51 protein-coding genes and 4 tRNA genes (2 of these 55 cut by a window edge) are annotated in these 57048 nt (G+C 69.3%); 12 read left to right on the forward strand and 43 right to left on the reverse strand.

The genetic code is table 11. From position 1 onward, the window contains the following. The 3 genes from ABD212_RS05465 to ABD212_RS05475 all read right to left on the reverse strand — a co-directional run. Positions 1-25, reverse strand: partial view of an aspartate carbamoyltransferase catalytic subunit gene (locus ABD212_RS05465; RefSeq protein WP_344092004.1) — the beginning only. Its footprint begins 959 nt before the window's first position; 25 of the gene's 984 nt are visible here — the first part of the coding sequence; it begins with the start codon at positions 23-25; the stop codon falls past the left edge of the window. Next, complete coding sequence (gene pyrR / locus ABD212_RS05470; protein WP_344092006.1) at positions 22-567, reverse strand: bifunctional pyr operon transcriptional regulator/uracil phosphoribosyltransferase PyrR; 546 nt, start codon at positions 565-567, stop codon at positions 22-24. Before pyrR ends, ABD212_RS05465 begins: the two co-directional genes overlap by 4 nt. Positions 568-763: 196 nt before the next feature. Beyond that, entirely contained in the window at positions 764-2341 is a 1578-nt protein-coding gene (locus ABD212_RS05475) for a Rieske 2Fe-2S domain-containing protein (protein ID WP_344092008.1), read from the reverse strand. A gap of 162 nt (positions 2342-2503) precedes the next feature. On the opposite strand from ABD212_RS05475, the gene ABD212_RS05480 reads away from it, so the two are divergent. Next, on the forward strand, positions 2504-3424 hold the full coding sequence (locus ABD212_RS05480; RefSeq protein ID WP_344092010.1) for a hypothetical protein: 921 nt from the start codon (positions 2504-2506) through the stop codon (positions 3422-3424). A 3-nt stretch (positions 3425-3427) separates the two neighbouring features. On the opposite strand, the gene ABD212_RS05485 is transcribed toward ABD212_RS05480, so the two are convergent. The 4 genes from ABD212_RS05485 to ABD212_RS05500 all read right to left on the reverse strand — a co-directional run bounded on the left by ABD212_RS05485 (position 3428) and on the right by ABD212_RS05500 (position 8431). Further along, a complete protein-coding gene (locus tag ABD212_RS05485; RefSeq protein ID WP_344092012.1) occupies positions 3428-6688 on the reverse strand; it encodes a DEAD/DEAH box helicase in 3261 nt (1086 codons plus the stop codon). A 43-nt stretch (positions 6689-6731) separates the two neighbouring features. Then, positions 6732-7142 (reverse strand): transcription antitermination factor NusB, encoded by a 411-nt coding sequence (gene nusB, locus ABD212_RS05490; protein WP_344092014.1) that lies wholly within the window; start codon positions 7140-7142, stop codon positions 6732-6734. Positions 7143-7145: 3 nt separating this feature from the next. Next, positions 7146-7706: an elongation factor P gene (gene efp, locus ABD212_RS05495; RefSeq protein ID WP_344092017.1), complete on the reverse strand. Its 561-nt coding sequence runs from the start codon at positions 7704-7706 to the stop codon at positions 7146-7148. Positions 7707-7822: 116 nt separating this feature from the next. After that, positions 7823-8431: a TetR/AcrR family transcriptional regulator gene (locus ABD212_RS05500; RefSeq protein ID WP_344092019.1), complete on the reverse strand. Its 609-nt coding sequence runs from the start codon at positions 8429-8431 to the stop codon at positions 7823-7825. Between the two features lie 73 nt (positions 8432-8504). On the opposite strand from ABD212_RS05500, the gene ABD212_RS05505 reads away from it, so the two are divergent. Beyond that, the gene (locus ABD212_RS05505) at positions 8505-9962 is read left to right on the forward strand and encodes an MDR family MFS transporter (RefSeq protein ID WP_344092022.1); all 1458 of its coding nucleotides are present in this window, start codon (positions 8505-8507) and stop codon (positions 9960-9962) included. Positions 9963-9977: 15 nt separating this feature from the next. Here ABD212_RS05505 and ABD212_RS05510 read toward each other — a convergent pair whose 3' ends face one another. The 13 genes from ABD212_RS05510 to ABD212_RS05570 all read right to left on the reverse strand — a co-directional run bounded on the left by ABD212_RS05510 (position 9978) and on the right by ABD212_RS05570 (position 23595). Next, complete coding sequence (locus tag ABD212_RS05510; protein ID WP_344092023.1) at positions 9978-10829, reverse strand: hypothetical protein; 852 nt, start codon at positions 10827-10829, stop codon at positions 9978-9980. Between the two features lie 49 nt (positions 10830-10878). Then, positions 10879-11337: a type II 3-dehydroquinate dehydratase gene (aroQ, locus tag ABD212_RS05515; protein WP_344092025.1), complete on the reverse strand. Its 459-nt coding sequence runs from the start codon at positions 11335-11337 to the stop codon at positions 10879-10881. A gap of 39 nt (positions 11338-11376) precedes the next feature. After that, positions 11377-11922 carry a GNAT family N-acetyltransferase gene (locus ABD212_RS05520; RefSeq protein WP_344092027.1) on the reverse strand — a complete coding sequence of 182 codons (546 nt, stop codon included), beginning with the start codon at positions 11920-11922 and terminating at the stop codon, positions 11377-11379. A gap of 123 nt (positions 11923-12045) precedes the next feature. Next, positions 12046-13128: a 3-dehydroquinate synthase gene (gene aroB / locus ABD212_RS05525; RefSeq protein ID WP_344092029.1), complete on the reverse strand. Its 1083-nt coding sequence runs from the start codon at positions 13126-13128 to the stop codon at positions 12046-12048. Next, a complete protein-coding gene (locus tag ABD212_RS05530; protein ID WP_344092032.1) occupies positions 13125-13709 on the reverse strand; it encodes a shikimate kinase in 585 nt (194 codons plus the stop codon). The genes aroB and ABD212_RS05530 overlap by 4 nt, the downstream gene beginning before the upstream one ends. 3 nt (positions 13710-13712) lie before the next feature. Then, positions 13713-14939 (reverse strand): chorismate synthase, encoded by a 1227-nt coding sequence (gene aroC, locus ABD212_RS05535; protein WP_344092035.1) that lies wholly within the window; start codon positions 14937-14939, stop codon positions 13713-13715. Positions 14940-14943: 4 nt separating this feature from the next. Next, positions 14944-15810, reverse strand: coding sequence for a shikimate dehydrogenase (locus tag ABD212_RS05540; protein WP_344092037.1), 867 nt, complete (start codon positions 15808-15810; stop codon positions 14944-14946). Continuing rightward, positions 15780-17414: an endolytic transglycosylase MltG gene (mltG, locus tag ABD212_RS05545; RefSeq protein WP_344092039.1), complete on the reverse strand. Its 1635-nt coding sequence runs from the start codon at positions 17412-17414 to the stop codon at positions 15780-15782. Before mltG ends, ABD212_RS05540 begins: the two co-directional genes overlap by 31 nt. A 1-nt stretch (position 17415) precedes the next feature. Beyond that, complete coding sequence (ruvX, locus tag ABD212_RS05550) at positions 17416-17883, reverse strand: Holliday junction resolvase RuvX (RefSeq protein ID WP_344092041.1); 468 nt, start codon at positions 17881-17883, stop codon at positions 17416-17418. Next, a complete protein-coding gene (gene alaS / locus ABD212_RS05555) occupies positions 17880-20537 on the reverse strand; it encodes an alanine--tRNA ligase (protein ID WP_344092044.1) in 2658 nt (885 codons plus the stop codon). The genes ruvX and alaS overlap by 4 nt, the downstream gene beginning before the upstream one ends. Positions 20538-20596: 59 nt before the next feature. After that, entirely contained in the window at positions 20597-20947 is a 351-nt protein-coding gene (locus ABD212_RS05560; protein ID WP_344092047.1) for an ATPase, read from the reverse strand. A gap of 158 nt (positions 20948-21105) precedes the next feature. Beyond that, entirely contained in the window at positions 21106-21735 is a 630-nt protein-coding gene (rpsD, locus tag ABD212_RS05565; protein ID WP_344092049.1) for a 30S ribosomal protein S4, read from the reverse strand. A 579-nt stretch (positions 21736-22314) separates the two neighbouring features. Then, entirely contained in the window at positions 22315-23595 is a 1281-nt protein-coding gene (locus ABD212_RS05570; protein WP_425561242.1) for a replication-associated recombination protein A, read from the reverse strand. Positions 23596-23756: 161 nt separating this feature from the next. Here ABD212_RS05570 and ABD212_RS05575 point away from each other — a divergent pair, with 161 nt between their 5' ends. The 3 genes from ABD212_RS05575 to ABD212_RS05585 all read left to right on the forward strand — a co-directional run bounded on the left by ABD212_RS05575 (position 23757) and on the right by ABD212_RS05585 (position 26951). After that, complete coding sequence (locus ABD212_RS05575; protein WP_344092053.1) at positions 23757-24044, forward strand: dioxygenase; 288 nt, start codon at positions 23757-23759, stop codon at positions 24042-24044. Between the two features lie 102 nt (positions 24045-24146). Then, positions 24147-26306, forward strand: a complete 2160-nt coding sequence (locus ABD212_RS05580; RefSeq protein ID WP_344092055.1) for a DUF349 domain-containing protein — start codon at positions 24147-24149, stop codon at positions 26304-26306. Positions 26307-26393: 87 nt separating this feature from the next. Further along, positions 26394-26951 carry a type IV toxin-antitoxin system AbiEi family antitoxin gene (locus tag ABD212_RS05585; protein ID WP_344092057.1) on the forward strand — a complete coding sequence of 186 codons (558 nt, stop codon included), beginning with the start codon at positions 26394-26396 and terminating at the stop codon, positions 26949-26951. On the opposite strand, the gene ABD212_RS05590 is transcribed toward ABD212_RS05585, so the two are convergent. From ABD212_RS05590 to ABD212_RS05625, 8 genes are all read right to left on the reverse strand, one after another. Beyond that, positions 26930-29179 carry a RelA/SpoT family protein gene (locus tag ABD212_RS05590; RefSeq protein WP_344092059.1) on the reverse strand — a complete coding sequence of 750 codons (2250 nt, stop codon included), beginning with the start codon at positions 29177-29179 and terminating at the stop codon, positions 26930-26932. The two genes, ABD212_RS05585 and ABD212_RS05590, sit on opposite strands and share 22 nt — an antisense overlap. Before the next feature lie 60 nt (positions 29180-29239). Next, on the reverse strand, positions 29240-30232 hold the full coding sequence (gene secF, locus ABD212_RS05595) for a protein translocase subunit SecF (RefSeq protein WP_344092062.1): 993 nt from the start codon (positions 30230-30232) through the stop codon (positions 29240-29242). Next, a complete protein-coding gene (secD, locus tag ABD212_RS05600) occupies positions 30232-31965 on the reverse strand; it encodes a protein translocase subunit SecD (RefSeq protein WP_344092064.1) in 1734 nt (577 codons plus the stop codon). The genes secF and secD overlap by 1 nt, the downstream gene beginning before the upstream one ends. Before the next feature lie 41 nt (positions 31966-32006). Next, entirely contained in the window at positions 32007-32417 is a 411-nt protein-coding gene (locus tag ABD212_RS05605) for a preprotein translocase subunit YajC (protein WP_344092066.1), read from the reverse strand. Positions 32418-32504: 87 nt separating this feature from the next. Beyond that, positions 32505-33548, reverse strand: coding sequence for a Holliday junction branch migration DNA helicase RuvB (gene ruvB, locus ABD212_RS05610; protein WP_344092068.1), 1044 nt, complete (start codon positions 33546-33548; stop codon positions 32505-32507). Next, positions 33541-34164, reverse strand: a complete 624-nt coding sequence (ruvA, locus tag ABD212_RS05615; RefSeq protein WP_344092071.1) for a Holliday junction branch migration protein RuvA — start codon at positions 34162-34164, stop codon at positions 33541-33543. Before ruvA ends, ruvB begins: the two co-directional genes overlap by 8 nt. 47 nt (positions 34165-34211) lie before the next feature. Further along, entirely contained in the window at positions 34212-34787 is a 576-nt protein-coding gene (gene ruvC, locus ABD212_RS05620; protein ID WP_344092073.1) for a crossover junction endodeoxyribonuclease RuvC, read from the reverse strand. A 145-nt stretch (positions 34788-34932) separates the two neighbouring features. After that, positions 34933-35691, reverse strand: a complete 759-nt coding sequence (locus ABD212_RS05625) for a YebC/PmpR family DNA-binding transcriptional regulator (RefSeq protein ID WP_344092075.1) — start codon at positions 35689-35691, stop codon at positions 34933-34935. Positions 35692-35803: 112 nt separating this feature from the next. Between ABD212_RS05625 and ABD212_RS05630 the strand changes: the two genes are divergently transcribed. Next, a complete protein-coding gene (locus ABD212_RS05630; protein ID WP_344092077.1) occupies positions 35804-37174 on the forward strand; it encodes a pyridoxal phosphate-dependent decarboxylase family protein in 1371 nt (456 codons plus the stop codon). Positions 37175-37197: 23 nt separating this feature from the next. Here the strand turns inward: ABD212_RS05630 and ABD212_RS05635 are convergent, their stop codons facing one another. The 6 genes from ABD212_RS05635 to thrS all read right to left on the reverse strand — a co-directional run bounded on the left by ABD212_RS05635 (position 37198) and on the right by thrS (position 42499). Beyond that, on the reverse strand, positions 37198-37734 hold the full coding sequence (locus tag ABD212_RS05635; protein ID WP_344092079.1) for a DUF1697 domain-containing protein: 537 nt from the start codon (positions 37732-37734) through the stop codon (positions 37198-37200). Between the two features lie 3 nt (positions 37735-37737). Beyond that, positions 37738-38259 carry a hypothetical protein gene (locus tag ABD212_RS05640; protein WP_344092081.1) on the reverse strand — a complete coding sequence of 174 codons (522 nt, stop codon included), beginning with the start codon at positions 38257-38259 and terminating at the stop codon, positions 37738-37740. 84 nt (positions 38260-38343) lie between these two features. Then, positions 38344-38946, reverse strand: coding sequence for a pyridoxal 5'-phosphate synthase glutaminase subunit PdxT (pdxT, locus tag ABD212_RS05645; RefSeq protein WP_344092083.1), 603 nt, complete (start codon positions 38944-38946; stop codon positions 38344-38346). Beyond that, a complete protein-coding gene (pdxS, locus tag ABD212_RS05650) occupies positions 38936-39832 on the reverse strand; it encodes a pyridoxal 5'-phosphate synthase lyase subunit PdxS (protein WP_344092085.1) in 897 nt (298 codons plus the stop codon). The genes pdxT and pdxS overlap by 11 nt, the downstream gene beginning before the upstream one ends. Before the next feature lie 97 nt (positions 39833-39929). Beyond that, a complete protein-coding gene (locus ABD212_RS05655; protein ID WP_344092469.1) occupies positions 39930-40466 on the reverse strand; it encodes an HIT family protein in 537 nt (178 codons plus the stop codon). A 23-nt stretch (positions 40467-40489) separates the two neighbouring features. Then, positions 40490-42499 carry a threonine--tRNA ligase gene (thrS, locus tag ABD212_RS05660; protein WP_344092087.1) on the reverse strand — a complete coding sequence of 670 codons (2010 nt, stop codon included), beginning with the start codon at positions 42497-42499 and terminating at the stop codon, positions 40490-40492. A 166-nt stretch (positions 42500-42665) separates the two neighbouring features. On the opposite strand from thrS, the gene ABD212_RS05665 reads away from it, so the two are divergent. Continuing rightward, positions 42666-43742 carry an alpha/beta fold hydrolase gene (locus ABD212_RS05665; protein WP_344092089.1) on the forward strand — a complete coding sequence of 359 codons (1077 nt, stop codon included), beginning with the start codon at positions 42666-42668 and terminating at the stop codon, positions 43740-43742. Here ABD212_RS05665 and ABD212_RS05670 read toward each other — a convergent pair. Together ABD212_RS05670 and ABD212_RS05675 are read right to left on the reverse strand one after the other, a co-directional pair. Further along, positions 43703-45052, reverse strand: a complete 1350-nt coding sequence (locus ABD212_RS05670) for a cytochrome P450 (RefSeq protein WP_344092092.1) — start codon at positions 45050-45052, stop codon at positions 43703-43705. The genes ABD212_RS05665 and ABD212_RS05670 overlap by 40 nt on opposite strands. 24 nt (positions 45053-45076) lie before the next feature. Then, complete coding sequence (locus ABD212_RS05675) at positions 45077-46879, reverse strand: peroxidase family protein (RefSeq protein WP_344092094.1); 1803 nt, start codon at positions 46877-46879, stop codon at positions 45077-45079. Between the two features lie 277 nt (positions 46880-47156). Here ABD212_RS05675 and ABD212_RS05680 point away from each other — a divergent pair, with 277 nt between their 5' ends. Both ABD212_RS05680 and ABD212_RS05685 read left to right on the forward strand, forming a co-directional pair. Beyond that, a complete protein-coding gene (locus ABD212_RS05680; protein WP_344092095.1) occupies positions 47157-49550 on the forward strand; it encodes a GMC oxidoreductase in 2394 nt (797 codons plus the stop codon). Then, positions 49547-50590 carry an alpha/beta fold hydrolase gene (locus ABD212_RS05685; protein ID WP_344092097.1) on the forward strand — a complete coding sequence of 348 codons (1044 nt, stop codon included), beginning with the start codon at positions 49547-49549 and terminating at the stop codon, positions 50588-50590. Before ABD212_RS05680 ends, ABD212_RS05685 begins: the two co-directional genes overlap by 4 nt. Positions 50591-50592: 2 nt before the next feature. Here ABD212_RS05685 and ABD212_RS05690 read toward each other — a convergent pair whose 3' ends face one another. From ABD212_RS05690 to ABD212_RS05710, 5 genes are all read right to left on the reverse strand, one after another. After that, positions 50593-51300, reverse strand: a complete 708-nt coding sequence (locus ABD212_RS05690; protein WP_344092099.1) for a DNA alkylation repair protein — start codon at positions 51298-51300, stop codon at positions 50593-50595. A 34-nt stretch (positions 51301-51334) separates the two neighbouring features. Then, complete coding sequence (locus ABD212_RS05695) at positions 51335-53683, reverse strand: glycoside hydrolase family 5 protein (protein ID WP_344092101.1); 2349 nt, start codon at positions 53681-53683, stop codon at positions 51335-51337. 320 nt (positions 53684-54003) lie between these two features. Then, positions 54004-54075 (reverse strand) — tRNA-Val (locus tag ABD212_RS05700). 27 nt (positions 54076-54102) lie between these two features. Continuing rightward, positions 54103-54176 (reverse strand) — tRNA-Cys (locus ABD212_RS05705). 56 nt (positions 54177-54232) lie between these two features. After that, positions 54233-54305, reverse strand: a tRNA-Gly gene (locus ABD212_RS05710). Between the two features lie 147 nt (positions 54306-54452). Between ABD212_RS05710 and ABD212_RS05715 the strand changes: the two genes are divergently transcribed. Beyond that, positions 54453-54525: transfer RNA gene (locus ABD212_RS05715), tRNA-Val, on the forward strand. 97 nt (positions 54526-54622) lie between these two features. Here ABD212_RS05715 and ABD212_RS05720 read toward each other — a convergent pair. Both ABD212_RS05720 and ABD212_RS05725 read right to left on the reverse strand, forming a co-directional pair. Further along, on the reverse strand, positions 54623-55831 hold the full coding sequence (locus ABD212_RS05720; protein ID WP_344092103.1) for a tyrosine-type recombinase/integrase: 1209 nt from the start codon (positions 55829-55831) through the stop codon (positions 54623-54625). Continuing rightward, positions 55828-56418: a hypothetical protein gene (locus ABD212_RS05725; RefSeq protein ID WP_344092105.1), complete on the reverse strand. Its 591-nt coding sequence runs from the start codon at positions 56416-56418 to the stop codon at positions 55828-55830. The genes ABD212_RS05720 and ABD212_RS05725 overlap by 4 nt, the downstream gene beginning before the upstream one ends. A gap of 110 nt (positions 56419-56528) precedes the next feature. On the opposite strand from ABD212_RS05725, the gene ABD212_RS05730 reads away from it, so the two are divergent. After that, a complete protein-coding gene (locus ABD212_RS05730; protein WP_344092107.1) occupies positions 56529-56723 on the forward strand; it encodes a helix-turn-helix domain-containing protein in 195 nt (64 codons plus the stop codon). Between the two features lie 59 nt (positions 56724-56782). Continuing rightward, positions 56783-57048, forward strand: the 5' portion of a protein-coding gene (locus ABD212_RS05735; protein WP_344092109.1) for a hypothetical protein. It continues 64 nt past the right edge of the window; only the first 266 of its 330 coding nucleotides appear in the window; its start codon is at positions 56783-56785; its stop codon lies beyond the right edge, outside the window.

Below are 57048 nucleotides of genomic sequence, written 5' to 3' on the forward strand. Positions count from 1 at the left end.
ACTTCGTGTCGAGCAGGTGCCTCATGATTCGATCGTCACCTCATCGACGCCGTCGACATCGGCGAGGCGCACGTTGACGCGCTCGTCGCGGGAACTCGGCAGGTTCTTGCCCACGAAGTCCGGCCGGATCGGCAGTTCGCGGTGCCCTCGGTCGACGAGCGTCGCAAGGCGCACCGCCGCGGGGCGGCCGATGTCCTGCAGCGCGTCGAGTGCGGAGCGGATGCTGCGCCCCGAGAAGAGCACGTCGTCCACGAGCACGACCACCTTGCCGTCGATGCCACCGGCGGGGATCTGCGTCGGCTGCGGGGTCCGCGTCGGATTGCGGTGCAGGTCGTCGCGGTACATCGTGACGTCGAGTGCACCGACCGGGATGCTCGATCCGCCGAGTTCCGTCGCCGCGATCTGGCCGATCAGGGCGGCGATGCGCCGCGCGAGCGCCACGCCGCGGGTCGGGATGCCGAGAAGCACGAGTCCATCGGGGCCCTTGTTGGACTCCAGGATCTCGTGCGAGATCCGAGTAAGGGCCCGGGCGATGTCCGCTTCATGAAGCACGGTGCGCGTGCTCATCCGCGCTCCCTTCTCCGCCTCACGGGACGGGGTTAAAGGTTGCTGTGGTCTCTCCAGTCTAGTGCGGCCGGCCGCGCCCATAGTGCGACGCGTTTCGTCTCGCCTGCCGCTCGCTCAACGACCGGGACAGGTCACCCCCGGTCGTTGAGCGAGGGAGCGCAGCGACCGAGACGAAACGCACTAGGCCCGCGCGCGCTCAGACGGCTGCGGGAGCGGTCGCGCCGTGCGCGAGGGCGTCCTCGACGCGGTGCGCCCGGATCGAGTGGCCCTGCGTCGTCAGGCACTTTCCCGAGGCGAGGTCCCACTTCCAGTCGTGCAGGCTGCAGGTGAGGACGCCGTCCTCGATCTTGCCGGTCTTGGAGAGGTCGGCGCGCAGGTGCGGACAGCGGCGCTGCAGCACCCAGTCCCCGAGCTGGACGTCTTCCGAGACATCCGACTGCTCGGCGTACCAGTTCTCGACGTACTCGATCCGGTCCCGCGACAGGCACTTCATGAACGTGTAGATGAACTCGTTGAACTTCCCGACGCGCCCGGCCTGGAACTGCATCGAGAGGAAGATCGAGTTCGACCAGTCGATCTCGTGGTCGCGGATGTTCGTCGACACCAGGTCGGCCGGGATCGTGAACCAGTAGCCGGTCTCCTCCCCCGCGTACTCGCGCAGCTTCGCCTTCGGGAAGTCGACCACCATGTCGAGGTCGCCGATCGTGTAGCGGACCGGGCCGCCGACCCCGTCGCGGAAGATCCGGCCACGCCGCAGCAGCGGCTCCCACCACTCCTTGAGTGCCGCGAGCATCTCGTCGGGGGGGAGCACGTCGGGGCGCGAGGCCTCGTCGTCGGCGATCTCCTGCTGCCGCGTCGCGGCCTGCTGCGCGAAGTAGCCCCACTTGTCGGCGAACATGGCGTCGATCTCGGCATCCGCGTACAGCGTCTGCGTGACCGTCAGCTCGCCGTGGTTCAGGTCCACGACGGTTCCGGGGATGAAGACGTGCCCGGTGCGCTCGGGAGCCTCCTCCTTCATCCGCGCGATGAACTGGACCTGGTCGGTGAAGATCGAGTCGTTCTGCTGCCCGAGCCCGTTGTAGCGGAAGAGCTCCTCGCGCAGGAACATTGGCGGCCCGGCCATCGGGAACACGTGCGGCGCGTCGACCTTGTCGATGTAGAACATCGCGCGTTTGTGCTGCGCCTCGCGCTTGAGGTGAGCGAAGTTGCGCTTGGCCTGGTCTTCGAGGTCGTAGACCATCGGCCACCAGATGGCCCCGGAGAACTGGGTGAAATACGCCTCGGGGGTGCCGAACGACAGCAGCTTCTCGAGGTCGAGAGGGTGCGAGTCGTTCTGATTCAGGATGCTCGCGGTGCCGTCGTCGATCGACAGGCTCGAGTCGCCGATGGGGCCGTCGGATGGTGCGCGCAACGGGGTGACCATGAGCCGGAGCGGTCCGCGCTCCATCACCTCACCGGCCGGTGCGTAGGTGATGTTCTCGTACCCGAGCTTGCGGAGGTCCGTCTCGAGGTCGTCGGTCGGATAGTCCGGAAGCAGGACCTCGATGTCCTTCGGCACATACGTCTCGAGAAGCCACGGGTCGAAATGGTCACGGTGCCGGTGCGAGACGTACAGGAAGTCGGCCTTCCCGTACTTCTCCCAGTCCAGCGCGCGGTTGTCGGGGAACGGGAACCACGATCCGAAGAACGCCGGCTTCACCCACGGGTCGCAGAGGATCGTGCCGCCCGCCGTCTCGATGAACATCCCGGCGTGGCCGAGTCCCGTGATCCGCATGCAGCCCCTCCTGTATCGTGCCGGTCAAGTCTACGGGGCAGGTGGCAGGGGCATCGGTGGACGAGCCGGGCGACGGGTGATGGCGCGCGGTGTGCGGCCGTGCGTATCAGGGGGCCCGCAAGGCGGCTCATGTCTGTGGATTGACCGATCGAGAGGGCGATCATGCGCGGGATTGCGGCACTGTTCACGCGGTTCAATGCGCCGGGCGCCAGCCGGTGGCTGATCGCGATGTCGCTGGTGCTGCTGACGGCCTGGCTGCAGGCCCACATCATGCTGGCGGCCCTGCACGACGACGGCACGACGGTCCGCAGCGCGATCGCGGTGTACAACGACGATGCGGTTCGGGGTCAGGTCACGGATGTCGTCGACTGGGCGTTCACGCAGGGAGCCACACTCACCGGCGCGGGCGGAAATGCCGATAGCGTGCGCGGCGCCGTCGTCGACGCGCTCGGATCAGGTCGGATCTCCGCGCCGGTCGCCGATGCGCTCGTCAGCGGCCTGCGGGGACTGCGCGACGACGCGCTGGCCCAGTTCGATCGCTCCGGCCCCACCACCGCGCTGAGCCTTCACGTCGGGCCGCTCCTCACCGCACTCGGCATCCCCGTCACCCCCGATGTCGCCGCGCAGCTGGGGGTGCCGGCGTCCGCCGAGCTCGCGATCCCGATCGCGGATGCGCGGACGGTCGACACCCTGCGCACGCGCTATCACTGGGTGGAGCTGATCAATACGTGGGGGCTTCTCGTCGCAGCGCTGCTGGGGCTGGCCGGGGTCTTCCTGTCGCCGAGGCCGCTTCGCACACTGGCCGTCACGCTCGGCCTCGGCGGAGTCGCGTGCCTCATCGCCGTGCCGCTGTTCGGACTCATCGACGGATGGCTGATCGGCGGCGGCGCCGGGCCATGGTCGCCGCTCGTCGCGCCGCTCGTCGAGTCCGCGATCGCCGAGCTGCGTCCGTGGCTGCTGCCGGTCGGAGTCACAGCGATCGTGCTCGGCGCCGCGGGGCTCGTGGGCTGGCTGGTGGTCGAGCGTCGCGGCCGCACTCGCACGTCACATGCCGCATCGCAGCTCGCCGAGCCGGCACGGTGACGGTCAGGCGTCGAAGAGGCCGCGGATGTCGTCCGCCGTGAGCGCCTGCGAGAACAGCGCGTCGTCGTCCATCACCGCGCGGAACAGGCGCGCCTTGCGCTGCTGCAGCGCCATCACCTTCTCTTCGATCGTCCCGCTCGCGATGAGCCGGTAGACGTTGACCGGCCGCGTCTGACCGAGGCGATGCGCGCGGTCCACGGCCTGCGACTCGGCTGCGGGATTCCACCACGGGTCCAGCAGGAACACGTAGTCCGCCTCGGTGAGGGTCAGCCCGAACCCCCCGGCCTTGAGGCTGATGAGGAACACCGGCGCCTCGCCGCCGCGGAACGACGCGATCGCGGCATCCCGATCCCGCGTCGATCCGTCCAGGTACGCGTAGGGGATGCCCCGCTCGTCCAGCCGTGCGGCGACGAGCCCGAGGAACGAAGTGAACTGGCTGAAGACCAGTGTGCGGTGACCCTCGGCGAGGATCTCGTCGAGCTGGTCGAACAGCGCCGTCAGCTTGCTCGGGGCGATGTGGGCATGGGCGGGGTCGATGAGCTCGGGAGCGAGACTGAGCATCCGCAGCAGCGTCAGCGAGCGGAACACGATGAACCTGTTGCGATCGAGGTCGTCGAGAAGGCCCAGCACCTTCTGACGCTCGCGCTGCAGCACCGCGTCGTAGAGCGCGCGGTGCGCCGCGCCCAGTTCGATCCGCACCTCCTGCTCCTGCTTGGGTGGCAGGTCTGCGGCCACGAGTTCCTTCGTGCGACGCAGCACGAGCGGGCGGATCCGGCGACGAAGCCGGGCGAGTCGAAGCGCGCGGTGGTCGCCGCCCTCGCGGTTCTCCGGCACCTTCCCCTGCTCGATCGGACCCACGTACTCCTCTCGGAATCGCCGGGCCGAGGGGAACAGCCCGGGCGCCGCGAGCGACAGCAGCGCCCACAGCTCAGTCAGGCTGTTCTCGAGCGGCGTTCCCGTGATCGCGAATGTCACGTCGGCGCGCAGGTCGCGTGCGGCGCGGTAGGCCTTGGTCTGGCTGTTCTTCACGAACTGCGCCTCGTCGAGGACGAGTCCGGCCCACTCCAGGCTGGCGAACTCGGCCTGATCGAGCCGGAGGAGCGTGTACGACGTGATGACGATGTCTGCGGACGCCGCGGCGACAGTCACCGGGATCCCCCGCTTGGCGCGCGTCGCGTCCACGACCGCGATCTCGAGGTCGGGGGTGAATCGCTCGGCTTCCGCTCGCCAGGTGGACAGCACCGATGTCGGCGCCACGACGAGGAATGGTCGCGTTTCGCCCGTCTCACGGGCGTGTGCGATGAGGGCCAGCATCTGGATCGTCTTGCCGAGCCCCATGTCGTCGGCGAGGACGCCGCCGAGCCGGTGCTGCCAGAGGAATGCGAGCCACTCGAAGCCGGTGCGCTGATACGGGCGGAGCTTCGCCCGCATACCGGCCGGCAGCGGCATCGAGGGGATCCGCTCGACGTCGCGGAGCGCCTCCACGGTGGTGCGCCAGCTCACCGCAGGCTCGGACTGGTCGGCGACGTCCTCGAAGTCGGCCCACAGCGCGGTCTGGTAGCGGCTGATCCTGGGCCTGGTCTCCCACTCCGTGAGGTCGTCCGCCTCTTCGAGCAGCTCGCGAAGGCGCTGCAGGGACGGGTGCGAGAGCGAGAAATAGCGCCCGTCGCTGAGGAGAAGCTTTCGCCGGCCGCGCGACAGCGCGGTGAACAGCGGTGCGAACGGAATCGTGCGTCCATCGATCGTCACGATCACGCCGAGATCGAACCAGTCCGGATCGGTGCTCTCGAGTGTCGACACCGTCACGTGCGGGTCCGCGGTGAGCTCGCGGTAGCGCGGACGCTCGCCCTCGATCTCGACCGTGACGTCGGGGAGCGCTTCGAGCCCCGGCAGCAGACGCGCCGCGAACTCTGCGGCGTCGATCCCCGCGAGCCTCCCGGCGGACGAGAAGGAGGTGGTCCCGGCATCCCGCCAGACCGGTTCGACACGCTCGCGGATGGTCTCCTCGCCATCCGCGTCGCGGTCGTCGGACATCGGCGCGTCGAACGGCACGATCGTGCGCGCGCCGTAGCGCCACCACAGCGCGAAGTCGAGCCGGTGCGCGGGCGAGAACCGGGCCCTCACGACGAGTTCCGGGCGCTCGGGGGCCGGAAGGTCGATGCCGGGCGCATCGACCGTCACGGCACGGAGGAGGCGCGGCAGGTGCTGCGTCAGGAACTCCTCGGTGTCGTCGGCGGGAACCGTGACGCCGGTGCGGGCCGTCACCAGCGCCCGCAGCGGCTCGGGGAGCGGAAGGGGCGCCAGCGTCAGCTCGATCCGCTCGCGGCGAACGCGGAATCGGTAGATGCCGACATTGCCCACGGGCCGCACCTCGTCGGCGTCCACGGTGTCGGCTCCGATCGACAGCCGCGCGCCGAGCCGCAGCCCCGAGGAGGTCTGCTCCACGCCGACGACCACCTCCGCGCTCGGGGCGACCACGACGTCCGTGTGCTTCCTGGTCGGCACGATCGGGATGCCGTGCCCGGCCGCGGTGGCCAGGTGCGGCCACAGCAGGTGCGACTGGATGTCGTCCAGCGTCACCCATTCGGCGACATCCGAGAACGATCCGAACAGCCGCATGTCGCGCGCGATGCTGTACAGCTCTGCGAACCAGCGCGCCTGGGCCGGCCCGTACGGGTGGCCCGCGCGGCGAAGCACCTCCCATGAGACGGCGCCCTTGATCCAGGAATGGCTGCGGCCGCTGCGTTCGAGGGGGCGCAGCCCCACCAGGACGTCCGCCCCGAACTGATGCAGTCCTCGCGGCGACGCGCTGTCGATTCGCACGGGCGCCCATTGCGAGCCGCCGCGGCGCACCCGCTGGCGCAGTTCGATCCCCAGTGCGAGCGCTGCCGGGGTCGCCGATTCCCGGCTCGGCGGCGCGAGCAGCGCGCGCCACGAAGCCGCTTGCACAGGGCCCGGGACGGCCTCACCGACCAGACGATTGCTCGCGAGCAGCGTGGCGATCGCGTGCTTGCAGTCGGCTTCCAGAGGGCAGGTGCAAAACGTCGAGACGATCGGGTGGTCGGGTCGGGCGGGGTCGAGGCGGATCCGGCATCGGTAGGGACTCCTGCCGCTGCCCTCGACCACGGACTCGATCACGGACGACCCCGGGTCCCACGTGACGGTGCGTACGGCGCCGTCGTGGAAGTACGCGACCCCGCGTTCGTACGCGCCGCCCTGCGCCTGTCGCCGGATGTGCTCGACGGCGACGAACGGCGGAGTCATGCCCACCATCCTCGCAAGGTCCGCCGACGTCGGCGCACGAGAGTCAGGACGAGCGGGCGATCTTGGCGAGGACGCCGTGGACGAAAGCGCCCGAGTCGTCGGTCGAGAACTCCTTGGCGAGTTCGACCGCCTCATCGATCGCGACGGCCGCGGGCACCTCGTCGTTGTAGAGGATCTCCCACACCGCCATCCGCAGCACCGCGCGATCCACGGCCGGCATCCGCGCCAGCGACCAGTCCTTCGCGTACGTGGTGATCTGCTCGTCGATCTCGTCCTGGTTGTCGATGACCCCGTCCACGATCTCGCGGGCGTACAGCCAGGACGCTTCGCGCGCGGGCTCGGCCGCCGCGCGCTTCGCCTCGGCCGCAAGCGTCGTCGCCAGGTCGTCACCGCGGATGTCGGACTGGAAGAGGATGTCGAGCGCGCGCTTGCGCGCCTTCGTACGGGCGCTCACGCGCTAGTTCACGCGGCCCAGGTAGTCGCCGGTGCGCGTGTCGACCTTGACCTTGGTGCCGGTCTCGAGGAACAGCGGCACCTGGATCTCGTAGCCGGTCTCGACGGTGGCGGGCTTGGTGCCCGCCGACGAGCGGTCGCCCTGGAGACCAGGCTCGGTGTAGGTGATCTCGAGGACCACGGATGCCGGCAGCTCGACGTACAGCGGGTTGCCGTTGTTCAGCCCGATCTGCACCTGCTGGTTCTCGAGCATGAAGTTCGCGGCGTCGCCGACAGTCGCGGCCGGGACGGTCAGCTGGTCGTAGTCGGCGACATCCATGAAGACGAAGCCTTCGCCGTCGTTGTAGAGGTACGTGAAGTCGCGGCGGTCGACGTTCTCGATCTCGATCTTCGCGCCGGCGTTGTACGTGCGGTCGACGACCTTGCCCGAGACGACGTTCTTGAGCTTGGTGCGCACGAACGCGCCGCCCTTTCCCGGCTTGACGTGCTGGAACTCGATGACGCTCCAGAGCTGTCCGTCGATGCTGAGGACGACGCCGTTCTTGATGTCTGCGGTGGATGCCATGGCTGAAGAGGTCCGTTTCGTATCAGGGGCCGGAAGCGCAGGCGCGGCTCGACCGACGTTCGATTCTACGGGATGCCGGCTCCCCCGCCGGAAGTCGACCCCAGGGGCGGCCGCGATCAGGATCGCGGAGAGGGAAGCGGCCGAACCAGCGGCAGGAAGATCTCGTCGACGATGGTGACGATGTCGTCGTCGGGCAGCGGCTTCAGGGTCATCAGCAGATCGTGCCGGAACAGGTCGAAAGCGACGGTTCGCACGCGCGGCGTGAGTCGCGCAGGGTCGATCTCGCCGCGCGCCGCCGCGCGGTCGATGATGTCGTCCATGGCTGTTCGGGTGCGCCCTTCGAGCATCTGCGAGCGGATGTCGGCGAACGACACACCGGTCGCGGAGAAGTAGCTGCCGATCAGGACGCTGAGAAGCGGCGCGAGATCCCCCCGCGCCGCACTCGAGCGCCGGAGCAGCTCGATGGCGTCTTCACGCAGGCTGCCGGTGTCGGGCACGTCGATCCGGGTTCGTCGCAGCCCGAAGGCGATGGCCGCGCGCACCAGTTCGTCCCGATCGGGCCAGCGGCGGTAGATCACCGACCGGCTGGTCTCGGCGCGATCGGCGACGGCGTCCACGGTGAAGTTGCCGTAGCCGCCCTCCACGAGCTGGGCCCATGCCGCGTCGAGGATCGCGTCCTCGAGCGCCTGCCCTCGCCGCCGACGCGCGGCTTGATCAAGATCCATTTGTGTATCTTATCTCACCGGGGTACGCTGTTCACGATTAGATACACACACGTATCTTGAGAGAAGGGTCAGTGTGAGCAGCACCCCCGCCCCCGCCGTCCCCCGCAGGGCGATCATCACCGCTCTCGTGCTCATGGTCGGCGGCCTCGCCGTGATCTTCGACAGCACGATCGTCAGCATCGCGCTGAAGACCCTGGCGCAGGAGCTGAGCGTCCCGGTGAGCACGATCCAATGGGTCAGCACCGCCTACCTGCTGGCGCTGGGCGTCACGATCCCGGTCGTCGGCTGGGCGCAGGCGCGCATCGGCGGCAAGCGGCTCTGGATGATCGCGCTGACGATCTTCCTCGCGGCATCCATCGCCTGCAGCCTCGCCTGGAGCGCCCCGAGCCTGATCGTCTTCCGGATCGCCCAGGGCATCGGCGGTGGACTCATGATGCCCCTCATGGCGACGCTGGCGATCCAGCAGGTCCCGCGCGGCGTGGGCCTGGGTCGCCTGATGGCGGTCGTCAGCCTGCCCGCGGCGCTCGGCCCCATCCTCGGTCCGACGATCGGCGGTCTCATCCTGAACTGGCTGGACTGGCGCTGGCTGTTCTGGGTGAACGTCCCGTTCTGCCTCGTCGGCCTCGTGCTGGCGTGGCGGGTGCTGCCCGCCGATCCGCCGGCCGGCCGGACCAAGCTCGACCTCGTCGGACTTCTGCTGATCTCGCCCGCGCTCGTCGGGATCCTCTACGGCCTCAGCAACGTCAGCCAGGACGGCGGCTTCTCGCGACCCGACGTCTGGGCGCCCGTCGTCGCCGGCATGGTGCTGTTCGTCGCGTTCGTGCTGGTCGAGATCCGCCGCCCCGCCGGTGCGCTCGTCGACGTCCTTCTGCTGCGCCGTCGACCGGTCGCGTCGTCGTCGGCCGTGCTGTTCCTGTCGGGAGCATCGCTGTACGGCTCGATGCTGCTGCTGCCGCTGTTCTTCCAGACTGTCCGAGGGCTGGAGGTGCTCGCCGCGGCGCTGGTGCTCATTCCGCAGGGGGTCGGGGCGCTGCTCAGTCGAACTCTCGCCGGGCGTCTCACGGACTCTCTCGGCGCACGCGTGGTCGCCATCGCGGGCTTCGCCGTGATGGGTCTGGCCACGGTGCCCTTCGCCATGGCCGATGCGTCCACCAGCGAGCTGTGGCTCGGCGGCGTGCTGCTGGTGCGTGGGTTCGGGATGGGCGCGGTCATGATCCCGGTGATGTCCGTGGCGTTCCTCGGGCTCGAGCGCGACGAGGTCCCCCACGGAAGCATCATCACGCGCCTCGCCCAGCAGGTGGGCGGCGCGTTCGGAGTGGCCATCCTGGCCGTGATCCTCGAGACGGCGGTGGGCGGTGCGACCGATATCGCAGGAGTCACCGCCGGTTTCGCGGTCGCCTTCTGGTGGGCGGTCGGGTTCACCGTGGTCGCCATCGGCGTGTGCTTCGCGCTGCCGCGGAAGCCCGTGGCCGAACTCGCTCGGACCGCGCCGGCGGAAGAGCTGGAGCCGACTGCAGCGGATGGCGCATAGCCAGAGCTCGCCAGGCTACTGCTTCAGCGCGGCCGCAAGATCATCCTTGCGGAAGTACACCCCGAGGTACGGCGGGTTCTGCGTGAGGTACAGCCGATCGAACGCGACGTTGTCGTGCGTGGCGACGATCTCTCCGTCGACTCCGCCGCCGCCCGGCTGGATGGCGTAGCCCCCAGGGCAGAAGTAGATGGCGAACCCGCCACCGCCGTTGGAATCCATCGGCGTCGCGCTCGTCACGTAGCACGGCGAGCCGAAGTCGTCGGACCGCGGAGCGCCGAGCTTGGAGTCCGGCGGCGAGCCCTCGAGCGCGACCGTCCCGTCCGCGATCGTCATGCAGGCGCTCTGTCCTTCGGCGTCGCACCACGTGCCGTCGATCGTGTCGAAGGCGGGCATGTCGGCGGCCGCCCCTGCGGCCACGAGCGACAGAGGGATCTTGCATGAGTACCCGTTCGTCCCGCCCGGGTGGATGCCGCCCGCATCGGCGACGCCGCGCGCGACCCCATCGGGACCCAGCGTCGCAGTGAGGTCGAGCGCATCCTTCGTCGGCGACGTGCGTTCCAGATGAAGGGTGACGGTGTCGCCCTGCAGCACGGCCGGTCCCACGAGCGGGGTGACCCCGGCATTCAGCGTGCCCGTGCCGCCCTCGACGGTCAGGATCCGATAGCCGATCGCCATGATGCAGCCGGTATCCGGTTCCGAGAGCTGGACGATCCAGTCGCCGTCGAGGGACGGACCGGTGGGCGTCGGCGTCGCAGATTCGGTCGGCGGCGCCGACGTCGGTGGTGACGCGTCGCCGGCGGCCGGTGCGCAGGCGGCCAGCAGCACAACGAGCGGGATGAAGGCCAGACTCCCCAGCGATCGGACCATGACGCAGACGATACGGGCCGCCCGCGAGCGCCGTCAACGACCCGGGGGCTCAGCCGTCGGCCTGGCCGGCGATGACGTCTATCAGGCGCTCGACAGCGGTGGCGTAGCCGGCGACGCCCTCGCCCACGACGTGGACGAGTGCGACATCCGCCACGTACGAGTGCTGCCGGAACGGCTCGCGCGCCATCACGTTGGAGATGTGCACCTCGGCGATCGGCAGCGCGACACCGGAGAGCGCGTCGCGCAGGACGACGGAGGTGTGCGTGAGGCCCCCGGGGTTGATGACGATCCCGGCGCAGTCCGAGCGCGCCTCATGGATCGCATCGATGAGCACACCCTCGTGGTTGCTCTGCACGGCCCGCACCTCGAAGCCGCGTGACTTCGCGGTGGCGACGACGAGGGCTTCGACATCCTCGAGGGTCTGCGAGCCGTAGATCTGCGGCTCGCGAGTGCCCAGCAGGTTCAGGTTGGGGCCGTTGACGAGCAGGAGCCGACGAGGAGCACTCATGCTCGCACGATATCAGCGTGGCCGCGGTGGACGGCGGCGTCAGGGCAGCGGCCGCGCCATGACCAGTTCGGGCCCGATCGGGCCGACCATGGTCTCCCCAGTCGGCATGAATCCCGCCCGCCGATACGCACCCTGTGCTCGATGGTTGTCCTGGTGCACGTCGAGGATGAGCCGATCGAGACCCTGCGCGGTCGCGAAGCCGGCCGCGGCGCCGAGCAGGGCGTCCACGGCACCGGAGCCGCGCTGGTCGGGGCGTACGTAGACGCCCACGACGAACGCGCGGCGGTCGTCCATGATCCGGCCGAGGTGGTCCCGCTGGCCTGTCGCCCTGATGATCACGGACAGGCTGCCCACCGATGTCCCTTCGACGTCGGCGACGAACTGCGCGACGGTCTCGCTCTCGGCGGCGGTCTCGGTCCGCTCGCGCCAGAACTCGTGCGGGCGCGCCGCGACATCATCGTGGAGCTCGAGGAAGGCGATCGCCGCGTCCGGGTCCGCCGTCGCCTCGAGGCGGAGGTCCCGGACCAGTCGCCACTCGTCCGGACGGACGCGCCGAACCACCAGCCCGTCAGGCGGTGCGCCCACGTGCGCCCCCTCTTGCCGCACCGACGCCGCGACACCCGCATCCGAGAAACCATATTCGTGGCGAGACATCATTCGCAGTTTGGCTTTTCGGCGCGATTGTGGTTTCTCGCGGTCCGGGCTCCATCAGCGTGCGACCTCCTGATAGGCCGCGAACAGGAGCGACTCATCGGGGGCCTGCAGGACCGTGGGCCGTGCGATATCGTCCAGCACGATGAAGCGCAGCATCCCGCCGCGACTCTTCTTGTCGCGCTGCATCGTCGCGAGCAGCTGCGGCCACGCTCCGGCCCGATAGCTCGTCGGCAGGCCGAGCAGGTCCAGGATGTCGCGATGGCGCTGGGCTGCGGCATCCGGCAGCCGCCCCGCGAGACGCGACAGCTCGGCGGCGAACACCATCCCGACCGAGATGGCGGCGCCGTGACGCCACCGATAGCGCTCGGCGTGCTCGATCGCGTGCCCGAGGGTGTGGCCGTAGTTGAGGATCTCGCGCAGCCCGGCTTCGCGAAGGTCCTCCCCCACGACGCGCGCCTTCATCTCGATCGCGAGCTCGATGGCGCGGCGGAATGCGTCACTGTGAGGATCCACGGCCGCCTCGGGATCGGCCTCGATGAGGTCGAGGATCTCCGGAGCCCAGATGAAGCCCGCCTTCACGACCTCCGCGAACCCGGCGGTGCGCTCGTTCGGCGAGAGGTCGTCGAGCAGCTCGAGGTCGCACACGACGGCTCGGGGCGGCCAGAACGCTCCGACGAGGTTCTTGCCCTCCGCGGTGTTGATCCCGGTCTTTCCACCGACGGCGGCATCGACCATGCCGAGCACCGTGGTCGGCACCTGGACGACGGCGACCCCGCGCAGCCATGTCGCGGCCACGAACCCGGCCAGATCCGTCACCGCTCCGCCGCCGAAGCCGACGATCGCGTCGGTGCGCGTGAAGTCCGCCTGGCCCAGGATCTGCCAGCAGAATGCGGCGACCTCGACGCGCTTGCCCTGCTCGGCGTCGGGGATCTCGGCGATCAGCACCTCGCGCGTCGCGTCGCCGAGCAACGTCTCCCGAAGCGCCGCCGCACGAGCGGCAAGGGTCGGCGGGTGGATGATGAGCACCTTGCGGGCGGCGGCCGGCAGCGCTGCGCCGACGCGATCCAGGATGCCGCGGCCGACCGTGACGTCGTACGGCTGGTCGCCCGCGACGTGGATGGTCGAGACTTCGCTCACTTGGTCTCGGTCCCCTCGCTCAGTGCATCCCATGCGTTCCCATTGGCCGGAATGCCGCGCCCTTCACGCATATGGCGCGCCCACGACACGATGTCCTTGACGACGAGCGCGAGGGGTCCGTGGGACGTGTCGAACGTGACGTCGGCCACCTCGGCGTACAGCGCGCTCCGCGAGGCCACGATGGCCTCCCAGCGTGCGACCGGGTCGTCGCCGTCCGCGAGCAGCGGTCGCCTTGCACCCTGGATCCGCGCTTTCACGATCTGCGGCGAGACGGTGAGCAGCACGACGTGATGCGCGCCGAGGTCGGTGCGGGTCGCGGGGTCGAGGATAGCGCCGCCGCCGAGCGCGACGACGCCGCCCCGTGCCAGGGCCTCCTGGACTGCGCCGCGCTCCATCTCGCGGAAGCCCGCTTCGCCCTGCGTCGCGAACAGCTGCGCGATCGGGCCGTGGTCGCGCACGACCAGGGTGTCGGTGTCGGTGAACGGCAGTCCGAGCTCGCGTGCGACTCGGCGGCCGATGCTGCTCTTGCCGGCGCCCATGGGTCCGACGAGGACGATCGCCTCGGTGCTGGTCCTCGTCATGGGTCAGGAGTGCTCGAGGTCGAGCAGCGCGGCATCGGATGCCGAGGCACTGCGCAGCGCGGCGGGGATCGACGCGAGGTAGGACTGCAGGTTCCGCCGGGTCTCGATGACGCTGTCGCCGCCGAACTTCTCGAGCACCACCTCGGCGAGGACGATGGCGACCATCGCCTCGGCGACGACGCCCGCTGCCGGAACGGCGCACACGTCGGAGCGCTGGTGGTGGGCGGCGGCGGTGTCGCCCGTCGCGACATCCACCGTGCGCAGTGCATGCGGAATGGTGGCGATGGGCTTCATGCCGGCGCGCACCCGCAGCACTGTGCCCGTGGACATCCCGCCCTCCGTGCCGCCGGCGCGGTCGCTCGAGCGGGTGATGCCGTCTGCGCCGACGAACAGCTCGTCGTGTGCCTGCGAGCCCCGCCGGGTGGTCGTGAGGAACCCGTCGCCGACCTCGACGCCCTTGATGGCCTGGATGCTCATCAGCGCCTGGGCGAGCTTGCCGTCGAGGCGTCGGTCCCAGTGCACGTGCGATCCGAGCCCGGGTGGCAGGCCGTAGGCGAGCACCTCCACGACGCCGCCGAGGGTGTCGCCGTCCTTGCGCGCCGCGTCGACCTCGTCCACCATGCGGGCGGAGGTCGCGGCGTCGAAGCAGCGCAGCGGGTCGGCATCCAGGGCGTCGACGTCGTCCGGGGTGGGCAGCGACGCGGTCTCGGGGACCCGCACCGGCCCGATCGAGAGGGTGTGGCTGACGAGACGGATGCCGAGCTCGGCCAGGAACGCGCGCGCCAGCGCGCCGAGGGCCACACGTGCCGCCGTCTCGCGGGCGCTCGCCCGCTCGAGGATCGGGCGCGCCTCGTCGAAGCCGTACTTCTGCATGCCGACGAGGTCGGCGTGCCCGGGCCGGGGACGCGTCAGGGCGGCGCCGCGGCCGCGCGACTTGTCGGTCAGATCGACGGGGTCGGGGCTCATCACCTCGACCCACTTGGGCCATTCCGTGTTGCCGATCCGCAGCGCGATGGGACTGCCGAGGCTCTCGCCGTGGCGGACCCCACCCGAGATCGACAGCTCGTCCTCTTCGAACTTCATGCGCGAGCCACGGCCGTACCCGAGCTTGCGGCGCGCGAGGTCGGCCTGGATCGCGGCGCGCGAGATCGGGACGCCGGCGGGCAGGCCCTCCATGATGGCGACGAGTTCGGGGCCGTGCGATTCGCCGGCCGTGAGCACACGGAGCATTGCTCTAGTCTCCCATGGCGGCATCCCGCATCGCGGCGAGGACGGCGTCCTCGTCACCCAGGGGAACATCAGGGTCGCCCGCCACGAAGATCCGCACCTGCACGAGCGCCTGTCGCAGCAGCATCCCGAGACCGGATGCCGCGGGGCGTCCGGTCCGATCCCACGCTGCGCCGAGCGCCGTCGGCCAGTGGCCGTACACGGCGTCGAGCAGGAATCCGCCGTGCGCGGCGAGGGCGTCGGCCGCGGCATCCGTGACCTGCGCCCCGCCCGGAAGCGTCGCGATCGTGACTGCGACGTCGTCGAGGCGAGGTTCGTCCCAGGCGGCCGCGGCGACCGTGACGCCCACCTCCTCGCCCATCGCCACGAGCTCTGCGATCGCCTCGGGTCGCCGTGCGACGATCTGCACGTGGTGGCTGCCGAGCTCGGCGAGCGCGACGAGTGCCGACGTCGCGGTGGCGCCGGCTCCCACGATCCGCGCCGTGCCGACCGACGTGACGCCCTCGTCGCCGAGCGCATCCACGATTCCCGGCACGTCGGTGTTGAAGCCGTGCGGGCCGTCCGCCGTCAGCAGGAGGGTGTTCACCGCCCCCGTCAACCGTGCGCGGCCGTCGCGCGTGCGGGCCGCGGCGAACGCGGCCGCCTTCAGAGGCATCGTCAGCGAGAGGCCGCGCCACCCGTGGTCGAGGGACGCGAGGACCTCCGGAAAGGTCGCCATATCGACCCGGCGGCGCTCGTACGACCACTCGAGATCGAGCACGCGGTATGCAGCGGCATGCAGCTGCGGTGAGCGGCTGTGCGCGATGGGGTCGCCCCACACCGCGAGGCGCGTGGCGTCGGAGCTCAGCACCCGGAGTCCGGGTGGTCCGAGCACCACGCGACCCACTGCGCGACGGCGCGGTTGTGGTCCGCCAGGTTCGTCGTGAACACGGTCTCTCCCGTGTCGAGGTTGACCGTGACGAAGTAGAGCCACTTGCCGTCTGCAGGGTGCATGGCGGCGTCGATCGCGGTGTCGCCGGGATTCGAGATGGGACCGATGGGCAATCCGGCGTGCACGTAGGTGTTCCACGGATTGTCGTCCGCGAGGGCCTTCGCCGATGAGCTCGCGGTGCCGTCGTGGTTCTCGCCGTAGCCGTACTGCGCGGTCGAGTCCATCTGCAGCAGGCCGAACGTCTCCTGGTTCTTCGGGTCCAGACGGTTCTCGATCACGCGGGACACCTTGTAGAAGTCCGCCTCGAATCGCGCCTCGCGCTGGATGATCGACGCGATCGTGAGGACCCGATGGCGGTCCTCGACCGGCACGCCGGCGGCGTCGAGCGACTTCACGGTGCGATCGACGAGCGTCTTGATCACCTGCGGGGCGGTGACTCCCGGGTCGAACGTGTAGGTCGCGGGAAAGAGCCAGCCTTCGAGGCTGTCACCGGTGACCCCGTAGTCCGAGGGCTTGGCCACGGCGGCCTGGAAGTCCGCCAGGGGCAGCCCGGTCGCCTTCGCGAGGATCGGGAGCGACGCGTCGACCGTCAGCCCCTCGCGCAGCTGCGCGGTGTTCTCCATCTTGTTGGCGGGGTCGAGCAGGCCCGCCAGCGCGGCTTCGGACGTCATCTGCTTCTGGAGCTTGAACACGCCGGGCACGAAGGGCGGATTCTGGTGGGTCTTGATGAGGTAGTCGTAGAACGCCTGCGGGGTCTTCGTGACGCCCGCGTCGTAGAGCGACTGCGAGATGGGACTGCCGGTGTCGCCCTGGGCGATGGTCACGTACGTCTCGCCGTTCGCGAGACCGTCGGCGTAGTCCTTCGGCTCCTCCCAGCCCATCACCTGGCGGATCTTGTCCTGATACGTGTTCCAGACCCAGAGGCCCCCGCCGGCGACGCCGCCGAGCAGCACCAGCACGATCCCGAGCGCGATCCACCCGCCGACGCGCCGTTTGCGTTTGTCCTTCGGAGGCGGCGGCGAGCCGAGATCGTCGGTGCTGGCCCGCCCGGTGAACAGGCTCCGCAGTGCGGTGTCCGGGTCGTCATTGCCGGCGGACGCCGTGACGGTTGCAGGCGCGGCTTCCCGCAGCTGCGCCGAGCCGGTTCGGCTGTACGGCGAAGTCTGCGTGGTGGAGGCACCCGTGAAGATCCACGGTTCATCCTCATCGGCGAGATCGAGGATCGCCGTCTCCGGACCGACGGTGGAGTCGGAGGGGGTCGTCGAGGACCTTGGTGGTGCGGGCTGCGCCGCGGGATCCGCCCCGTTCTCGACGGGTCCGCTGGGAGCGCTCCCGGCTTCGGCAGGCTGCCGCCCGGCGGCCTCGCGTGCCGCTCGGCGCGAGAGCGGCGCGCTGCCCGTGCCGGTGTCGGCATCGGCGGAAGATGCGGATCGTGCGTTCGATCCGCCGGCGGAATCTTCGCCGGAAGAGCGCAGCGGGCGGACGCTCGGCGTGGGGAGCTGGCCGAAGAGATCCGCGAATGGATCCTCGGTCGGTGAATCGGGCATGTCAGGCGGGCTCCTGGAATACGGGTGTTCCGGCCGGACGACCGGTGCTCTTCTCGACATCGAGCGCTTGCTGGAGGAGTACGACGGCCGCGACCTGGTCAACAATGCTACGAGATGAACGCTGGGATCTGCCCGAATCGCGCAGGGCGGCATGGGCGGACACGGTGCTGAGGCGCTCGTCGACCAGCCGGACGGGCAGGGCGGATGCCGCGGCCACCTCTGCCGCGAACGTCCGGGCATCCGCGGTGGATGCCGTCTCCTCGCCGCGCATGTTGAGCGGCAGGCCGACGAGGATCTCCATCGCGGAGTACTCGTCTGCGAGTGCCGTGACACGTGCCACGGCGTCGTCGTCGCGCGTCACCGTCTCGACCGGTGTCGCGAGCAGACCGTCGGGATCGCAGCGGGCGACTCCGACCCGCGCCTTGCCGACGTCGATGCCGAGACGCACGCCGCGCCGGAACTTGCTCACGCGGCGAGCGCTGCCTTGACGGCCGTCAGCGCCGCGGGCAGTGCTGAGGCATCCGTCCCGCCGCCCTGCGCGACGTCGTCGCGTCCGCCGCCGCCGCCGCCGAGCGCCGCGGCCGCGGCCTTCGCGAGGACTCCGGCCTTGGCGCCGGCGCCCCGGGCCGCGTCGTTGGTTGCGACGATCACCACGGGGCGACCGCCGACCTCGGCGCCGAGGGCGACGACCGCCGCGGCAGCGCCCAGGCGGTCGCGAACCTGAAGGGCGAGCCCGCGCACGTCGTCGGCCGACGCGGCAGGGCCGAGCGATTCCGCGACCACGCGATGCAGGCCCACGGTCGCAGCGGTGGCGGTGAGGGCGGGCAGACGGTCGCCGAGCGCCTTGGCCTCGAACGCCGCGATCTTCTTCTCGGCCGCCTTGAGGCTCGCGGTGAGTTCCGCGATCCGCGCCGGCAGCTGTTCGCGCGGAGTCTTCAGCGTCGACGTGAGCTGTGACACGAGCGCACGCTCTGCGGCGAGCGAGCGGAACGCGTCCAGTCCGACCAGCGCTTCCACGCGCCGGTTGGAGGCACCGACCGAGGACTCGCCGACCAGGTTGATGAGCCCGACCTCGGCGCTCGAGCCGACGTGGGTGCCGGCGCACAGCTCGCGAGACCACGGACCGCCGATGTCGACCATGCGGACGGTCTCACCGTACTTCTCGCCGAACAGCGCCATCGCGCCGAGGCTCTTCGCCTCGTCGAGGGGCATCACACGCGTCGTCACCTCGAGGTTGTCGCGGATCGCGTTGTTGGCGATCTCCTCGATCTCGGTCTTGGTCGCGTCGGACAGCTGCTGACCCCACGTGAAGTCGAAGCGCATGTAGCCGGCGCGGTTCAGCGAGCCCGCCTGGGTGGCGGTCCGGCCGAGCGTGTCGCGCAGCGCCGCGTGAACGAGATGCGTCGCGGAGTGCGCCTGGCGGGCAGCGCGGCGGTTCGCGGCATCCACCACCGATGTCGCAGGCTGCCCCACACCCACCTCACCGGACGTCACCTCGACGGTGTGGCTCACGAGGCCGGCGACGGGCTTCTGAACGTCCAGGATCTCGAGCTCGTAGCCCGGACCGATGATGACGCCCTTGTCGGCGACCTGGCCGCCCGACTCGGCGTAGAGGGCGGTCTCGGCGAGGATGACCTCGGCGATCTGACCCTGCGACGCGCGGTCCGCCGGCAGTCCGTCGATGAGGATGCCGAGGACGCTCGACTCGGTCTCGAGGTCGGTGTACCCGGTGAAGACGGTCTCGCCCTTGGCGCGCAGGTCGCGGTACACGCTGAGGTCGGCGAGGGCGCGCTTGCGCGAACGGGCGTCCGCCTTGGCCCGGGCGCGCTGCTCCTGCATCAGGGTGTCGAACGCGGCGCGGTCGACGCTCAGCCCGGCCTCCTCGGCGATCTCGAGCGTGAGGTCGATCGGGAAGCCGTACGTGTCGTGCAGGAGGAAGGCCTCGTCGCCCGCGAGGGCGGTGCCGCCGGCATCCCTCGTGGCTGCCAGCGCGGAGTCGAGGATGGTGGAGCCCGCCGCGAGCGTGCGGAGGAACGTCTCCTCTTCGGCGAAGGCGTAGGCGGAAAGGCGGGCGTAGTCCTCGGCGACGACGGGGTACGCATCCTTCATCGCGTCGCGCGATGCCGCGAAGAGCTCGGGGAACGTGGGGTCGTCGACCCCCAGCAGGCGCATCGAGCGGATCGCGCGCCGCATCAGGCGGCGGAGGATGTACCCACGACCCTCGTTCGAGGGGGTCACGCCGTCGGAGAGCAGCATGAGCGACGAGCGCACGTGGTCCGCGACCACACGGAACCGTACGTCATCCTCGCGAACCGCGCCGTACTTCCTGCCCGACAGCTCGACGGCCTTGTCGAGCACCGGGCGCACCTGATCGGTCTCGTACATGTTGTCGACGCCCTGCTTGATGAAGGCCACGCGTTCGAGGCCCATCCCGGTGTCGATGTTCTTGTTCGGCAGTTCCCCGACGATGCGGAAGTCGTACTTCGATCGCACATCGTCGATGGCGTCCTGCATGAAGACGAGGTTCCAGATCTCGACATAGCGGTCGTCGTCCGTGGCAGGGCCGCCGTCGATGCCGTACGCGGGTCCGCGGTCGAAGAAGATCTCGGAACACGGGCCGGCGGGACCGGGCAGGCCCGTGCTCCAGTAGTTCGTGTCCTTGCCCAGGCGCTGGATGCGATCCTCGGGGAGGCCCGCGATGCGCTTCCACAGTTCGAGCGCCTCGTCGTCCTCTTCGTAGACGGTGACCCACAGGTCATTCGGGTCGAAGCCGAGCTTGCCGTCCGCTTCGGGGCCGGTCAGCAGATCCCACGCGTAGGTGATGGCGCCTTCCTTGAAGTAGTCGCCGAAAGACCAGTTGCCCAGCATCTGGAAGAACGTGCCGTGGCGCGGCGTCTTGCCGACCTCTTCGATGTCGTTCGTCCGGAGGCATTTCTGCACATCGGCCGCGCGGGCGTACGGCGACGGGACGTTGCCGCTGAGGTACGGGATGAACGGCACCATTCCGGCGACGGTGAACAGCAGAGCGGGGTCGTCCGAGACGAGCGATGCCGACGGCACGATGACGTGGCCGTTCTTCTCGAAGTAGTCGAGGTAGCGCTGGGCGATCTCAGCGGTCTTCATTCGGGTCCTCGCAGTGCGCGCGATCGCATCCCCTGACGGGGGACGACGCGTCGTTCGGGTCAGTCGGTGAGCTTGCGCGCCGCGTCCGCCGTGGCGTCGACGGCATCGGATGCCGCGGACTTGGCGCTGTCGACCGCATCCGACGCGGCTGCCTTCGCGCCGGCGACGGCATCGGCTGCCGCGGCCCTGGCAGTCGCGCCGACTTCGGCTGCGGCATCCTTCACCTCGTCGACGATGCCCATCATGCGGGACTCCTGCTCGCGGTAGGCGTCTCCCATGCGATCGGTGAAGGCGCCGATGCGCGCGTCGACCTCGGCGAGGAGCTCGTGACCACGCGGATCCTTGTTGACGAGGTGTGCGAGGACGAATCCGCTGGCCACGCCGAGCAGGAACAACAGCACGTTCTTCATGTCTTCACTTCCTCGGGAGGCCGCCGGAGCGCGGCGCCTCCCATCGTATGCGGAAATGGCGAAGGGCGCCGGGTGATACCCGACGCCCGTCGTTCTTCGCTCGTCACCGAGCTGTGCCCGCTCGGACGCGGCGCTGACGCGCCACTCCGGGCGCGGCGCTATCGCGCTGCGTAGTACTCCACCACGAGCTGGACGTCGCAGACGACCGGAACCTCGGCGCGCTTGGGACGACGCACGAGACGGGCCTGGAGCTTGTCGAGCTCGACCTCGAGGTAGGCCGGAACCGGGGGCAGGACGTCGGCGTGACCGCCGGCGGCCGCGACCTGGAAGGGCTCGGTGCCCTCGCTCTTGGCCTTGACGTGGATGAGCTGACCCGGCTTCACGCGGAAGGACGGGCGGTCGACGGTCTGGCCGTCGATGAGGATGTGCCGGTGCACGACGAGCTGGCGCGCCTGCGCCGTGGTGCGGGCGAAGCCGGCACGGAGCACGAGGGCGTCCAGACGCATCTCGAGCAGCTCGACCAGGTTCTCACCGGTCAGGCCGTCCTTGCGGCGGGCCTCGTTGAACGTGTTGCGCATCTGCTTCTCGCGGATCCCGTACTGCTCGCGCAGACGCTGCTTCTCGCGGAGGCGGACGGCGTAGTCGCTGTCCTGCTTGCGCTTGGTGCGGCCGTGCTCGCCCGGAGCGTAAGGACGCTTCTCGAGGTAGCGGGCGGCCTTGGGGGTCAGTGCGACGCCGAGGGCGCGCGAGAGGCGGACCTTGCGGCGGTCCTGGGACTTCGTAGCCACGAAGTGTTCCTTCCGATGGACGTGGCCGCGTCTTTCGCGGCTCACGGACGTATCGCCTTCCCTGCCGGTCGGCGCGCACGTCGGGGCATGCCGATGGTGTTGTGGGAGAAGGGGATGCCCGAAAACTGGGTTTCGAGCCGGTCAAGTCTATCAGACCTGGGCTTTCCGCCCGTCGAGGTCGACCGGCTGCACGCCCGCGGCGCGCGCCAGGGCCTGCTCTCGGGCCCGAGTTTCCCCGAGTGGCCGCATCCGGGTTCGGGGATGCCGCCGAATGAGGCAACTCGGGATGAAGGTGCGGCCGGGGACCGCTTCCCTGCCCGAGTTTCCCCGAGTGGCCGCATCCGGGTTCGGGGATGCCGCCGAATGAGGCAACTCGGGATGGCGGTGCGGCCGATCGAGGCAGCCGGGCGAGGGAAGATGCGGGAGGGCGGGGAGCGGCGTCGGCCGCCGGTCAGCGGGCTGCGGGGACCGCTCACCGGCCCGAGTTTCCTCGACTGGCGGCATCCGGGCTCGGGGATGCCGCCAGTCGAGGCAACTCGCGACCGCGGTGCGGCAGGGAACCACGGCGCGGATGGCGGATCAGCCGCCCTCGAGGATGCGGCGGATCTTCTCGAGCCGCGCCTGCACGTCTCGCTCCTGCCCGTGGCTCGTCGGCGTGTAGTAGCGGCGGCCCCGCAGCTCGTCGGGCAGGTGCTGCTGGGCGACGACTCCGACGTCGGTGTCGTGCGGATAGACGTAGCCCTTGCCGTGGCCGAGGCGCTTCGCGCCCGGATAGTGCGCGTCGCGGAGCGGAGCGGGCACGCGGCCGAAGCCTCCGTTGCGGACGTCGGCGAGGGCAGCGTCCAGGGCCAGGTAGGCGGCGTTGGACTTCGCTGTCGTCGCGAGGTAGACGGTCGCCTCGGCCAGCGGGATGCGGCCCTCGGGCATGCCGATCAGCTGCACGGCATCGGCTGCCGCCACCGCGAGCACGAGCGCCTGCGGGTCGGCGAGGCCGATGTCCTCGGCGGCCGAGATGATCAGTCGCCGTGCGATGAAGCGCGGATCCTCGCCCGCCTCGATCATCCGGGCCAGATAGTGCACCGCGGCATCCACATCGGAACCGCGGATCGACTTGATGAACGCGCTGATGACGTCGTAATGTTCGTCGCCCTGCCGGTCGTAGCGCAGCAGGGCACGGTCGACGGCGTCCGCGACGTTCTCGGGGGTGATCTCGGGAGTGCCGTCATCGTCTTCAGCCGCGGGGGTGGCGATGGATGCCGCCGCCTCGAGCGCCGTCAGCGCTCGCCGTGCGTCGCCCGACGACAGCCGCACCAGTGCGTCGCGGGCGTCATCCCGCAGCAGGATGCCGCCCGCGAGGCCGCGAGCATCGGCGACCGCGCGATCGATCAGCAGCCGGAGGTCGTCATCGGTCAGCGGACGCAGGGTGAGCAGCAGGGAGCGCGACAGAAGCGGCGAGATCACCGAGAACGACGGGTTCTCGGTCGTCGCGGCGATGAGGACGACCCAGCCGTTCTCGACGCCGGGTAGCAGCGCATCCTGCTGCGCCTTGGTGAACCGGTGGATCTCGTCGAGGAAGAGGATCGTGGAGTGTCCGTACAGGTCGCGCTGCGTCAGCGCCTCTTGCATGACTTCGCGGACGTCGCGGACCCCTGCGGTCACGGCGGACAGCTCGACGAACCGCCTCCCCGACGAGCGCGCGATCGCCTGCGCCAGCGTGGTCTTGCCGGTGCCCGGGGGTCCCCAGAGGATCACCGAGGTGGCCGTGGCACTCGCGTCGGGGTTCGCGAGGATCGTGAGGGGGGAACCCGGTCGCAGCAGATGGTCCTGGCCGGCGACTTCTTCGAGCGAGGTGGGACGCATCCGCACAGCAAGAGGCGTCTGCCCCTGGAAGAGCGCGGTCGGACTCGTCACCCGTCCAGGCTAACGGCCACCTGCGACCCGGGATCGCGGTTTGGCCGCAGGTCTGGGCGACACGTAGGATCATCCCGGCCCGGGCACAGTCCGGGATCGAGGGAGGCCCCGTGGCGAGCGCCGGCAAGGATCGTGGATCGCGCGAAGCGCGCGAGCGGACGCGCGTGTACCGGGCGCGCCAGGCGTACCGCGAAGGCCAGAATCGCCGCCGGAACCGTGACAACCTCCTCGCCGGGATCGCCGGCGGCCTTCTGATCCTGGGCGTCGTCGCGGCGCAGACGGCCTATTTCGTCGCCGGTCCCGGTGCTCCCGAGCCGACCCCCTCTTCGACGCCGATCCCCACCGTGACCTCGACGCCGACGCCGACGGGTTCGCCGACGCCGACCCCGACCCCCTGAGTCGGAGGACATCGGGCGACCTGAGCGCATCCGCTCGGCCGTACTAGGCTTGGGAGCCGTCCATCCCCCACAGGCGGCGCAAGCCGCGATGAGGTGCATCCCGTGACTGCCGCAGCAGATCTCACTCCTGAAACCACCGTCGACCCGTCCGGCGACGCCGCGACGAGCGCCGTCCAGCCGCACGCCGGCGATCCGTCGTCGCCCGACGCCGAAGCGACTGCTGACGCGCCGGACGCCGTCGACGTAAGTGCGGAGCCCGCTCCCGCTTCCGACTCATCGGCCGGCGCGCGCGACACGTTGGCCGAGTCGAGTGAGGCCGAAACGGATGCCGATGAGCGGGTGGCCGAGGCGCCGACGGCGGGCGAGCCGGTGGCAGACGAACCGACAGGAGACGAGCCGTCGGCTGACGAGCCAGTCGGCGATCAACCCGAAGCCGAGCAGCCTGCAGCCGAGGAGCCTGCGGCCGTCGAAGCCGCGACCGACGCACCTCTTGCGGAGAAGCCCGCCGCCGACGAGCCGGTTGCCGAGGAACCGGTCGCCGAGGAGCCTGCGGCGGATCAGCCCGCGTCCGAGGAGTCCGCGACCGACGAAACCGAGGCCGAGGCACCCGAGGCCGAGGCACCCGTGGCCGGGGCACCCATGGCCGAGGCACCCATGGCCGAGGAATCTCCGGTCGAAGAGCCCGCGGCCGAGGAGCCTGCAGGAGACGCGCCGCCCGCCGACGAGCCCGCACGAGACGCGCCGCCCGCGGGAGACGCGCCGCCCGCAGACGAGCCGGCAGGAGACGCGCCGCCCGCCGACGAGCCCGCGGGAGACGCGCCCCCCGCCGACGAGCCCGCAGGAGACGCGCCGCCCGCAGGAGACCAGCCGCCGGCCGAGGAGCCTCGGGCCGAAGAGCCCGCGGCCGAGACGCCCGTGGCCGCCGAGCCCTCCGACGAACAGCCCGAGACCGACGAATCCGTCGCCGAAGAGCCTTCCTCCCCCGAGCCCGAGCCCGGACCCCGCACCGACGCCGCAGCCGACAAGCCGGCCTCCGCCGAGGACGCGTGGGGCCGCGTCGAGGAAGACGGAACAGTCTCCGTCCGCGAGGGCGAGGGTTGGCGGGTCGTCGGCCAATACCCTGACGGCTCCCCCGAAGAGGCCTTGGCGTACTTCGAGCGCAAGTACGCCGATCTCGCCGGCGAGGTGGGCCTTCTCGAGGTCCGCTACCGCCGAGGCGGGGCTCCAGCCTCCGATCTGCGAAGCGCCGCGCGCGCGGTCAATGCGAAGCTCGAGGGCGCTGCAGCCGTCGGCGATCTCGCAAGTCTGGTGGCGCGCGTGGCCGTGCTGACGGAATCGCTGGCCGCGGCATCCCAATCCGAAGCCCTCGCCGCCCGCGAAGCCGTCGACGACGCGGTTCGCACGCGCACCGAGTTGGTGGAGAAGGTGGAGGCGATCGCGGCCCGCGACCCGCGCACCGTGCAGTGGAAGCAGGCCTCGGCCGACGTGAGTGCCCTCTTCGACGAGTGGCAGTCCCAGCAGCAGAACGGGCCGCGGCTGCCGAAGTCGACGGCGCAGCAGCTGTGGAAGCGATTCCGCGATGCGCGCGCGACGTTCGACAAGCACCGTCGCGAGTTCTACGCCGAGCTCGACGAGGCTCACAAGGGCGTCCGCGACCGCAAGACCCGCCTGGTCGAGAGGGCCGAGGCGCTCGCGCCGAAGGGCGAGGACGGGATCCCGGCCTACCGCGAGCTGCTCGACGAGTGGAAGACCGCGGGGCGCGCCGGCAAGAAGGTCGACGACGCCCTCTGGGCCCGCTTCAAGGCGGCCGGAGACGCGCTGTACTCCGCGCGCATCGAGCGTGAGAGCGCGGATGCCGCCGCCTCGCGCGAGAAGATCGAGTCCAAGCGGGCGCTGATCGAAGAGGCGCAGGCCGTCGCGGATGAGCGGGACATCGCCAAGGCGCGAACGCTTCTCACCGCCATCCAGCGCCGATGGGACGAGATCGGCCGCATCTTCCCGCGCGAAGCCGAGCGAGCGCTCGACGACGACCTTCGCAAGGTCGAGCAGGGTCTGCGCACGCGGGAGGAGTCGGACTGGAAGCGCAACAACCCCGAGACGAAGGCGCGCGCGAACGAGATGACGCGTCAGCTCACCGAGGCGATCGAGAAGCTCGAAGACGAACTCGCCGCCGCACAGAAGACCGGCGACAAGGCCAAGATCGCGAAGGCGTCCGAGGCGCTCGAGGCTCGGCGGTCGTGGCTGAACGCACTCGGGGGCTGACGACTCCCCCACCTGTGCAGGCGATCGGTTCTCCACAGCCGTCCCGATCGGGGCGGAAGGGCGCGGGTGCTGGGGCACACTGCCCTCATGGCCTCCCCGTTCCTGTACTTCGCCGGTGATCGGCTCTCGCACGCCGAGCTGACCGCAGCGTGTCTCGACGGGGATCTCGTCGAACTCGGCGAGGCGTACATCCCTGCGGACGCGGTGGAGACGGCCGCGCTTCGCGCCGGATCACTGACGGCTGTGCTCGGCGACGTCCTGGCCGCGACGCATCTGACGGCCGCCTGGATCCACGGCGCGCTGCCCGCGCCGCCGGCACGCCACACCGTGCAGCGTGCGGTTCCTCGCAGGCTGCACCACGTCCCGGATCGGCGTCTGGTGTACCGCGACCTGTCCGTGGATCCGGCCGATCTCGAGGTCATCGGCGGTGTGCGGGTGACCACCCCGGCCCGCACACTCGCCGACCTCTCGCGCATCGATGATCGCGATCACGTCCGCGCGGCAAGACTCCTCGCGGGCGCGTGTCCGGGGCTCGTCGATCACGCGATCGCATGGCTGAACAGTCACCCGAGGCATCCGCGCAAGCGCGCTGCGCTGGACGCTCTGCGGCGCTTCGCCGACGGTCAGGACGACGTCACGCGATAGACGTCGTAAACCGCATCGATCCGCCGAACCGCGTTGAGCACGCGGTCGAGATGCACGATGTCGCCCATCTCGAACACGAAGCGGCTGAGCGCCAGCCGGTCGTTCGTCGTCGAGACCGTGGCGGAGAGGATGTTCACGTGATGCTCGCTCAGCACGCGGGTGACGTCGCTGAGCAGCCCCGAGCGGTCGAGCGCCTCGACCTGGATCTGGACGAGGAACACCCCTTTCGTGGTCGGGGCCCACTCGACCTCGATCAGGCGAGCCGGGTCCGCCTGCAGCGACTTCACGTTCGTGCAGTCGGCGCGATGGACCGACACGCCGCTGCCCCGCGTGACGAACCCGACGATCGGATCCCCCGGAACCGGCGTGCAGCACTTGGCGAGTTTGACCAGGATGTCGGGGGCGCCGCGCACCAGGATGCCGGTGTCGCCGCCGCGCGGCTGCCGCGCGCGACCCACCCCGGGGAGGTCGATGGGTCCGGTCGTGGTGTCGTTCGAGCTGACGAGGGCGGTCACCTTCTCGATGACCGACTGCGTCGACACGTGGCCCTCGCCGACCGCCGCGTAGAGCGCCGTGACGTCTTCGTAACGCAGCTGCTGGGCGACCTCGGAGAAGGAGTCCTGGCTCATCAGCCGCTGCAGCGGCAGGTTCTGCCGGCGCATCGCGCGGGCGATCGCCTCCTTGCCCTGTTCGACGGCTTCCTCGCGGCGCTCTTTCGTGAACCAGCCGCGGATCTTGCTGCGCGCCCGGGTGCTCTTGACGAAGGTCAGCCAGTCCTGGCTGGGTCCGGCATCCGGATTCTTCGATGTGAAGACCTCGACGACGTCGCCGCTCTTGAGCTCGGACTCCAGCGGCACCAGGCGTCCGTTGACCTTCGCCCCCATCGTGCGGTGGCCCACTTCGGTGTGCACCGCGTAGGCGAAGTCGACCGGCGTGGCGCTCGCTGGCAGGCCGATGACGCGGCCTTTCGGCGTGAACACGTAGACCTCTTTGGCGCCGATCTCGAACCGCAGCGAGTCGAGGAATTCGCTCGGATCCGCTGTCTCGGCCTGCCAGTCCGAGATGTGGGCGAGCCATGCCATGTCGGTGTCCAGGCCCTTGGCGTCGGACTTGCCGCCGTTCACCCGCTCCTTGTACTTCCAGTGCGCGGCGACGCCGTACTCCGCCTGCTGGTGCATTTCGTTGGTGCGGATCTGGATCTCGACGGTCCGGCCACCCGGACCGATCACCGTCGTGTGCAGCGACTGGTAGAGATTGAACTTCGGGGTGGCGATGTAGTCCTTGAACCGCCCGGGCAGCGGCGTCCAGCGGGCGTGGATGGAGCCGAGCACGGCATAGCAGTCCCGCACGCTGCCCACCAGGATCCGGATGCCGATGAGGTCGTAGATGTCGTCGAACTCGCGGCCGCGCACCACCATCTTCTGGTACACCGAGTACAGCTGCTTGGGTCGCCCCATGACCCGGCCGCGGATGCGGAGCTCGCGCAGATCCGTGTCCACGGCGTCGATGACGCTCTGCACGTACTGCTCGCGCTGCGGGGTCCGCTGCCGGACGAGACTCTCGATCTCGGCGTAGAGCTTCGGGTGCAGGACGGCGAAGGACAGGTCCTCGAGCTCGGACTTGATGGTCTGGATGCCGAGGCGATGCGCCAGCGGCGCATAGATCTCGAGCGTCTCGGTGGCCTTCTTCTGCGCCTTCTCGGGTGGCACGAAACCCCATGTGCGGGCGTTGTGCAGCCGGTCGGCGAGCTTGATGAGCAGCACCCGGATGTCGCGCGACATCGCGACGATCATCTTGCGGACGGTCTCGGCCTGCGCGCTCTCGCCGTACTTGACCTTGTCGAGCTTCGTGACGCCGTCGACCAGCATCGCGACCTCGTCGCCGAACTCGGCCGTCAGCGTGTCGAGGCTGTAGTCGGTGTCCTCCACCGTGTCGTGCAGGAGGGCCGCCGCGATCGCGCGCGGACCGAGTCCCAGATCCGCGAGGATCTGGGCCACCGCGAGCGGGTGGGTGATGTACGGCTCTCCGCTGCGGCGCTCCTGCCCCGCATGCGCCTGGTCGGCCACCGAGTAAGCACGCTCGATGATCGACAGGTCGCCCTTCGGATGGTGCGTCCGCACTGTCCGAAGGAGCTGCTCGACGTCATCTCGGCGTGCCGATCGCGAGAAGATGCGGGGCACCAGGCGCCGCAGCGACGAGGATTGTGCGGGGGGGACGGTTTCGGTCATCCGATACCCTCCACTCCGCTGGACCTCACAATCCTACGCCCGCGCGAGGTGCGTCCTTCTTCAGGCGGGAGTGCCGGCGAGCGCCCGAGCTGCCAGGACGCGCTGGTCGCGCGACTTGATCGCGGCCTCGTTCTCACGAAGCAGCGAGTACAGCGGCGCGGCGACGAAGATCGTGGAGTAGGCGGCGACGATCGTTCCGACGAAGATCGCGAGCGAAAGGTCCGTCAGCGTCTGGGCGCCGAGCCAGAGCACGCCGATGAACAGGATGGCGCCCGTGGGCAGCACCGCAACGACGGTCGTGTTGATGGATCGGATGAGGGTCTGGTTGACCGCGAGGTTCACGGACTGGCCGAACGTGCGCCCTGAGACCTCGCCGTCCTCGCTCGTATTCTCTCGGATCTTGTCGAACACCACCGTCGTGTCGTACAGCGCGTACGAGAGGATCGTCAGGAATCCGATCACGGCGGCCGGCGAGATCTCGAAGCCGAACAGCGCGTAGACCCCGATCGTGATGATGAGCACGTCGACGAGGCCGATGATCGCCGAGACCGACATCTTCACGGTGCGGAAGTACAGCGCGAGGATCAGGAAGGTCAGCGCGAGGAAGATCACGAGGCCCCAGAGCGACTGGCGCGTGACATCCGCTCCCCAGCTGGGGCCGATGAACGAGGCGCTCACCTGGTCGACCGGGACGTTGTACGCCTCGGCCAGCGCCGCCGTCACCTGGCGGGTCTGGGCATCCGTCATCTGGTTCGTCTGCACGCGCACGGTGTCGGTGCCCACCGTCACGACCTTCGTCGTCGCGTCGGGGACGACGGAGTGCACGGCATCCGTCGCGATCGACTGATCGGTCGTCGCCACGCCGCTGACGGTGAACTGCGACCCGCCGGTGAACTCGATGGAGAACTGGATCGGGCGGAAGAGCGGCACCAGCACCGAGCCGATCACGAGGATCGCAGCGATGAGGAACCAGACGTTGCGGCGCCCCACGAAGGGGAACGAGGTCTTGCCGGTGTAGAGGTCGTTGCCGAGTTGGCTCATGGAGCGCGCCATCAGTCGTCTCCCTCCTTGGACGTCGTGCCGGGTTTGGACTTGTCTGCGGTCGCCGCGGCGAGCTCGGCCTGCTTGCGCTCGGCGATCGTCTGGCGGCGTGCCGCCTCGCCGCGCGACTTGGCCGTGCGGCGCCCGGCGGCGGTGGCGGCCGGGGCGATCGGCGCACGGAACTGCGCGCGACCGCGATACACGGCGCCCAGTGCCTTCGGGTCGAGCCCGGAGAGCGGATGCCCCGATCCGAAGAACTTCGTGCGTGCGAGCAGCTGCAGCACGGGGTGCGTGAACAGGATGAAGATCATCACGTCGAGCGCGGTCGTCAGACCCAGCGTGAACGCGAATCCCTTCACCGTGGCGTCGGCGAGGATGTAGAGCACCACGGCCGCGAGGATGTTGATCGACTTCGAGATGTAGATCGTCCGCCGGGCGCGACCCCAGCCGTCCTCGACGGCGCTCGTGATCGACTTGCCGTCGCGCAGCTCGTCTCGGATTCGCTCGAAGTAGACGATGAACGAGTCCGCCGTGAACCCGATCGTGACGATCAGGCCCGCGACGCCGGCGAGCGACAGGCGGAAGCCCATGCGCCAGGCCAGGATGTTCAGGGTCAGGTAGGTGAGCACGCCCATCACCGCGAGCGAAGCGATGATGATGAAGCCGAGCGCCCGGTAGACGATCAGCGAGTAGATCGCCACCAGGGCCAGGCCGATGAGGCCCGCGATCACGCCGATCGCCAGCTGCTGCGAGCCGAGGGTCGCCGAGATCGAGTTCGAGCTCTGGACGGTGAAGCTGAGCGGCAGCGCGCCGTACTTGAGCTGATCCGCGAGGGTCTTGGCGCTCTCCTGCGTGAAGCTGCCCGTGATGCTCGGGTCTCCGCCGAGGATGATCGCGTTCATCGACGGGGCGGACAGCACCTTCCCATCGAGCACGAACGCGAACTGGTTCAGGGGTGCCTTGGCGCCGTAGAGGCGCTGGCTGATCTCGCCGAAGGTCTTCGTGCCGGCGTCGTCGAACTTGAGATTCACGGCCCACAGGCCGTTGTTCTGCTGAAGGCCGAACGACGCGTCCGTGATCGACGACCCGTCGAGCTCGACGGGGCCGAGGATGTACTTGGCCCTGTTGCCGGCGTCACACGTGATGAGCGGCTTGTCCTTCGGCTGCGAAGCCGCGTCGTTGGCCGGGTTCGAGCAGTCGTACGCGAGGAACTCCGCCTGCAGCGCCGGGGTGATCCACGCGAGGTCGCTGCCGTTCGTCGGCGAGGCCGTCGGCGTCGCGACAAGGGTCGGGGCCGGCGTCGGATACGGCGTGGTCTTGCCGTCAGTGCCGACGAAGGTGTTGACCGGCTGGCCCGTGTAGAGCACTGCACGAAGCTGCAGCTGCGCGGAGGCCTCGATCCGGTTGCGGGTCTGCTCATCCGCCTGCCCGGGGATCTGGACGACGATCTGGTTGCCCGCCTGCGTGGTCACATCGGCCTCGCCGACACCGGAGGCGTCGACGCGCTGGCGGATGATCGTGACCGCCTGGTTCATCTGGTCCTCGGTCGGCGGGACGCCGTCGACGGTCTGGGCCGCCAGGACGATCTGGGTTCCGCCCTGCAGGTCGAGCGCGAGCGAGGGGACCCAGGATGCCTGCTTGAAGACGTAGACGCCGAGGGCGTTGATGCCCAGAAGCAGGGCGGTGATCACGAGGAGGCCGGTGAGCGCTCGCCAGGCATGCCGGACGGGGGTGGATGTCGCCACGAAAGGTCAGCTTTCTGAAAGACGCCCGAGCGGGCGGGAGGTCAGGCCTGCGGCTTGGAGCCGGACTCGGTGTCGGGGTCTGCGGGGTCGCTCAGCGCGCTGGGAGTGCCGTCGGCGACATCCTCGGCGTCGACGAAGTCGTCTTCGGTGACGGTGTGCTCAGTCGGGGTGACGACACGCAGGATAGCGCCGCTGTGGACCTTGATGTCGACGCCGGGCGCGAGCTCGACGATGGCGGGCTGGTCGAGGTTCTCGGGGTCGTACGAGACGATCGTGCCGTAGAGGCCGCCCTGGAGCAGCACTTCGGCACCGGGCACCGTCTGACGTGCCTTCTCCTCCTGCTCGAGCTTCTGCTTGGCCGTGCGGCGACGCGAGCTCCAGAACATGAACACCAGGAGCACGATGAGCAGGATGATCAGGCCATAGTTTTGGAAGAACGTGGCAATGTTCATGGAGGCGGGGGCACCTTTCAGGTGAGACAGCGAGCCGCGACGGCGGCGCTGCCTTGCAGGAGGGTTTCGGCGAAAAGCCTTCAGCGATTATAGGTCATCGAATCTGAGCGCCGACTCGATGCGCGGGGCTCCCAGGTGCGCGTAGGCCTCGGGAGTCGCGATCCGCCCGCGCGGTGTCCGGCCCATGAATCCGATCCGCACCAGATAGGGCTCGACGACCGACTCGATGGTCTCGGGCTCTTCGCCCACCGCGACGGCGAGCGTGCTCAGTCCGACCGGACCGCCGCGGAACCGCCGAACGAGCGCGTCCAGCACCGCGCGGTCGAGGCGATCCAGCCCGATGGCGTCGACGTCGTACAGGTCGAGCGCCGCATCCACCGTCGCGGGATCGGCATCGGAGGTGCCCGAGCCGATCGACGGACCGTGAACGACCAGATAGTCGCGCACACGGCGCAGCAGACGGTTCGCGATGCGAGGTGTGCCGCGCGAGCGACGGGCGATCTCGGCCCGCGCGACCGGCGGGACCCCGACGCCGAGCATGACGGCCGATCGCTCGATGACCCGCTCCAGCTCTTCGGGCTCGTAGTACTCCAGATGCGCCGTGAAGCCGAAGCGGTCGCGCAGCGGGTTGGGAAGGAGTCCCGATCGGGTGGTCGCCCCGACGAGCGTGAACGGCGCGAGGTCGAGCGGGATGCTGGTCGCGCCGGCGCCCTTGCCGACCATGATGTCGATGCGGAAGTCCTCCATCGCGAGGTACAGCATCTCCTCGGCCGCCCGCGCCATGCGGTGAACCTCGTCGATGAAGAGCACCTCGCCGGGCGTCAGGCTCGACAGCAACGCGGCGAGGTCGCCGGCATGCTGGATCGCGGGGCCGCTCGACAGCCGCAGCGGCCGGTTGCTCTCGTGCGCCACGATCATCGCGAGAGTCGTCTTGCCCAGGCCCGGAGGCCCGGAGAGCAGGATGTGGTCGGCGGGGCGCTGCTGGATGCGCGCGGCATCCAGCAGCAGCTGAAGCTGGCCGCGCACCTTCTGCTGCCCGACGAACTCGGCGAGGGATGCCGGTCGCAGTGCTCCCTCGATGGCGAGCTCGGTCTCGTCGACCGGCTCTGCCGCGTCGCGCAGCTCATCCACCGACGGGCTCCCTGCGCGCGGGGCCGAGCGTGCTCAGCGTCAGACGGAGCAGCGCAGGCACCGACGCCCGATCCGCCTCGCCGGCATCCGCGGTGACGCTCTCGAGCGCCTCGCTCGCGATGCGCTCCGACCAGCCGAGGCCGACGAGGGCCTGCACCACCTGCGCCGACACCGCGGGCTCGGAGACGCCGCCGCGTGTCGCGGATCCCCCCCGCGGCGCCTCGATCCTGCCCGCGAGCTGCACCACGATGAGCTTCGCGGTCTTCGGGCCGATGCCCGACACCCTCCGGAACGGGGCGTCGTCATCGGCTGTGACCGCATCCGCGATCTGAGCCACCGTCAGCGCGGACAGGACGCCGAGTGCCGACTTGGGCCCCACTCCGGTGACACCGAGAAGCTGCGTGAAGACCTGCAGCTCGTCGCGGCTCTCGAAGCCGTAGAGCGAGAGCGCGTCTTCCCGCACGATCAGGTTCGTGTGCAGCATCACCGTCTCGCCGAGGTGCGTCGACCGGGCGACCTGCGGTGTCACGGCGACGGCGAGCCCCACTCCCCCGACGTCGACGACCACCGTATCGACGTCGACGTGCACGGCTGTCCCGCGGACCGAGGAGATCATGCTGCGAGCCTACGTCGGCGTTCGCAGGTTTGTTCGAGCGACACGCCTCAGCCCCTCGCGAGGCGCTCGGCATCCGCCCACGCGCGCTGGGCCGGCGTGAGGGGTCCGGATGCCGCGCCCGCCGCATCGCCGCGCCATGCGTGGCACAGCGCGAGCGCCAGCGCATCCGCTGCGTCGGCGGGTCTGGGCACCTCGTCGAGTCGCAGGATGCGGGCGACCATCGCCTGCACCTGCCGCTTGTCGGCCGCGCCGTAGCCCGTGATCGCGGCCTTGACCTCGGTCGGCGTGTGCGTCGCGGCGGGAAGGCCCCGCTCCCCCGCCACCAGCAGGGCGACGCCGCTCGCCTGAGCCGTGCCCATCACCGTGTGCATGTTCTGCTGCGCGAAGACGCGCTCCACGGCGACCACGGACGGACGATGCTCATCGAGCACCGCCCTGAGCCCCGCTGCGATCGTCGCGAGCCGGCTCTCGATCGGATCCCGCGGGTCGGATCTCACCACGCCGACATGAACGAGCGTCGCCGACCGATCGGGGGCGACATCCACCACCCCGACTCCGCACCTCGTGAGCCCGGGGTCGATTCCGAGAACTCGGAGCGCGCCGCGCGCGGGTCGGGATGCCACATCCCCACGCTAGGCGGGGCTGAGCGCCGCGGCGACCAGGCGCGCTGGCGTGCGTCAGCGCGCTTCGTCTCGGTCGCTTCGCGCCCTCGCTCAGCGTTGACCCGAGCCGCGTCAACGCCGCTGCGCGGCATTGACCCGCCTCGCGTCAATCGTCGTCTTCGAGCTCGGCCTGCACCTCGGGCGACAGATCGAAGTTGCTGTAGACGTTCTGCACGTCGTCGCTGTCCTCGAGCGCGTCGATGAGACGGAAGACCTTGCGAGCGGTGTCGGCGTCGACCTCGACCTTGAGGTTCGGCACGAACTCGACGTCGGCGGACTCGTAGTCGATGCCGGCGTCCTGGAGAGCGGAGCGGACGGTGACGAGATCGGAGGCCTCGGTGACGACCTCGAAGCCCTGGGCGTGCGGCTCCACCTCTTCGGCGCCCGCCTCGAGGACGGCGAGCATCACGTCGTCCTCGGTGGTGCCCTCTCCTGAGACGACGATCACGCCCTTGCGCGAGAAGTTGTACGCCACGCTGCCCGGGTCGGCCATCGTTCCGCCGTTGCGTGTCATGGCCGTTCGGACCTCGGCGGCGGCGCGGTTCTTGTTGTCGGTCAGACACTCGATGAGGAGGGCGACGCCGTGCGGACCATACCCCTCGTACATGATCGTGGTGTACTCGACCGATTCGCCCGTGAGGCCGGCTCCGCGCTTGATGGCGCGGTCGATGTTGTCGTTGGGGACCGAGGTCTTCTTCGCCTTCTGGACGGCATCCTGAAGCGTGGGGTTTCCCGCGAGATCAGCACCGCCCATCTTGGCCGCGACCTCGATGTTCTTGATGAGCTTGGCGAACGACTTGGCGCGGCGCGAATCGATGATCGCCTTCTTGTGCTTCGTGGTTGCCCACTTGGAATGACCGGACATCGGCACTGCCTCCTCGGTAGATCGCCGTCCAGTTTATGCGAGCCGGGCAGATGGCTCGGCCCGGCGGGCACCTCCTTGTCGGACGCCGCGCGGCGGTGACACACTGAGCCGCATGGATGAGCGCGCCCGCGCGCTCGATGCCGCGCACCGAGCCGCCACGTCCTTTCTCGCCACCCTCGCCGATCGGCCGGTGTGGCCGCGCGCCACCCTCGACGAGATGATCGACGTGTTCGGCGGCCCCCTCCCGGCGGCGGGCCTCGATGCCGACACGCTGGTGAGCGACCTCGCGGCCAGGGCCGAACCGGGACTGGTGGCGATCCCGGGCGGCAGGTTCTTCGGGTTCGTCATCGGCGGGACGCTGCCCGCGGCCCTCGCGACCGACTGGCTCGTCTCGGCGTGGGATCAGAACTCCGGGTCGAGCCTCGTGACTCCCGCCACCGTGGCGCTCGAACGAGTGGCAGGCCAATGGATCCTCGAGCTGCTCGGCCTGCCGGCAGGCGCGACCGTCGGCTACGTGACAGGCGCGCAGATGTCGAACTTCGCGTGTCTGGCCGTGGCGCGGCGAGCCATGCTCGAACGCCTCGGCTGGAGTCTGAGCAGGCAGGGCGCCCGAAATGCGCCCGACCTGCGACTGGTCGTCGGAGACCATCGCCACGGGTCCATCGATCGCGCGGCGCGCCTTCTGGGGATCGGCAGCGACGACCTCGTGGTCGTGGCGGCCGACGCCGACGGGCGGATGCGGCCCGATGCCCTGGAGGCGGCCCTTGCCCGGATCGATCCTGGTCATGCGATCGTGTGCCTGCAGGCCGGCGAGGTGCACACCGGCGCGTTCGACCCGTTCGTCGAATTGATCCCGCTCGCCCGGGCGCACGGCGGGTGGGTGCACATCGACGGTGCGTTCGGGCTGTGGGCCGCGGCATCCCCCTCCCTTCGCGACCTGATGGAAGGCGCATCGGATGCCGACTCCTGGACCACCGACGCCCACAAGACCCTGAACGTGCCGTACGACTGCGGGATGGCGATCGTGCGCGATCCGGCCGACTCCATCGCGATGTTCCGGACCGGCGGCGACTATCTCGTCTACACCGGCCTCGATCCGTGGGATGTGACTCCCGAGCTGTCGCGCCGCGCGCGGGGCGTGCCGGTCTGGGCGGCGCTGCGCAGCCTCGGCAGCGACGGCGTGGCAGACCTCGTCGATCGCCTGCACGCCAACGCCGTCGCGATGGCGGACGGGCTCGCTGCCATCCCCGGCGTCACCGTCGCGAACGAGGTGCCGTACACGCAGGTGATGTTCCGGCTCGACGACGATGATGCGACACGTGCGCTCGGCGCAGCGATCCTCGCCGAGGGCACCGTGGTCGTGACGGGCGCCGAGTGGGGCGGTCACGCCGTGCTGCGCTGTTCGATGTCCTCGTGGGCCACGACGCCCGACGACATCGAACGCAGCCTCGCGGCATTCCGACGACTCATCGACGCGGCCTGATCGGCGCGCCCGACGCCGGCCGATCAGGACGCGATCTTGACGAGCGTCCGGAGGTTGCGATTCGTCGTGCGCGACTTGTAGGTCGTCTTGGCGATGATCTTCGCGAACGGGGTCTCGGCCGATGAGCCCTTGGGCGGATTCCAGTACACCACCCCGGGTCCTTGGGCCACGGGATCGATCGAGGGATCGAGGGATGCCGCGGCATCCACCAGCACGTCGCGCGTGGCCGTGTCGACGCAGAACACCACCCAGGGCTGGCGCGTGGCATCCATCGCATCGAACGGGAACTTCTCGATCGCCTTCGCGAGTTCACCCAGGGTGACGAGGACGATCCACGCCTCGTACCCGAACCGGTCGCGCAGCGCCTTCTCGATCCGACCCTTGAGCGTGGCGCGGGCGGCAGGAGGGGCATCCGTCTCGAAGCGCACGTTGCCGCTCGCGAGGAACGTGCGCACCCCGTCGAAGCCGAGTTCGTCGCGGAACAGCGCTGCCAGATCGGCCGAGCGGATCGTGATGCCGCCGACGTTGACACCCCGCAGGAGTGCGATCCAGTCGCTCATGTCTCAGAGCGCGAACTCGAAGCCGAACCGCGACGACAGCAGCGCGACGAGATCCCGGGGCACTTTGGAGAGGTACGCGGGCGCGGGCACGATGCGCTCCGCCGACCCGATGAACGGGAAGTAGACGGGTCCGTCGGTCGATGCCTCCAGCTCATCGCGCACGGCGACGATCTCCGCGCCGATGCGGCGCAGATTCGACAGGGTGATCGGCGAGGCGAGCCGAAGCGTGTCGCTGACAGGCATCCGCCAATGGGGGATCTCCCCGCCGTGACGCACGGCCGGCTGCTCGCCGAGGGGCCCGAGGATGCGCCCCCACGCGCCGATCCCGGGCACGGGCAGCGTCCGGTCCCACACGAAGAGGGTGTCTCCGGGCTCCGTGGAACCCACCAGCTCGTGCGACCACTCGAACCGGTGGCCTTCGGATGCCTTCGGCGCGGACAGGGCATCTCCGACGATCCCGCGCGGCGGCGCGATCATCCAGTAGCGCTCCTCGGGCCGGTCGCGCCACCAGTCGTTGATGCTCATGGAGGAGAATCTAATCGCTCGAGCCGGCGCGCCACCCCACGACGTCCGCCACCGGCCGCGTCGGATCGTCCTGCGACGCGATCGTCACGCCGCGGCGCGCACCCGCTCCAGGAATCGCTCGTGGAAGCGGGTCTCGCCCGAGACCTCGGGATGGAACGCCGTAGCGAGGATAGGTCCCTGCTCGACCGCGACGACCCCGCCGCCCGGCAGTGTCGCGATCGCGGCCGCACGGCGGCCCACGTCGGTGACGAGCGGTGCGCGGATGAAGGTCGCGTGCACGGGACCGCCCTCGAATCCGTCCACCTCGAGCTCGGTCTCGAACGAGTCGACCTGGCTGCCGAACGCGTTGCGCGCGACGACGATGTCGAGGCCGCCGAAGGTCTCCTGCCCGTCGATCGCACCCGTGATCCGGTCGGCGAGCAGGATCATTCCCGCGCAGGTGCCGTACACGGGCATGCCCGCGGCGATCGCCTCGCGCACGGGCTGCTGCATCCCGAACGCGCGCGAGAGCTTGTCGATGACGCTCGACTCACCCCCGGGGATGACGAGACCGTCCACGGCCGCGAGCTCCGACGGCCGCCGCACCAGCGACACCTCGGCGCCCAGCTCGCGCAGCACCAGGGCGTGCTCGCGCACGTCGCCCTGCAGCGCGAGGATGCCGACGTGCGGCGTCCGGCTACCAGCCACGCTCGGCGAGCCGGTGCGGCGCCGCCAGGTCGGCGACGTTGATGCCGACCATGGCCTCGCCGAGGCCGCGCGAGACGTCCGCGACGACCTTCGGGTCGTCGAAGAACGTCGTCGCCTTGACGATGGCCGCTGCGCGAGCCGCGGGGTTGCCGGCCTTGAAGATGCCCGAGCCCACGAAGACGCCGTCGGCGCCGAGCTGCATCATCATGGCGGCATCCGCCGGAGTCGCGACCCCGCCGGCGACGAACAGCACGACGGGCAGCTTGCCGGTCTCGGCGATCTCGGCGACGAGCTCGTAGGGCGCCTGCAGCTCTTTGGCGGCGACGTAGAGCTCGTCCTTGGTCATCGAGCGGAGCACGTTGATCTCGCCGGAGATCTTGCGGATGTGCTTGGTCGCCTCGGACACATCGCCGGTGCCCGCCTCGCCCTTGGAGCGGATCATCGCCGCGCCCTCGTTGATGCGCCGGAGCGCCTCGCCGAGATTCGTGGCACCGCAGACGAACGGAACCGTGAAGCCCCACTTGTCGATGTGGTTGACGTAGTCGGCGGGTGAGAGCACCTCGGACTCGTCGATGTAGTCGACGCCGAGCTCCTGCAGGATCTGCGCCTCGACGAAGTGGCCGATGCGGGCCTTGGCCATCACCGGGATCGAGACAGAGGCGATGATGTCGTCGATGAGATCGGGGTCGCTCATGCGCGCCACGCCCCCCTGCGCGCGGATGTCGGCGGGAACCCGCTCGAGCGCCATCACGGCGACCGCTCCGGCGTCTTCGGCGATCTTCGCCTGCTCGGCGGTGACGACGTCCATGATGACGCCGCCCTTGAGCATCTCCGCGAGACCGCGCTTGACGCGGCTCGAACCGACGGTGGGGGTGTTCTCAGTCATAATCTTCGATTCTAGTTCGGGTCGGATGCCGCTCCCGCCGTCGCGGGGGCGCCACAGGTGCGCCGGTGGCCCGGCATCCGGACGGATCGTCGCGGAGCTACGCCTCCCAGGCGTCGGCGACCGCCTGCCGGACCTCGCCGAGCAGCTGCGGCAGCGCCTTCGTCTTCGCGATGATCGGGAAGAAGTTCGCGTCCGAGGCCCACCGCGGCACCACATGCTGGTGCAGGTGCTCGTCGACACCTGCGCCCGCGACGCTTCCCTGGTTCATGCCGAGGTTGAAGCCGTCGCAGCGCGATACCGCGCGCAGCGCCCTCATGCTCTGCTGCGTGAGCGCGCCGATCTCGGCGACCTCCTCGTCGGTGGCCTGGTCGAAGGTGGCGATATGACGGTACGGGCAGATCAGCAGGTGCCCGGAGTTGTACGGGAACAGATTCAGCAGCGCGTACGAAGTGCGGCCGCGAGCGACGATGAGGGCGTCCTCGTCGGCCATGTCGGGCGCGGCGCAGAACGGGCACGTCTTGCGCAGCGGCTCCGGACCGGCCTTGATGTAGGCCATCCGGTGCGGTGTCCACAGTCGCTGGAACTCATCGGGCACCCCCGGAAGCGTCGCGGCGTCGATGAGCCGGGCATCCATCACGCCGTCAGCGGGACCATCCGTCACGCGAAGTCCTCGGCGGTGTCGACGAGCGCCCGCGATGCGATCGCGTCGTGGATGCGGCGCACCGCGTCGGCGATCGGCACGCCGTTCTGCTGCGAGCCGTCGCGGAATCGGAACGAGACGGTTCCGCCGGAGCGGTCCTGCTCGCCGGCGATGAGCAGCAGCGGCACCTTGTGAGTCGTGTGCGTGCGGATCTTCTTCTGCATCCGGTCATCGCTGTGATCGAGCTCGGCGCGCACGCCGTCGAGCTTCAGCTGGTCGATGACCCCGCCGAGATAGTCGGCGTACTCCTCGGCGACCGGGATGCCGACCACCTGCACCGGAGAGAGCCAGACCGGGAAGGCGCCGGCGTAGTGCTCGAGCAGGATCGCGAAGAACCGCTCGATCGACCCGAACAGCGCGCGGTGGATCATGATCGGCCGCTTCTTCTGGCCATCGCGGTCGGTGTACTCCAGCTCGAACCGGTCCGGAAGGTTCGGGTCCACCTGCACCGTCGACAGCTGCCAGGTGCGGCCGATCGCGTCCTTGGTCTTCAGGTCGATCTTCGGGCCGTAGAACGCCGCCTCACCCGGAACCTCGGTGAGCTTCAGTCCGCTGTTCAGCGCGACGTTGCGCAGCGCGTCGGTGGAGTACTCCCAGAACTCGTCCGAGCCGATCCACTTGTCCTTCTCATCGTCACGCATCGACAGTTCGAGCTCGAACTCGCTCAGGCCGAAGTCGCGCAGCATCGAGATGACGAACTCGAGCACGCGGGTGGTCTCCTCCTCGAGCTGCTCGGGAGTCACGAACAGGTGCGAGTCGTCCTGCGTGAACCCGCGCACCCTGGTGAGGCCGTGCAGGGCGCCGGACAGCTCGTTGCGGTAGACCGTGCCGTTCTCGGCGAGACGCATCGGCAGGTCGCGGTAGCTGCGGGCGCGCTCCTTGTAGATGAGGATGTGCATCGGGCAGTTCATCGGCTTCAGGTAGTAGTCGACGCCGTGCTTGGTGATCTCGCCGTGCTCGTCGCGCTCCTCGTCGAGGTGGATCGGCGGGAACATCCCCTCTTTGTAGGTCACGAGGTGGTTCGACTGCAGGAACAGGTCCTGCTTCGCGATGTGCGGCGTGTAGACGTAGGTGTAGCCGGCGGCGCGGTGTCGGCGCAGGGCGTGCTGCTCCATCTCCTGTCGCACGACTCCGCCGCGCGGATGCCAGACCGAAAGGCCCGAACCGATCTCGTCGGGGAACGAGAAGAGGTCGAGCTCCTTGCCGAGCTTGCGGTGATCGCGCTTCGCAGCCTCTTCGAGCCGCTGCTGGTAGGCGCGCAGCTCGTCCTTGGACGGCCACGCGGTGCCGTAGATCCGCTGAAGCTGGGGGTTCTTCTCGCTCCCCCGCCAATACGCTCCGGCGACCCGGGTCAGTGCCCAGCCGTTGCCGATCTGCCGGGTGCTCGGCAGGTGAGGGCCGCGGCAGAGGTCCTTCCACACGGTCTGGCCGTCGCGGTCGACGTTGTCGTAGATCGTCAGCTCGCCGGCGCCGACCTCGACGGCCGCGCCTTCCGCGGCCTCCTTGCCGCCGCCCTTCAGCCCGATGAGCTCGAGCTTGAAGGGCTCGTCGACGAGCTCGGCACGCGCCTCGTCGTCGGTGACGACCCGGCGGACGAAGCGCTGGCCCTCGCGGATGATGCGCTGCATCTCCTTCTCGATGGCCTTGAGGTCGTCGGTGCTGAACGGGTGCTCCACGCCGAAGTCGTAGTAGAAGCCGTCGGTGATGGGCGGCCCGATGCCGAGGTTCGCCTGCGGATCGATCCGCTGGACGGCCTGCGCGAGGACGTGCGCGGTCGAATGGCGCAGGATGCCGAGCCCGTCCGGACTGTCGATGGTGACCGGCTCGACGGCATCCGTCTCGTCCACCACCGTCGCGAGGTCTTTCAGCTCGCCGTTGACCCGCAGGGCGATGACGGAGCGGTCGGGGAACAGGGCGAACCCATCCGCGGGATACGGCACAGTGGAAGGGATGTCGACGTCGGTCACAGGGGAACTCTCCAGGAAGTGGCTCGCGTCAAGGCTATCCTCTGCCCGCGTCCGGCAGAGCCGTGACGAAGCGGCCCGGGCGCAATATGCTGAAGCGGCGTCCGCCAGGCCGTGGATCGGCGGCGGAACAGGGTCGCAACAGCATGACCTGGGGGTCGAGATGGGCGTGAGCGGAGTCTCTTCGGGTCTGAACATCGCCGCGACGCCGCGCGTGCACCGGGCGCTGCGATGCGGCGAGCCGACGGTGTACGAGTTCGCGACGGAGGACGGCGTGACGCTGCGGCTGTCCCGGTTCGAGGGCGGCCCGAAAGGGCCGGTGATCCTGTCGCCGGGATTCGGGACCTCGTCCATCGCGTACACGATCGACACGGTCGACACGAACTACCCGGAATACCTTTTCGAGCACGGCTACGACGTCTGGGTGCTCGACTACCGGGCGAGCCCGCTGCTTCCCTCGAGCGAGACGCAGTTCACGCTCGACGACATCGCCCGCTACGACTACCCGGCGACGGTCGCGAAGGTCCGCGCGGAGACCGGTGCGGAATCGGTGCAGATCATGGCGCACTGCGTCGGCTCGCTCACCATGCTGATGTCGCTCGGCCTGGGACTCCAGGACGTGCGCTCCGCCGTATCGTCGCAGCTGACGCTCCACCCGCGCGCAGGCACGCTCAACCAGCTGCGGGCGGGCATCTTCGCCGCGGACCTCATCGCGGCCGTCGGCGTCGATGTGCTCACCACCGAGATCGACGACGACGAATCGTGGTTCGAGAGGCTGTACGACAAGGCGCTGGCGTTCTATCCCGAGGGCGACGAACCGTGCGACCGGCCCTTCTGCCGCCGGGTCGCGTTCACGTTCGGCGAGTCCTACGACCACGACCAGCTCAATGACGAGACTCACGAGCACATCGACGAGGCCTTCGGCGACGCGAACATCACGACGCTCCGCCACGTGACGAAGATCATCCGCGAGGACCACGCCGTGAGCTGGGACGGCGACCACGACTACCTCGACGACGTCGGCAATCTGCGACTGCCGATCGCGTTCATCCACGGCGAGCACAATCGCCTCTTCCTCCCGGAGGGCAGCGCCCTGACCTACGAGTTCCTCCGCGAGAACAACGGACCCGAGCTCTACACACGTCACGTCATCCCGGGCTACGCGCACATGGACTGCTTCATCGGCAAGGATGCCGCGAGGGATGTCTACCCGGTGGTGACGGCCGAGCTCGACCGCTTCAACTGACGGAACTCCACTGTCAGCCCGCTTGTGGGCAGCGGGAACAGTTCGTTGGTGAGCGCGAGGTCCTGCTCGGGTATCGCCCACTCCGTCTCTCGGAGCAGCAGCGCGAGGTAGAGCTTGATCGCGACGGTGACGAGATTCTCGGCGGGGCACCGGTGGTGGGTGAACTCGCCGTCGCCGTGGGGGACGTAGCTTCCCGGCGCCAGCGCGGCCTGCCTCTTCTCCTCGAACCGGTCCGGGTCGAACCGGTCGGGATCGGTGAACACATCCGGGTTGCGCATGTTGATGTGGATGCCGCCGATGGCGCCCCAGCCGGCGGGGATCCGGTAGCCGCCGACCTCCATAGGCGCCGTGAGCCGCCCGAAGAACGTCGCCGAGTTCAGGGCGAAGTAGCGGCGCACCTCTTTCGAGATCTGCTCGAGATACACCAGGCGGTCGAGCACCGCCATCGGGATCGGACCCTCGGGCGCGACCTCGAGCACTTCCGCGCGAGCTCTCGCCGCGATCTCCGGATGCCGCCCGACTTCCATGGTGGCAAGCGTGAGCGGGGCGAACAGGCCCGCCTGGCTCGCGAAGATGAGATGGCGCACGTCGGCCCGCAGCGTCTGGACCGGGACCCCAGCATCGCCTGCCGCCGTGAGCAGGCGCGCCAGGACGTCGTCGTAGTCCGCCCCGCGGTGGCGCTCGATAGCGGCATCCACGATCTCGATGAGCCGGTTCCTGCCTCGCATCGCCCGCCGGTATCTCGTGCCGGGCAGATCCGCGGGGATCGTCAGGAACGCCGCTCGCATGTCGGCGAGGATGCCGCTCAGCTCGCGGGCCGCGCCGTCGGATTCGTCGCCGGTGTAGAGGGCGCCGGCGAGGCGCGCCGCGAAAAGCTGCAGATCCGGCCGGATCGTCGCGGTGCCCTGAGTCCGCCACGAGTCGATGAGCTCCGACATGAGGCCCTGCATCCGCGGGAGGTACGCCTCGATCGCCGAACGGAATCCGATCGCTCTGACGAGGACCGACTTGCGCGTCTGATGCTCGGCGCCGTCCATGAGCGCCAGGGAGTCGAGGAACATCTGCCGGGCGGTGATCGGATCGGCGTCGCCGCGCACGATGCGCGGGTCGGTGGCGAACGTGTGGAACGCTTCGTGACCCGAGAACACCACGAAGTCGTTGCCGAACAGCCGGGTCTTGAAGATCGGGCCGTGCGCTGCGAGCCGGTCCGTGTAGAACCCGTGATTGCTGCGCAGGAGGGACAGGCTCTCACCCAGCCACGGCAGTCCGAGCCGGCCAGGCGGGAGCGGCAGCCTCTGCTCCTGCGACATCCCGCCCTCTCCCTTCGGTCGGCGTCAGACCGCGCTCGCGGGCGCCGGAGCGCTCGTCCGCCATGGTGTGAAGGCGTTCTTCACCCCGTCGAGGGGCTGGGCGAGCGCCGGGAAATGGCGGATCAGCACAGACCGCATGTCGTTGTCGGCGATCCACTGCAGTCCGGCCTTGGTGTAGTACTCCTCGGTGAAGCAGTCGGTGAGGAACCGGTCGCTCTTGAGGCGACGACTGGCCATGAGGATGAACACGCGGAACGCGGTGTCGCTGAAGCCGAATCCGGGCGGCGGCGTCTCTGCGTGCATCCCGATCTGAAGGTCCACCTTCTCGATGTCGCCGCCGTACACGTCGCTGATCTCCTGCGCCCACTCCGGGTTGTCGGTCAGCTCCTCGAAGGTCTCGGGCGCGCGCAGGTGCAGCTTCCGGCGGAACTCGTTGTAGCGCGGGATGCCGCGCTCGCGGTCGCGCATGATGTCGAGGGCGCCGATGTCGAGCCGCGTGCCGTCCAGCAGCGTGACGTCCGTCATCCATCGCGGAAAGTTGTGCAGCTGCATGGCCCCGGGATGCTGGACCCCGAACGAGTACCAGAGATCGGACGCCTTGAATCCGCCGTCGAGCAGCTTCTGGGCGTTGAGGAGGATGATCTCCTTGAAGTCCATGCTGTCGATGAGCGCGTCGTCCTCGAGCGCCCGCACCTCGAGGGTCTCGGGAAGAAGCGGGTGCAGCCGATACACCGAGGCGAATTCCTCGGTCAGCTGATACGGCGCACCGTGGTGGTCGTGGGCCGAGCCCGGGATGCCGCTGATCACGTCGCTCCGGCTGATGCGGCCGAAGGTCCGGTGGATCCGCTCCCCCGCGAGTCCCCACCAGTTCGCCCGCATCGCCACCCGCAGGACGGGGTTGGCGAGGATGGCAGGCGTCCATTCGACGGTGTGGATTTTGGCGAGCAGCGCCGACACGATGAGCTGCGCGGTGCCGAACACCTCGTCATCCGTCATCCCGGGATGCTCCGTCCGCAGCCGGTCGCACACCGCGTTGTGCTCGAGGGTGAACAGCGTGTGCATCAGCCCCAGCCCCACCCACCAGTTCTCGCTGAATCCGGTGCGGGCGACCCCGGTCTCAGGATCCAGCGGCAGATGCCCGTGGGTCACGACGAGCTTGCCGTCGACGTGGCTGCGGACCTCGTCCTGCAGCCGCTCGGAGCTGCCGTAGATCGCCGAGGCATCCCACCAGTGGGACTGGCTGTTCAGGTACGTGGGCGGGAGGCTCCGGTCCGCATCGGTGCGGGTCGGATCGGACTCGGTGCGCGGGATCCGCATCGGATGCTCGAACCAGTCATCGTCCTCGTCGACGGGCACCTCGATGGGACTGCCGCCCTTCTCACGGCCATGGGCGAACCAGTCATGCGACTGGAACTGGATCCACGCCGCTGCGATGAGGTTCAGCGATGTCGCCGGCGTGAACACCTCTCGACGCATCAGCCTGCGGCTGATCTCGCGGGGACTCGGCTGCATGAGCTCGGGATCGGACGATGGCCACGCGTCGACGAGGGGCACGTTCCGGGCGAACCGCGTGTTCGCCCGGCCCATGTCGGGGTCGCTCAGGTCGTCGTACGACCCGTCCGGGGTTCGGAACCGGCGTTGCGCGATCGCCGCGGTCTCGATCGAGACGCCGGGAGTGCGGTCGGCGTCGCCGGGAGTGCGGGTGTCGACGAGATTGTCCTCGCGAAGCTCGTCGCGCAGGGCGATGAGATTGAACAGCGCCAGCACCGAGGGCAGCTGGTACCACGCACGCGTGCGATTGATGCGGGCGTAGAAGCGTCTCAACACCGGTGTTCTCCTCCACGCAGGGCGGGCTCGCTGAGGCAGTCAGTGGATCTGCCCGAATCCTAGTGATCGATGTCGCTGATGGCCATCGTCGTCCCGCCGCGAGCGGGTCCTGCGGGGCGGATCCAGCCGGCCGAGAAGTGAGCGCATGTCCATTGCGGCATGGCCTGCCGCTCACTAGTTTGAGACCAGCGGGGAGGGCCGCGACGCGGCGGCCACGGATCAGGTGGCCACCCGCATCTCCTCGAGGTGTCGCCCGAGTCCGAGATGGGGAGCAGCGATGAGCCGTGCAGAACACGTCGACGCGGTCGTCGTCGGCTCGGGGTTCGGGGCATCCGTCTCGGCGTTCCGCCTCGCCGAGGCCGGGCGATCCGTGGTGGTGCTGGAGCGCGGCCGCGCATACCCGCCCGGCAACTTCGCCCGCAGCCCCTACGAGATGAGTCACGCGTTCTGGGAGCCCAAGGACGAGCTGCTCGGGCTCTTCGACGTCCGCTCGTTCCGCAAGCTCGAAGCGATCGTCTCGTCGGGGCTCGGCGGCGGCTCGCTGATCTACGCCAATGTCCTGCTGCGCAAGGACGAGAAGTGGTTCGTCCACGACTCCCCGGTGCCCGGCGGCGGCTACGAGAACTGGCCGATCGGCCGCGGCGACCTCGACCGGCACTACGACGCCGTCGAGGCGATGATGACGCCGACGCCGAATCCCTACGACGACATCCCGAAGGCGAAGGCGCTGCGGGATGCCGCAGCCACCCTCGGCCTGCAGACTTTCGCACCCCCGCTCGCGATCTCGTTCGCAGCCCGCCCGGGCGGCGAGGCCCTTCCCAAGCAGGTGGTCGAAGAGCCGGCGTACGGCAACATCCACAACGTCACCCGCCTCACCTGCCGGCTGTGCGGCGAATGCGACATCGGCTGCAACGAGGGTTCCAAGAACACCCTCGATCACAACTACCTGTCTGCCGCGAAGCACCATGGCGCCGACATCCGCACGCTCTGCGAGGTGACCGGCATCACGCCCCTCGACGGCGGCGGCTACGAGGTTCGCTACACCCGCTACGGCGACCGCGACAAGGAGGGGATCCACAGCCGGGCTCACGAGAGTGTGACGTGCGATCAGCTGCTGCTCGGCGCCGGCACCTTCGGCACGACGAGTCTGCTGCTGCGCAATCGCGTCGCTCTGCCGGCGCTCGGCCGCGCGCTCGGCAGCCGGTTCAGCGGCAACGGCGATCTGCTGACCTTCTGCTTCGGCGCCGAGGGGACCAATGAGATCGGGCATGTACGGCTCATCGATCCCTCGTACGGACCCGTCATCACCACTGCGCTGCGCAAGCCCGACGGCGTCGACGAGGAGGGAGCCGGGCGCGGATACTACGTCCAGGAAGCCGGCTTCCCCGACTTCGCGAACTGGCTGATCGAGACCGCCCAGATCACGGCGGGCGTGACCCGTGCCGCGAGCGTCGTCAAGCAGTTCCTCGCCTATCGGCTGAAGGACCGCAACGAATCCACGATCGGAGCCGAAGTGGCCAAGCTCGTCGGCCAAGGGCGACTGACCTCCAGCTCGCTGCCGCTGCTGGGCATGGGTCGCGACACGCCCGATGGGCGCATCATCCTCACCGACGGCGAACTCGACGTGGAGTGGACCACCGCGACGAGCCAGGCGTACTTCGCCGCGATGCGCGAGACCATGCGCGACATCTCCAAGTCGCTCGGCGGACGCTTCCGCGACAACCCGCTGTGGTGGACGAAGCGCGTGATCACGGTCCACCCGCTCGGCGGCGCACCGATGGGAAGGCACATCCACGAGGGGGTCGTGGACAGCTGGGGCGAGGCGTTCGGGCATCCGGATCTGTACATCATCGACGGATCATCCGTGCCCGGCCCGGTCGGCCCGAACCCGTCCCTGACGATCGCGGCCATCGCCGACCGCGCCGTCGAGCATCTGCTCGACAAGCCCCGCCCTCGCCGCAGCGCGCCCGCTCGAGATCCAGAGGAGGTCGTGGATGCCGCGGTGCCTCCGGCGATCACAGGCAAGGGCATGGAGTTCACCGAGGAGATGAAGGGGTACTTCGCGCTCGGCGAGACCGACCCCATGAAGGGCTGGAGCGCCGGGCGGCAGCTCTCGCACCGGTTCATGTTCCATCTCACGATCACGGCGCCCGACGTCGAGGCCTTCGTCGCGAGCAGCGACCACACGGCGGTGGCGGAGGGATACATCCGCTGCGACCTGCTCGGCGGAGAGCTGCCCGTTCAGCGCGGCTGGGCCAACCTGTTCGTCGCAACGGACGACGCGCTCACGCGTGAGATGCGGTATCGCCTGTGGTTCAGCGACCTCTCGGGCGCTCCGCTGACCATGTACGGCGTGAAGATCGTCCGCAACGATGCCGGCTTCGACATGTGGAGCGATACCTCGACCCTCTACATCACGATCATGAAGGGGCACGTGGCACCCGGCGTGAACGGCGGGCTGGCGGAGGAGGGCGAGGTCGTCGCTGCGGGGATGCTCCGCATCCTGGTGAAGGACTTCGCCAGGCAGATGACGACCTTCCGCGGATCGGGCGGCGGCCCGCTTGCGTCGATCGCACGGTTCGGTGCGTTCTTCACCAAGTCGATGAAGGACGTGTACCTCCGTCCTTCGCCCCCTGCGGGCCTCGGGGCGCGTGCGAAGGAGGATGCGTGAGGCGTCCCATGACTCGCGCCGATCATCGGGACGAGCCCCACTTCCTGCGGGCGGATGACGGCACGCCGCTGACCCTCATCCGCGTGCGCGGTGGACGGGAGCCGACGCGCGGCCCGGTGATCCTCATCCACGGAGTGGGGATGCGTGCAGAGTCCTTCCGGCCGCCGGGGATCCGTTCGCTGGTGGACGTCCTTCTCGACGAGGGGTGGGACGTCTGGCTCTTCAACTGGCGTGGGTCGATCGATCTGGACCCCGTGCCGTGGACGCTCGACGACGTCGCCCTCAACGATCACCCCGCCGCGGTCCGGCACGTCCTCGGCATCACCGGGGCGTCCGCCGTCAAGGTCGTGGCTCACTGCCAGGGCTCGACCACGATGAGCATGTCGGCGGTGGCGGGGCTGGTGCCCGGGGTGGCCACGATCGTCTCGAACGGCGTATCCCTCCACCCGCATATGCCAGTGGTGTCGCGTGTCAAGCTGCACGTGCTGCGCCAGCTCGTGCGGGCCGGCGAGCCGTATCTCGATGTCGCCTGGCGCGACGGACCCGAGACCGCACGGCATGCCCTCACCCGGATGGCGATCCGGACGTGGCACGTCGAGTGCGGCAACCCGACGTGCAACATGGCGAGCTTCGCGCTGGGTGCGGGGCATCCGGCGCTGTGGCTGCACTCGAACCTGGCCCGTGTGACGCACGACTGGCTGCGCTACGAGTTCGGCAAGATCCCCCTGAGCTTCTACGCGCAGCTGGCGGCATCCGATCGAGCCGGTCAGATCGTCGCCATCCGCGCTCGCGGCCCGCTTCCTGGTCGGTACGCAGAGGCTCCGCCCAAGAGCACCGCGCGGTTCGCCCTCTTCACCGGCGCGCAGAACCGATCCTTCCTCCCGTCGAGCCAGAAGGAGACGTTCGCGTTCCTCAGGCGCCACCAGCCGGGCCGTCACTCGCTGCACGTACTGGCCGGATACGGGCATACCGATGTCTTCCTCGGGCGGCGCGCCCATCACGAGGTGTTCCCGAAGATGCTCACCGAGCTGCGCCGCTGACGTCAGCCGCTGCCGAGGTGCTTGAGCGCCTCGCGTCTGCTCAGCGGGCTGAGGTCATGCGCGCCGACGTAGTCGCGGACCCACTCCGGGTCGAGCCGCGCGTACTCGCGCAGCGCCCATCCGATGGCCTTGCGGATGAAGAACTCGGTGTCGGCGATGTTCGGGGCGATGACCTCTTCGAGCAGTGCCCGGTCGACACGGCCGCCGCGACCGAGCTGCGAGATGATCGCGACGCGGCGCATCCAGAAGTCGCCGTCGCGCGACCAGCGCCGGATGACCTCGGCCGTCTCCGGGGCGCGGATGTCGAGGAGCTCCGCCATCCGGTGGGCGACCTCGTCGGTGTAGTCCCACCACTGCCCGGTGCGCACCATGTGCTCCACCACCGGGACGAGCTCGGGATCGCCGCGGAGCGGTCTCAGCGCGAGCAGCGTCATGGCGGCATAGCGCTCTTCGCGATGGGATGCCGCATCCCACAGCTCGAGCGCGGCGGCGCGCAGGGACGCGGCATCCCGCTGTCCCTCCTTCGCGAGGGTCCGCGCGATGCGACGAGCCTCGGGCACCCGCACCCCGAGGAACGGCATCGCCGACTTCATGTACGCCTGCTGGCCGGGCGCGAGCGTAGGGTCTGCCGCGGCCCGAAGGGCGGACCGGATGCCGTCGACGAGCGTGGTCGCCTGCTCGTCATCCCGGGGGACGGCGATGGTGGGCATTCACTCAGGCTACCCAGCAGGTGCCCGGAGAGGACTACGGGTTGGTGAAGAGGGTGTACTCGCCCTCGGCGCAGCCCGTCACGCTCCACCCGCCGTCGACCGCGGTCGTCTCGAGGTTCGTGATGCCGGTCACGTGCACTTCCGGCTGCGACGTGCCGGGGATCCACACCTCGAGACCGCAGCCCGGGGTGTCCGCAGTTCCGGCGAGGGCGACATCCGCGCCGTCCGCCGTGAGCGAGGTGAGCTCCCCGGGAGCCGTTCGCGGGTACGCGCGGCTCAGGATGCCGAGCTTCGCGGCGTCGGTGGGCGCCGGCTTGCCGCTCGCGCAGATCGTGGGGCTGAGCGCATCCGTCACGTCGACGATGCCGCCCTGCGGGTCGCCGCACGCCTGCTTCCACACCCAGTACGCGCTGCCGAGGAGATTCGCGTCCTCTGCCTTCGCGTAGCGGCCGAGGCGATCGATGACGTCGGCGCGGTCTCCCCAGTAGCCGATCTCGCCCGACCAGACCGGAGCGCCGTAGGCGTCCGCGACGCGCTTGGCGAGGGTGAACTGGCGGTCCATGCCGACGATCGAGGGGATGCCGAGCGACCGGTCCATGGTGAGCGACTCGGCGTACAGGTGGGGCGAGAAGACGATGTTGCGGTCGCTCGTGAATCCCTGCGGCGGACCGCTGTCGAACCCGAGTCCCGACCAGAGGATGCTGGGCTCGACGAAGACGATCTGCGGGGCTCCTGCCGACCGGATCGCCTCGATCGCGCGGTCGTAGTAGCGGCCGAGCAGGTATGAGGTCGTCACGGGCGCGGTCTCGCCGAAGCCCGGCTCGTTGAGCAGGTCGTAGCCCGCGACCGTCGGCTCGTCCGCGAAGACCGCAGCGAGCCTGCCCCAGGTCTCGACGAGCGCGGACTGGATGCCGTCCGTGTCGAAGTAGAAGTTCTGGAACGCGCGGTTCCCCGCGGGCGAGATGTCTCGGCCCTGGAACTGGCAGCGGGGGGCTCCGTCGGTGATCGTCGCCCACTCGGGTGCGCCGTCGTATCCCCACATCGGGTCGGTTCCAGGGCGGCACTGCGTGCCGTCGGGGGTCGCGCCGCTCCACCAGGCGTCCTGATGCATGTCGAGCACGACGTAGAGCCCGTGCGCTTTCGCCCACCCGACGGCCTCGGAGATCCTGTCGACGTAGGTCTGATCGAAAGCGCCCCGCTCCGGCTCCAGCGCTGACCAGGAGAGGTTCAGTCGCACGACGTCGAAACCCAGTGCGGCGATGCCGGCGAAGTCGCCTTCGGTGAGCGGATCCGTCGCCGCCACATCGGCGCGCGGCCGGTAGAAGTCCACGAGCTGGTTGACGTTCACGCCGCGCAGCATCACCTGGTCACCGTCGCCATCGCGGATGACACCGCCGTCTGCGCGGAGGAAGGTCTTCGGGATCGCCTCGTCGCCCGAGGAAGCGGTGGCTGGTGCGGCAGAGGCCGATCCCACGGCGGAGAGGACGAGCGAGGCGCCCACCGCGAGCACCGCTAGCAGCGCCGCGGCGAGATGGAACGCCCGGGCCGGGCGTCCGGCGCGCACGCGATCGGAGACGACCGCGGTCACGCCCGCCACCCATCCGAGGCAGGCGCCGAACGAAAGGCCGTCGGCGACGGTGATGTACGCGGTCATCAGCGGCCAGATGTCGCCGTTGAAGCCTCCGTCGACGGCGACAGCGATGAGAGCCTGCACGACGCCGACGATGCCGCCGGCGACGAGCGCGGCCAGCCACCCGCCCAGCACGCCGGGAACGCGGGCGCGCATCCAGCGCAGGCAGAGCGCTGTGGCACCTGCGATCAGCACCATCGTCACGATGACGGATACGGGGCCGCGCTCGAGGCGGGCCGCCGGCACGCCGGGTGCGTAGGCCGCGCCGGTCCACCACAGGCCGGCGACCAATGGCGCCACGGCCGCGAAGAGTGCGGCGGGAAGCCATATCGCTCCGCGGTCGACTCGCCGACGTGTCGTCCGGCCGCCGAACCATCGGGTGAACGCGGCAACGATGAGCGCGGCGGGCACGGCCTTCGCCGTCACGTAACCGGCGGCCCACGCCGCGACGGCGAGGTCCCACGACATCACGAACGCTGCGGCGGCCTGTGCCAGCATCACCGCGACCACGACGCCCGGCACCAGGGTCCAGTAGCGGTCCCCCGCCCGGACGGTCGCCCACCAGAGGACGACGAGCAGCACCGGGACGTACACGAGGTACGCAGCGATGGGCCACACACCCGCGCTGGGCTGAGGGATGGCGCCCGACCAGCCGACCAGGGCGAGCACACCGGTGGGGTCGGCGAACGCCTGGATCGTCACCAGCATGAGCATGGTGATCAGGGCTGCGGCAGGACGGCGAACCGACTTCATATCACTCCATCGTGAGAAGCTCGCGGAACGAGACAGCACAGCATCCGTTATGCACGGCGCAAAGTCAAACCGAGCGTTGTTCGCGATCCGCACGCCGTCGGATCGGCGGCTTCCTCGGACATCGCTCGGGGTCTGATTGCCGAGGGAGCCTGACCAGCTCGAGGCAGCGCATACGGGGCATCCGACGCCCCAGGACTCGGGTCGGCGTCACCCTGGAGCAAGGGCATCGCCGGCGACAGTGGGCTGGGGGCCGCGATCGCCTGTTCATCCCGACCGGTTGCGCACATAGGAAACCCCCGGAATTCCGGGGGTTTCATCCGTGGGCGTTACTGGGATCGAACCAGTGACCTCTTCCGTGTCAGGGAAGCGCGCTACCGCTGCGCCAAACGCCCGAGTCGAGCTCCGGTCGGGACCGGGAGTGGAGGTGGCGACGGGATTCGAACCCGTGTAAACGGCTTTGCAGGCCGGTGCCTAGCCGCTCGGCCACGCCACCGCGTGTGGTTTGACCCCACGTGCCGTGGTCACTCCGAAAAGGGACCCCTGCACTCGAGCGGATGACGAGACTCGAACTCGCGACCCCAACCTTGGCAAGGTTGTGCGCTACCAACTGCGCTACATCCGCGTGGCCCGGATCGCTCCGGGCGCTTGAACGACTTTAGCCGATGATCCGCGCGGTTCCAAACCAGGATGACTCCGCGCGTGTCAGACATCCGAGTTCGTGACACGTCACGGCATCCGGTACTATCGAGACTCGGCCCGCAAGGGCCACGGGCGATTGGCGCAGTTGGTAGCGCGCTTCCTTCACACGGAAGAGGTCATCAGTTCGAGTCTGGTATCGCCCACAAGAAAACCCCCGGAATCCCGGGGGTTTCTCGTTTGCGGGGGCCTGATTAGGAGCGCTGGGCTGTGCCGTACCCCAACTGATACCCCAACCGGAAATCAGAGGCCAACCGCTGCAGCTGCAGCTCGCATGGCAGCCTCTTGAGCGCCCACGGTCGCGTGCGCGTACACGTCAGCGGTGATCGAGCTGCGCGCGTGCCCGAGCGCCATTGACACAGCTGCCAGAGGCACTCCAGCTTCGAGCATCGCGGTCGCCGCAGTGTGGCGCAGAGTGTGCACCGCAGCGCCCTGAACGCCTGCCTTCGCCGCCGCTGCCTTCAGAGACCGCAAGGCGGTGGACGGGTCAACCGGGCGGCCAGTGACCGTCGTGAAAACGTGCCCTGAGTCCTGCCACAGCGAGCCTGCCGCGAGTCGAGCTTCCAGCTGTGCCGTCCGGTGCGACCGCAGCAGCCGGGCTACGCCAGGCGAGAGCGTCAGCGTCCGGCGTGACTTGACCGTCTTGGGGCTAGTGATGACCAGCTCGCCGCTCAGGCGCGAGAGCGTGCCCACGATCTTCGCCGTGCCCGCGTCCAGGTCCACAGCGTCCCACCGCAGCGCCAGCGCCTCGCCCTTACGCACGCCGGTCGCCGCAATGAACGCGAGCAGAGGATAGGCCGCCGACTGTCGACCGTGCGGCGCGTCGTCCATCGCCTTCGCCGCCGCAAGAATGGCGGTTGTTTCTTCCGCCGTCAGGAACCGCGCCTCGTGGTGCTCTGGCACGGGAGCCTCACCCACCTTCAGCGGATTGCGCGCGAGTGCTTTGTCTCTCACAGCGCCGTCGAGCGCGACGCTGAGGCAGTTCCACGCCTTGCGGATGGTCGACTCGGTGAGCCGCCTAGTCTCCACGCGCTCGCCGTCTGCGCCCTCGATCGTCTTCGTGAGCGTCCGCAGTTCGACCAGCCACGCATCCACGTGCGAAGGTCGCAGCTTCGACAGCGGAATCCTGCCGATCCGGCACCCGGAGATGTACGTGCGCAGCACCGTGGCGAACGTCGACTTGGTAGTCGGCTTGCGAGCGGATGCCGCGAGAGTTGTGCTCAACCAGCGCTCGCACCACTCGCTTACCGTGAACGCGGCGTCCCGTGCCGGGTCGCCCGCCTCGATGCGCTTGGCGGCCTCGTCCAGCTTCGCCTTCGCCTCGGCGCGCGTCTTCCCGTAGAAGCTCAGGCGCTTCGTGGTGCCGTCGTCGTCGGTGTACGCCACACGCGCCTCCCAACTGCCGTTAGGCCGCTGGCGAAACGTGCCCTCACCGTTCAGTCGCTTGTTCATGCGTTCTTCCTCCCTTGCGTGGTTGGCGGCAGGTAGCCCTTCGCTCGCGCCTGCTGGATGCGCCGTGACGCCGTGCGCCGCGTGAGGCCAAGAAAATCTTGAACAGCCTCTGTGGGGTGCTCACTTAGGTTTTCGCGGTACACCCGAGCAACCTCACGTAGCTCTGCGTCGCCGCGAATGTCCGCCACTGCTGATCGGCGCGCGTCGCGATCCGTCTTCGCAGCGAACTGCGCGCGCGTCTTTGCGCGGATACTGGCGGTGACGTCTAGCTCGTCTAGCGCGGCCTCCTCGCTGGTAGACATCATGCCGCCCGACAATTCGGCGAACACCTCCACAGCCAATCGGTTCAGCGAGGGCAGCGTAGTCAGATCGCCGGTCAGGATGCCTCGCCCCTGGGTGTCCGCGTCGAAGTGCACGGACACGCATATCGGGGCCTCGTCGCGCATCTCGAACTCAACCCGAAGCGACGGGGACCCGCCGCGCCCGGCAATGGCGTAGACGGCGCGCTCGGGCACCAAAGTCCTGCCGAGTTTGATGACTGCGCCGCTCTCCTGCGCCTCGTAGGTAATCACGCCGTGTATCGGCATTGCGCTCCAATCCTCGTGTGGCAAGGCTACTTTGCCACAGCATGGCCATACTCTCAAGTAGGAACTCACCGAGTCCACACGGACGCTCCAACACGACAAGGGACAACCCCATGACCACGCCACTACTTCACCCGGTCTATCCGGATGCCTCCACCCTTCTCGGGGGAATGAGCCGCTCGAAGCTCTACACCGAGATCAAGTCCGGGGCGATCAACGTCGTCCGGGTGGGCCGCCGCACATACATCGCACACAGCGAGCTGGAGCGATACGTAGCGTCGCTCAGCACTGCCACGGTCAGCGCCTGACCGGCTGACCGAACCCGTCAGCAACCCTGAAGGCCGCTCAAAGACCGAGAGGGATCGAAATGACCGCATACGAAAGCCGCGCCGGGTGCAAGACCGGCGCGGCAGGAATCGAAGATGACACGTCAACCCTACGCACCCTGGCCCACGCGGAGGCGGGTGCGACTCTGCGTCACGGCGCTGAGCGCGAGCGAGAGATGCGAACGCTGATCGCCAGCGACCCGCGCGCTGCCGCGGACTATTACCGGCATGACTCCGAGCGGACGCGCCGCTTGTTGTGGCGGGCGGTCGAGATGCTGAGCCGCGAGCAGATCGCGCAGCTGGCCAG

Origin of the sequence: Microbacterium deminutum (assembly GCF_039530205.1) — a bacterium.
Taxonomy (GTDB): Bacteria; Actinomycetota; Actinomycetes; order Actinomycetales; family Microbacteriaceae; genus Microbacterium; species Microbacterium deminutum.

Coding starts and splice junctions, on each gene's coding strand:
- pyrR (WP_344092006.1), bottom strand. CDS start 567: ATGAGCACGCGCACCGTGCTTCATGAAGCGGACATCGCCCGGGCCCTT.
- ABD212_RS05475 (WP_344092008.1), bottom strand. CDS start 2,341: ATGCGGATCACGGGACTCGGCCACGCCGGGATGTTCATCGAGACGGCG.
- ABD212_RS05480 (WP_344092010.1), top strand. CDS start 2,504: ATGCGCGGGATTGCGGCACTGTTCACGCGGTTCAATGCGCCGGGCGCC.
- ABD212_RS05485 (WP_344092012.1), bottom strand. CDS start 6,688: ATGACTCCGCCGTTCGTCGCCGTCGAGCACATCCGGCGACAGGCGCAG.
- efp (WP_344092017.1), bottom strand. CDS start 7,706: ATGGCATCCACCGCAGACATCAAGAACGGCGTCGTCCTCAGCATCGAC.
- ABD212_RS05500 (WP_344092019.1), bottom strand. CDS start 8,431: ATGGATCTTGATCAAGCCGCGCGTCGGCGGCGAGGGCAGGCGCTCGAG.
- ABD212_RS05510 (WP_344092023.1), bottom strand. CDS start 10,829: ATGGTCCGATCGCTGGGGAGTCTGGCCTTCATCCCGCTCGTTGTGCTG.
- aroQ (WP_344092025.1), bottom strand. CDS start 11,337: ATGAGTGCTCCTCGTCGGCTCCTGCTCGTCAACGGCCCCAACCTGAAC.
- ABD212_RS05530 (WP_344092032.1), bottom strand. CDS start 13,709: ATGACGAGGACCAGCACCGAGGCGATCGTCCTCGTCGGACCCATGGGC.
- aroC (WP_344092035.1), bottom strand. CDS start 14,939: ATGCTCCGTGTGCTCACGGCCGGCGAATCGCACGGCCCCGAACTCGTC.
- mltG (WP_344092039.1), bottom strand. CDS start 17,414: ATGCCCGATTCACCGACCGAGGATCCATTCGCGGATCTCTTCGGCCAG.
- alaS (WP_344092044.1), bottom strand. CDS start 20,537: ATGAAGACCGCTGAGATCGCCCAGCGCTACCTCGACTACTTCGAGAAG.
- ABD212_RS05560 (WP_344092047.1), bottom strand. CDS start 20,947: ATGAAGAACGTGCTGTTGTTCCTGCTCGGCGTGGCCAGCGGATTCGTC.
- ABD212_RS05570 (WP_425561242.1), bottom strand. CDS start 23,595: ATGCGTCCCACCTCGCTCGAAGAAGTCGCCGGCCAGGACCATCTGCTG.
- ABD212_RS05585 (WP_344092057.1), top strand. CDS start 26,394: ATGGCCTCCCCGTTCCTGTACTTCGCCGGTGATCGGCTCTCGCACGCC.
- ABD212_RS05590 (WP_344092059.1), bottom strand. CDS start 29,179: ATGACCGAAACCGTCCCCCCCGCACAATCCTCGTCGCTGCGGCGCCTG.
- secF (WP_344092062.1), bottom strand. CDS start 30,232: ATGGCGCGCTCCATGAGCCAACTCGGCAACGACCTCTACACCGGCAAG.
- ABD212_RS05605 (WP_344092066.1), bottom strand. CDS start 32,417: ATGAACATTGCCACGTTCTTCCAAAACTATGGCCTGATCATCCTGCTC.
- ruvA (WP_344092071.1), bottom strand. CDS start 34,164: ATGATCTCCTCGGTCCGCGGGACAGCCGTGCACGTCGACGTCGATACG.
- ABD212_RS05625 (WP_344092075.1), bottom strand. CDS start 35,691: ATGTCCGGTCATTCCAAGTGGGCAACCACGAAGCACAAGAAGGCGATC.
- ABD212_RS05630 (WP_344092077.1), top strand. CDS start 35,804: ATGGATGAGCGCGCCCGCGCGCTCGATGCCGCGCACCGAGCCGCCACG.
- ABD212_RS05635 (WP_344092079.1), bottom strand. CDS start 37,734: ATGAGCGACTGGATCGCACTCCTGCGGGGTGTCAACGTCGGCGGCATC.
- ABD212_RS05640 (WP_344092081.1), bottom strand. CDS start 38,259: ATGAGCATCAACGACTGGTGGCGCGACCGGCCCGAGGAGCGCTACTGG.
- pdxS (WP_344092085.1), bottom strand. CDS start 39,832: ATGACTGAGAACACCCCCACCGTCGGTTCGAGCCGCGTCAAGCGCGGT.
- ABD212_RS05655 (WP_344092469.1), bottom strand. CDS start 40,466: ATGGATGCCCGGCTCATCGACGCCGCGACGCTTCCGGGGGTGCCCGAT.
- ABD212_RS05670 (WP_344092092.1), bottom strand. CDS start 45,052: ATGTCGCAGGAGCAGAGGCTGCCGCTCCCGCCTGGCCGGCTCGGACTG.
- ABD212_RS05680 (WP_344092095.1), top strand. CDS start 47,157: ATGAGCCGTGCAGAACACGTCGACGCGGTCGTCGTCGGCTCGGGGTTC.
- ABD212_RS05690 (WP_344092099.1), bottom strand. CDS start 51,300: ATGCCCACCATCGCCGTCCCCCGGGATGACGAGCAGGCGACCACGCTC.
- ABD212_RS05695 (WP_344092101.1), bottom strand. CDS start 53,683: ATGAAGTCGGTTCGCCGTCCTGCCGCAGCCCTGATCACCATGCTCATG.
- ABD212_RS05720 (WP_344092103.1), bottom strand. CDS start 55,831: ATGAACAAGCGACTGAACGGTGAGGGCACGTTTCGCCAGCGGCCTAAC.
- ABD212_RS05725 (WP_344092105.1), bottom strand. CDS start 56,418: ATGCCGATACACGGCGTGATTACCTACGAGGCGCAGGAGAGCGGCGCA.
- ABD212_RS05730 (WP_344092107.1), top strand. CDS start 56,529: ATGACCACGCCACTACTTCACCCGGTCTATCCGGATGCCTCCACCCTT.